Origin of the sequence: Streptomyces sp. NBC_01003 (assembly GCF_045162695.1) — a bacterium.
In the GTDB taxonomy this organism is placed as follows: Bacteria; Actinomycetota; Actinomycetes; order Streptomycetales; family Streptomycetaceae; genus Streptomyces.
The window spans coordinates 3547843-3604730 of record NZ_CP108707.1; the positions used below are offsets into that span (position 1 = coordinate 3547843).

The 56888-nt window shown below is 70.6% G+C and carries 54 protein-coding genes, 1 pseudogene and 1 riboswitch (1 of these 56 running past the window's edge); of the genes and pseudogenes, 19 read left to right on the plus strand and 36 right to left on the minus strand.

Translation table 11 applies throughout. The features are described 5' to 3' along the window. On the minus strand, window positions 1-47 hold the beginning of the coding sequence (locus OG698_RS16130; RefSeq protein ID WP_116509310.1) for a gamma-aminobutyraldehyde dehydrogenase. 1393 nt of this gene lie to the left of the window's left edge; 47 of the gene's 1440 nt are visible here — the first part of the coding sequence; the start codon lies at window positions 45-47; its stop codon lies off the left edge, out of view. Window positions 48-228: 181 nt separating this feature from the next. Between OG698_RS16130 and OG698_RS16135 the strand changes: the two genes are divergently transcribed. From OG698_RS16135 to OG698_RS16160, 6 genes are all read left to right on the plus strand, one after another. Further along, window positions 229-726: an Lrp/AsnC family transcriptional regulator gene (locus OG698_RS16135; RefSeq protein ID WP_100595184.1), complete on the plus strand. Its 498-nt coding sequence runs from the start codon at window positions 229-231 to the stop codon at window positions 724-726. After that, a complete protein-coding gene (locus OG698_RS16140; protein ID WP_406103660.1) occupies window positions 711-2090 on the plus strand; it encodes an aspartate aminotransferase family protein in 1380 nt (459 codons plus the stop codon). Before OG698_RS16135 ends, OG698_RS16140 begins: the two co-directional genes overlap by 16 nt. Before the next feature lie 194 nt (window positions 2091-2284). Next, complete coding sequence (locus tag OG698_RS16145; protein WP_406103661.1) at window positions 2285-3031, plus strand: ABC transporter ATP-binding protein; 747 nt, start codon at window positions 2285-2287, stop codon at window positions 3029-3031. Continuing rightward, entirely contained in the window at window positions 3013-4179 is a 1167-nt protein-coding gene (locus OG698_RS16150; protein ID WP_406103662.1) for a hypothetical protein, read from the plus strand. Before OG698_RS16145 ends, OG698_RS16150 begins: the two co-directional genes overlap by 19 nt. Window positions 4180-4330: 151 nt before the next feature. After that, window positions 4331-4738 carry a VOC family protein gene (locus OG698_RS16155; protein WP_116509320.1) on the plus strand — a complete coding sequence of 136 codons (408 nt, stop codon included), beginning with the start codon at window positions 4331-4333 and terminating at the stop codon, window positions 4736-4738. Between the two features lie 32 nt (window positions 4739-4770). Continuing rightward, window positions 4771-5910 (plus strand): LOG family protein, encoded by a 1140-nt coding sequence (locus tag OG698_RS16160; RefSeq protein WP_406103663.1) that lies wholly within the window; start codon window positions 4771-4773, stop codon window positions 5908-5910. 60 nt (window positions 5911-5970) lie between these two features. Here the strand turns inward: OG698_RS16160 and OG698_RS16165 are convergent, their stop codons facing one another. The 5 genes from OG698_RS16165 to rlmN all read right to left on the minus strand — a co-directional run bounded on the left by OG698_RS16165 (window position 5971) and on the right by rlmN (window position 11995). After that, a complete protein-coding gene (locus OG698_RS16165) occupies window positions 5971-6780 on the minus strand; it encodes a maleylpyruvate isomerase family mycothiol-dependent enzyme (protein WP_406103664.1) in 810 nt (269 codons plus the stop codon). Window positions 6781-6790: 10 nt separating this feature from the next. After that, window positions 6791-7846: an ABC transporter ATP-binding protein gene (locus OG698_RS16170; RefSeq protein WP_406103665.1), complete on the minus strand. Its 1056-nt coding sequence runs from the start codon at window positions 7844-7846 to the stop codon at window positions 6791-6793. Further along, window positions 7846-9492: an ABC transporter permease gene (locus OG698_RS16175; RefSeq protein WP_406111092.1), complete on the minus strand. Its 1647-nt coding sequence runs from the start codon at window positions 9490-9492 to the stop codon at window positions 7846-7848. The genes OG698_RS16170 and OG698_RS16175 overlap by 1 nt, the downstream gene beginning before the upstream one ends. A 101-nt stretch (window positions 9493-9593) precedes the next feature. Continuing rightward, a complete protein-coding gene (locus tag OG698_RS16180; protein WP_399972132.1) occupies window positions 9594-10679 on the minus strand; it encodes a thiamine ABC transporter substrate binding subunit in 1086 nt (361 codons plus the stop codon). 79 nt (window positions 10680-10758) lie between these two features. Continuing rightward, a riboswitch (TPP riboswitch) is annotated at window positions 10759-10864 on the minus strand. 24 nt (window positions 10865-10888) lie between these two features. After that, window positions 10889-11995, minus strand: coding sequence for a 23S rRNA (adenine(2503)-C(2))-methyltransferase RlmN (gene rlmN / locus OG698_RS16185; protein WP_326773897.1), 1107 nt, complete (start codon window positions 11993-11995; stop codon window positions 10889-10891). A gap of 708 nt (window positions 11996-12703) precedes the next feature. Here rlmN and OG698_RS16190 point away from each other — a divergent pair. Beyond that, window positions 12704-13450 carry a hypothetical protein gene (locus OG698_RS16190; protein ID WP_406103666.1) on the plus strand — a complete coding sequence of 249 codons (747 nt, stop codon included), beginning with the start codon at window positions 12704-12706 and terminating at the stop codon, window positions 13448-13450. Beyond that, window positions 13447-13830, plus strand: coding sequence for a GntR family transcriptional regulator (locus OG698_RS16195; protein ID WP_406103667.1), 384 nt, complete (start codon window positions 13447-13449; stop codon window positions 13828-13830). Before OG698_RS16190 ends, OG698_RS16195 begins: the two co-directional genes overlap by 4 nt. Window positions 13831-14886: 1056 nt before the next feature. Here the strand turns inward: OG698_RS16195 and OG698_RS16200 are convergent. From OG698_RS16200 to rpsB, 5 genes are all read right to left on the minus strand, one after another. Beyond that, window positions 14887-16143: a phosphatidate cytidylyltransferase gene (locus OG698_RS16200; RefSeq protein ID WP_406103668.1), complete on the minus strand. Its 1257-nt coding sequence runs from the start codon at window positions 16141-16143 to the stop codon at window positions 14887-14889. Window positions 16144-16151: 8 nt separating this feature from the next. Then, window positions 16152-16709 carry a ribosome recycling factor gene (gene frr, locus OG698_RS16205; protein ID WP_093780078.1) on the minus strand — a complete coding sequence of 186 codons (558 nt, stop codon included), beginning with the start codon at window positions 16707-16709 and terminating at the stop codon, window positions 16152-16154. A gap of 124 nt (window positions 16710-16833) precedes the next feature. Further along, entirely contained in the window at window positions 16834-17604 is a 771-nt protein-coding gene (pyrH, locus tag OG698_RS16210) for a UMP kinase (protein WP_100595086.1), read from the minus strand. Between the two features lie 210 nt (window positions 17605-17814). Continuing rightward, window positions 17815-18651 (minus strand): translation elongation factor Ts, encoded by an 837-nt coding sequence (gene tsf / locus OG698_RS16215; protein ID WP_100595085.1) that lies wholly within the window; start codon window positions 18649-18651, stop codon window positions 17815-17817. Window positions 18652-18743: 92 nt separating this feature from the next. Beyond that, complete coding sequence (rpsB, locus tag OG698_RS16220; RefSeq protein ID WP_398375044.1) at window positions 18744-19670, minus strand: 30S ribosomal protein S2; 927 nt, start codon at window positions 19668-19670, stop codon at window positions 18744-18746. 284 nt (window positions 19671-19954) lie between these two features. Between rpsB and OG698_RS16225 the strand changes: the two are divergent. After that, window positions 19955-20455, plus strand: a pseudogene (locus OG698_RS16225) (peptidoglycan DD-metalloendopeptidase family protein); the annotation flags it as partial. 478 nt (window positions 20456-20933) lie between these two features. Here the strand turns inward: OG698_RS16225 and OG698_RS16230 are convergent. The 18 genes from OG698_RS16230 to proS all read right to left on the minus strand — a co-directional run bounded on the left by OG698_RS16230 (window position 20934) and on the right by proS (window position 35680). After that, on the minus strand, window positions 20934-21491 hold the full coding sequence (locus OG698_RS16230; RefSeq protein WP_366119838.1) for a helix-turn-helix domain-containing protein: 558 nt from the start codon (window positions 21489-21491) through the stop codon (window positions 20934-20936). 104 nt (window positions 21492-21595) lie between these two features. Continuing rightward, window positions 21596-22432 carry an RNA polymerase sigma factor WhiG gene (gene whiG, locus OG698_RS16235; protein ID WP_100595082.1) on the minus strand — a complete coding sequence of 279 codons (837 nt, stop codon included), beginning with the start codon at window positions 22430-22432 and terminating at the stop codon, window positions 21596-21598. A gap of 347 nt (window positions 22433-22779) precedes the next feature. Beyond that, window positions 22780-23940: a DNA-processing protein DprA gene (gene dprA, locus OG698_RS16240; protein ID WP_406103669.1), complete on the minus strand. Its 1161-nt coding sequence runs from the start codon at window positions 23938-23940 to the stop codon at window positions 22780-22782. Next, on the minus strand, window positions 23937-25556 hold the full coding sequence (locus OG698_RS16245; RefSeq protein ID WP_406103670.1) for a YifB family Mg chelatase-like AAA ATPase: 1620 nt from the start codon (window positions 25554-25556) through the stop codon (window positions 23937-23939). Before OG698_RS16245 ends, dprA begins: the two co-directional genes overlap by 4 nt. Further along, window positions 25556-25939, minus strand: a complete 384-nt coding sequence (locus OG698_RS16250; RefSeq protein ID WP_100595079.1) for a YraN family protein — start codon at window positions 25937-25939, stop codon at window positions 25556-25558. Before OG698_RS16250 ends, OG698_RS16245 begins: the two co-directional genes overlap by 1 nt. 172 nt (window positions 25940-26111) lie before the next feature. Next, a complete protein-coding gene (locus OG698_RS16255; RefSeq protein WP_003965949.1) occupies window positions 26112-26420 on the minus strand; it encodes a DUF2469 domain-containing protein in 309 nt (102 codons plus the stop codon). A gap of 55 nt (window positions 26421-26475) precedes the next feature. After that, window positions 26476-26997 (minus strand): NUDIX hydrolase, encoded by a 522-nt coding sequence (locus OG698_RS16260; RefSeq protein ID WP_100595078.1) that lies wholly within the window; start codon window positions 26995-26997, stop codon window positions 26476-26478. Then, window positions 26987-27742, minus strand: coding sequence for a signal peptidase I (gene lepB / locus OG698_RS16265; protein ID WP_406103671.1), 756 nt, complete (start codon window positions 27740-27742; stop codon window positions 26987-26989). Before lepB (OG698_RS16265) ends, OG698_RS16260 begins: the two co-directional genes overlap by 11 nt. A gap of 59 nt (window positions 27743-27801) precedes the next feature. After that, window positions 27802-28695 (minus strand): signal peptidase I, encoded by an 894-nt coding sequence (lepB, locus tag OG698_RS16270; protein ID WP_406103672.1) that lies wholly within the window; start codon window positions 28693-28695, stop codon window positions 27802-27804. Beyond that, window positions 28628-29764, minus strand: coding sequence for a signal peptidase I (gene lepB / locus OG698_RS16275; protein WP_406103673.1), 1137 nt, complete (start codon window positions 29762-29764; stop codon window positions 28628-28630). The genes lepB (OG698_RS16270) and lepB (OG698_RS16275) overlap by 68 nt, the downstream gene beginning before the upstream one ends. Then, window positions 29757-30455, minus strand: coding sequence for a signal peptidase I (gene lepB, locus OG698_RS16280; RefSeq protein WP_406103674.1), 699 nt, complete (start codon window positions 30453-30455; stop codon window positions 29757-29759). Before lepB (OG698_RS16280) ends, lepB (OG698_RS16275) begins: the two co-directional genes overlap by 8 nt. 45 nt (window positions 30456-30500) lie before the next feature. Beyond that, the gene (gene rplS / locus OG698_RS16285) at window positions 30501-30851 is read right to left on the minus strand and encodes a 50S ribosomal protein L19 (RefSeq protein WP_054235359.1); all 351 of its coding nucleotides are present in this window, start codon (window positions 30849-30851) and stop codon (window positions 30501-30503) included. Window positions 30852-30984: 133 nt separating this feature from the next. Further along, a complete protein-coding gene (trmD, locus tag OG698_RS16290) occupies window positions 30985-31806 on the minus strand; it encodes a tRNA (guanosine(37)-N1)-methyltransferase TrmD (protein WP_406103675.1) in 822 nt (273 codons plus the stop codon). Beyond that, window positions 31806-32396: a ribosome maturation factor RimM gene (rimM, locus tag OG698_RS16295; RefSeq protein ID WP_406103677.1), complete on the minus strand. Its 591-nt coding sequence runs from the start codon at window positions 32394-32396 to the stop codon at window positions 31806-31808. Before rimM ends, trmD begins: the two co-directional genes overlap by 1 nt. Window positions 32397-32497: 101 nt before the next feature. Then, window positions 32498-32737, minus strand: a complete 240-nt coding sequence (locus OG698_RS16300) for an RNA-binding protein (protein ID WP_014176063.1) — start codon at window positions 32735-32737, stop codon at window positions 32498-32500. A 2-nt stretch (window positions 32738-32739) separates the two neighbouring features. Further along, window positions 32740-33177: a 30S ribosomal protein S16 gene (rpsP, locus tag OG698_RS16305; RefSeq protein WP_116509370.1), complete on the minus strand. Its 438-nt coding sequence runs from the start codon at window positions 33175-33177 to the stop codon at window positions 32740-32742. 221 nt (window positions 33178-33398) lie between these two features. Next, window positions 33399-33995: a hypothetical protein gene (locus OG698_RS16310; RefSeq protein WP_266559563.1), complete on the minus strand. Its 597-nt coding sequence runs from the start codon at window positions 33993-33995 to the stop codon at window positions 33399-33401. Between the two features lie 269 nt (window positions 33996-34264). Beyond that, on the minus strand, window positions 34265-35680 hold the full coding sequence (proS, locus tag OG698_RS16315) for a proline--tRNA ligase (protein WP_406103680.1): 1416 nt from the start codon (window positions 35678-35680) through the stop codon (window positions 34265-34267). Window positions 35681-35913: 233 nt separating this feature from the next. On the opposite strand from proS, the gene OG698_RS16320 reads away from it, so the two are divergent. After that, the gene (locus tag OG698_RS16320) at window positions 35914-36777 is read left to right on the plus strand and encodes an SAM-dependent methyltransferase (RefSeq protein WP_406103681.1); all 864 of its coding nucleotides are present in this window, start codon (window positions 35914-35916) and stop codon (window positions 36775-36777) included. Window positions 36778-36783: 6 nt separating this feature from the next. On the opposite strand, the gene ftsH is transcribed toward OG698_RS16320, so the two are convergent. After that, window positions 36784-38802, minus strand: a complete 2019-nt coding sequence (gene ftsH / locus OG698_RS16325; RefSeq protein ID WP_406103683.1) for an ATP-dependent zinc metalloprotease FtsH — start codon at window positions 38800-38802, stop codon at window positions 36784-36786. 94 nt (window positions 38803-38896) lie between these two features. On the opposite strand from ftsH, the gene yhfZ reads away from it, so the two are divergent. From yhfZ to OG698_RS16365, 8 genes are all read left to right on the plus strand, one after another. After that, window positions 38897-39835 carry a GntR family transcriptional regulator YhfZ gene (yhfZ, locus tag OG698_RS16330; protein WP_406103685.1) on the plus strand — a complete coding sequence of 313 codons (939 nt, stop codon included), beginning with the start codon at window positions 38897-38899 and terminating at the stop codon, window positions 39833-39835. A 104-nt stretch (window positions 39836-39939) separates the two neighbouring features. After that, complete coding sequence (locus tag OG698_RS16335; protein WP_406103686.1) at window positions 39940-40341, plus strand: PRD domain-containing protein; 402 nt, start codon at window positions 39940-39942, stop codon at window positions 40339-40341. Next, a complete protein-coding gene (locus tag OG698_RS16340; protein ID WP_406103688.1) occupies window positions 40338-40694 on the plus strand; it encodes a DUF2620 domain-containing protein in 357 nt (118 codons plus the stop codon). The genes OG698_RS16335 and OG698_RS16340 overlap by 4 nt, the downstream gene beginning before the upstream one ends. Before the next feature lie 49 nt (window positions 40695-40743). Further along, window positions 40744-42084: a YhfT family protein gene (locus tag OG698_RS16345; protein ID WP_406111094.1), complete on the plus strand. Its 1341-nt coding sequence runs from the start codon at window positions 40744-40746 to the stop codon at window positions 42082-42084. Between the two features lie 38 nt (window positions 42085-42122). Next, window positions 42123-43073, plus strand: coding sequence for a phosphotriesterase (locus tag OG698_RS16350; protein WP_406103690.1), 951 nt, complete (start codon window positions 42123-42125; stop codon window positions 43071-43073). 2 nt (window positions 43074-43075) lie between these two features. After that, the gene (locus tag OG698_RS16355) at window positions 43076-44278 is read left to right on the plus strand and encodes an aminotransferase class V-fold PLP-dependent enzyme (RefSeq protein WP_406103692.1); all 1203 of its coding nucleotides are present in this window, start codon (window positions 43076-43078) and stop codon (window positions 44276-44278) included. A 2-nt stretch (window positions 44279-44280) separates the two neighbouring features. Then, entirely contained in the window at window positions 44281-45444 is a 1164-nt protein-coding gene (locus OG698_RS16360) for an alanine racemase (RefSeq protein WP_406103694.1), read from the plus strand. Then, a complete protein-coding gene (locus OG698_RS16365) occupies window positions 45441-46679 on the plus strand; it encodes a phosphopentomutase (protein ID WP_406103696.1) in 1239 nt (412 codons plus the stop codon). The genes OG698_RS16360 and OG698_RS16365 overlap by 4 nt, the downstream gene beginning before the upstream one ends. 66 nt (window positions 46680-46745) lie before the next feature. Here the strand turns inward: OG698_RS16365 and ffh are convergent, their stop codons facing one another. The 5 genes from ffh to OG698_RS16390 all read right to left on the minus strand — a co-directional run bounded on the left by ffh (window position 46746) and on the right by OG698_RS16390 (window position 54445). Next, window positions 46746-48299, minus strand: a complete 1554-nt coding sequence (ffh, locus tag OG698_RS16370; RefSeq protein WP_406103698.1) for a signal recognition particle protein — start codon at window positions 48297-48299, stop codon at window positions 46746-46748. Between the two features lie 168 nt (window positions 48300-48467). Next, window positions 48468-50957 (minus strand): [protein-PII] uridylyltransferase, encoded by a 2490-nt coding sequence (locus OG698_RS16375; protein ID WP_406103701.1) that lies wholly within the window; start codon window positions 50955-50957, stop codon window positions 48468-48470. A 21-nt stretch (window positions 50958-50978) separates the two neighbouring features. After that, window positions 50979-51317, minus strand: coding sequence for a P-II family nitrogen regulator (locus tag OG698_RS16380; protein WP_100595057.1), 339 nt, complete (start codon window positions 51315-51317; stop codon window positions 50979-50981). Further along, complete coding sequence (locus tag OG698_RS16385; protein ID WP_406103703.1) at window positions 51314-52669, minus strand: ammonium transporter; 1356 nt, start codon at window positions 52667-52669, stop codon at window positions 51314-51316. The genes OG698_RS16380 and OG698_RS16385 overlap by 4 nt, the downstream gene beginning before the upstream one ends. 303 nt (window positions 52670-52972) lie before the next feature. After that, entirely contained in the window at window positions 52973-54445 is a 1473-nt protein-coding gene (locus OG698_RS16390) for a hypothetical protein (RefSeq protein WP_406103705.1), read from the minus strand. A 468-nt stretch (window positions 54446-54913) separates the two neighbouring features. Between OG698_RS16390 and OG698_RS16395 the strand changes: the two genes are divergently transcribed. Continuing rightward, on the plus strand, window positions 54914-55591 hold the full coding sequence (locus OG698_RS16395; RefSeq protein WP_406103707.1) for a bifunctional DNA primase/polymerase: 678 nt from the start codon (window positions 54914-54916) through the stop codon (window positions 55589-55591). 75 nt (window positions 55592-55666) lie between these two features. On the opposite strand, the gene ftsY is transcribed toward OG698_RS16395, so the two are convergent. After that, the gene (ftsY, locus tag OG698_RS16400) at window positions 55667-56878 is read right to left on the minus strand and encodes a signal recognition particle-docking protein FtsY (RefSeq protein ID WP_399972050.1); all 1212 of its coding nucleotides are present in this window, start codon (window positions 56876-56878) and stop codon (window positions 55667-55669) included. Window positions 56879-56888: the final 10 nt, after the last annotated feature.

Genomic DNA, 56888 nt, shown 5'->3' on the forward strand with positions numbered 1-56888 from the left:
AACTCACCGTCGATGTAATTGCGCAGACGACGCAGCTCGCTGGTCACTGAGGCGGCCCTCCTGGTCGGATGTCCATTGGATGAGATACCACCCTAATCCGTAGTCCCACGCTTTCAACACCCCCCAAGGCGCCAGATCTGCGAAATCCGTGAACTTCGAGCCCTCAAACAACGAATTTCATCGATCCGGGCTTGCGGAACTGTCGACTCCTCGTGCATGGTGGGGCACGTGGCCAGTCGCAGCGCAGACCCAAAAGGATCGAGGAACGGCACCGGCACCCCGCCGCTCGACGCCGTTTCCCTCGCCATCATCGAACAGCTCCAGGAAGACGGTCGTAGGCCGTACGCAGCTATCGGCAAGGCCGTCGGCCTCTCCGAAGCGGCCGTGCGTCAGCGCGTCCAGAAGCTGCTCGACCAGGGCGTGATGCAGATCGTCGCCGTCACGGACCCACTCACCGTGGGCTTCCGACGCCAGGCGATGGTCGGCATCAACGCGGAGGGTGACCTCGATCCCGTCGCCGAAGCGCTGACGGCCATGCCGGAAGTCGAGTACGTGGTCATGACCGCGGGCTCGTTCGACCTCCTCGCGGAGGTCGTGTGTGAGGACGACGACCAGCTCCTGGACGTCATCAACAAACGCATCCGGACCCTTCCCGGCGTGCGCTCCACCGAGAGCTTCGTCTACCTCAAGCTCAAGAAGCAGACCTATATGTGGGGAACCCGATAGCCGTGAGCAAGGACCTCAGCCGAACCGCGTACGACCACCTGTGGATGCACTTCACCCGCATGTCGTCGTACGAGAACGCGCCCGTTCCCACCATCGTGCGTGGCGAGGGCACCTACATCTACGACGACAAGGGCAAGAAGTACCTCGACGGGCTCTCGGGTCTGTTCGTGGTGCAGGCCGGCCACGGACGCAGGGAGCTCGCCGAGGTCGCCGCCAAGCAGGCGACCGAGCTGGCCTTCTTCCCCGTGTGGTCGTACGCCCACCCGAAGGCTGTGGAGCTGGCCGAGCGCCTCGCCCACTACGCCCCGGGTGACCTCAACAAGGTCTTCTTCTCCACCGGTGGTGGCGAGGCCGTCGAGACCGCCTGGAAGCTTGCGAAGCAGTACCACAAGCTCAACGGCAACCACACCAAGTACAAGGTCATCTCCCGCGCGGTCGCCTACCACGGCACCCCGCAGGGCGCCCTGTCGATCACCGGCCTGCCGGCCCTGAAGGCCCCCTTCGAGCCGCTGGTCCCCGGCGCGCACAAGGTGCCGAACACCAACATCTACCGCGCCCCGATCCACGGCGACGACCCCGAGGCCTTCGGCCGCTGGGCCGCCGACCAGATCGAGCAGGAGATCCTCTTCGAGGGCCCCGAGACCGTCGCCGCGGTCTTCCTCGAGCCCGTGCAGAACGCCGGTGGCTGCTTCCCGCCGCCGCCCGGCTACTTCCAGCGCGTGCGCGAGATCTGCGACCAGTACGACGTGCTGCTCGTGTCGGACGAGGTCATCTGCGCCTTCGGCCGCCTCGGCACGATGTTCGCCTGTGACAAGTTCGGCTACATCCCGGACATCATCACCTGTGCCAAGGGCATGACCTCGGGCTACTCCCCGATCGGTGCGACCATCGTCTCCGACCGGATCGCGGCGCCGTTCTACAAGGGTGACAACACCTTCCTGCACGGCTACACCTTCGGTGGCCACCCGGTCTCCTCGGCCGTGGCGCTCGCCAACCTCGACCTGTTCGAGCGCGAGGGTCTCAACCAGCACGTGCTCGACAACGAGGCCAGCTTCCTCAAGACGCTGCAGAAGCTGCACGACCTGCCGATCGTCGGCGACGTCCGCGGCAACGGCTTCTTCTACGGCATCGAGCTCGTCAAGGACAAGGACACCAAGGAGTCCTTCACGGACGAGGAGTCGGAGCGCGTGCTCTACGGCTTCGTGTCCAAGAAGCTCTACGAGTACGGCCTGTACTGCCGCGCCGACGACCGTGGTGACCCGGTCATCCAGCTGTCGCCGCCGCTGATCTCGGACCAGTCCACCTTCGACGAGATCGAGGGCATCATCCGCCAGGTCCTCTCGGAGGCCTGGAGCAAGATCTGAGCCTGACGGCTCCCGCGGCCCGGCTGCGCCCATCCGAGTGAGATGGGGGCGGCCGGGCCGCGTCATTTCCCGACCCACGCCGGCGAATACCTAGCGTGCCCAGTGACCGATCGGCCCTGCCTTCGTTCCCCCGTAAGGGGGACGGCTCGTCTTACGGCATTTCTGATCTGCAGTCTCTGAACGAGGTGTTCGCCATGGTGGCCCCGCCGGACAACGACGTGCTCTGGGCACGTGCCCTGCACTTCTCCCACAACGGCTCGCCCGCGCTCACCGGCGTTTCGCTCGGTGTCCGCGAGAGCGAGATCCTCGCCGTCACAGGACCGCGCGGCAGCGGCAAGACGACGCTCCTGCAGTGCCTCTCCGGCCAGCTCCTGCCCCAGCAGGGCGAGGTCTGGTTCAACAGCACCCCCGTGCACACCATGGGCCCGCTCGTCCGGGAACGGCTGCGCCGCGACCGCTTCGCCTGGATCGACCCCGAGCCGCACCTCGTGCCCGAGCTGAACGCCTGGGAGAACACGGCGCTCGCCCTGATGATGCGCGGCGGCAGCCGCCGCGCCGCCAAGGCCTCCGCCCTGGAGTGGCTGGAGCGACTCGACATCGGCATGTGCGCCCGCAAGCGCCCGCACGCCCTGCTCCAGTCCGAGCGCCAGCGCGTCGCCATCGCCCGCGCCCTGGTCACCGCGCCCTCCGTGATCTTCGCCGACGAGCCCACGGCGCCCCTGCACCGCGCCGACCGCGCCCACGTCCTGCGCACCCTGATGGCCGCGTCCCGCTCACACGGCATCACCGTCGTCCTCGCCACGCACGACACCGAGGTGGCCGCCCTGGCCGACCGCTCGATGTCGCTCCTCGACGGGCGCCGCGTGAACACGGTCCATCTGCCCGGAGTACCCGGCGGCACCGACGCGGAAGGCCGGGCCGCGTGCTCGCTCTCCGTCTAGCCCGCGGGGGCCAGCCCGTCGTCCAGCTCCGCAGGCTCCTGGTCTCGGCCGCCTCCGCCGGCACCGGTTTCCTCCTGCTGTGCACGCTCGGCTACGCGATGGGCCACCCCGACGTCTCCACCGGATCCGTACTGCGCCTCGCCTGGTGCCTGGTGCCGATCGCCGCGACCGTCCACCTAGCCGTCGCCGTCGCCCGCACCGACCCGGGCACCCGGCCGCGTCCCGGCCTGTCCGCGGTCGGCCTGGGGCCTGCGCGCCTCACCCTCATCTCGGCGATCTCCACCGCGGTCGCCTGCACGCTCGGCTCGATGCTGGCGCTGCTGTTCTTCCTGCACCTGCGCGGCGACCTCTCCGGGCTGCCCCTCGACGGCGCCGCCCGCGGCCTCCTCGCCGCCGACCGGCCCCTGCCCCTGGCCGCCACCCTGACCCTGCTCGCCCTGGTCCCGCTCGCCGCGTCCGTCGCCTCCGCCGTCGTGCTGCGCCCGCGCGCAGTCAAGGCCGGCGAGCCGCAGCCGGATCCGCGCGATCCCGCCGCCCCGGTGCCCGCGCCGACCGGTCTGCCCTGGGGCGTGGCCCTGCTGGCCGCGGGCCTCGCCGTGGAGACGTATGCCTCCCGAGCGCAGGGCACCGCGGGGTTCCCCATGCCGGGCGGTCTGGGCGGCAGTCCGGCAGGCGTGCTGGCCGGCTGGACACTGACGGCCCTCGGCCTCGCGCTCGCGGGTCCCGGGCTCACGTACCAGTGCGGCCGGGCCCTTCAGGCGGTGCGGCCCGGAGCGGCGCGGCTCCTGGCGGGCCGGGTGCTGCAGGAGGAGGCCCGCCGTATCGGCCGCCCCCTGGGCGTGGTCTGCGCCGTGGCCTCCGGCGCGTACGCGGGGCTCACCCTCTGGTCGGGACGTCAGCCCGACCTCGGTCCGCTGTCCGCGCTCGGTGCCGTCCTCGTCATGGGCTGTACGGTCGCCACGCTCCTTACGGCCGCGATCGAGGCCAAGCACGCCCGCTCCGACACCACGGCCGCCCTGCTCCGGCTCGGCGCCCCCGCGAGTCTCCTGCGGGGTGCGGCCGGGCTGCGCGCGGCGGCACTGCTCGCCGTGTTCGGGTCGCTGACGTGGGTGGTCGCGGAACTGGCGGCGCTCCCGCTCGCCGGCTGAGCGGGGCCCGCACCACCTCTGGCGGGCCCCCGAAGGAGATCGAAGGAAAGTGCGCGGCGGGCGATGAGTTTCGGGCGGGCGGCCCGTCTAACTCTGCGTACGGCACAGCGACGCCGCACCGACATCAGTGAGCGAAAGAGACGGACCCGCCATGTACCAGCAGATGATCTTCCCGAACCTCGCCGTGAACGACCTCGACGCGTCGAAGAAGTTCTTCACCGAGCTCGGGTACTCGATCAACCCGCAGTTCTCCGACGAGACCTGCGCCTCCGTGGTGGTCAGCGAGCACATCGTGGTCATGCTGCTCACCAAGGAGAAGTACGCCGCCTTCACGAAGAAGACGATCGTCGACTCGACCAAGAGCACCGAGGTGCTGCTGTGTCTGAGCGCCGAGAGCCGCGAGAAGGTCGACGAGCTCGTCGACAAGGCGATCGCCGCGGGCGGCACCGAGACCGGCGAGAAGCAGGACCACGGCTTCATGTACGGCCGCGCCTTCGACGACCCGGACGGCCACACCTGGGAGATCATGTGGATGGACCCGGCGGCCGTCCAGGGCTGATGGTCGGAGGTACCGCGGCCTAGCATGGGCGGGTGCAGACCTCTGAACCCGCCCCGCGCAAGCCCGCGATACCCCACACGGACGCCGGCCGTGAGATCGAGACACTCGACGAGTTCGACGAGGTCGTCGCCGCGCACGGCTCACTCGCCGGGCGCCGTGTGCAGGCCGTCGACCTGACGGAGCGTACGAACGAGCTGCTCACCCTGGACGCCGAGGGCGCCGTCTTCCTCGGCTGTCCGATGGGGCCCGACGCCGCGGCCCGGATCCGCGCCACCGGCGCCCTGGTCTTCCCGCCGGTCCCCGGCCTCCCCTTCGACCCGTACCGGGGCCATCTGTACTCCCCCGCCGAGCTGTTCGCGGGTCTCGCGGAGGGCGGCTACGAGTCGACGCCGGACGCCCGCGCGTACGACTGGTTCCAGCAGACCAAGGCCGACCACGACATCTTCGCGTCGATGCTGCGGGCCGTGCACGACGACTCCGTCTCCGACGCCCTCGACGAACTCCTCGTCGGGGCAAGGGTGGTGGGGGTCATGGGCGGTCACGCGATGGCGCGCGGCACGGACGGGTACGCGGGCGCGGCGCGGCTCGGCAGGACGCTCGCCAGGTCCGGGGTCACCGTCGCCACGGGCGGCGGTCCGGGCGCGATGGAGGCGGCGAACCTGGGCGCGTACGCGGCACGGTTCGACGACGGAATGCTGACCGAGGCGCTCCACCTCCTGTCCGCCGCACCCTCGTTCACCCCGTCGGTCACGGCGTGGGCGTCGGCCGCCTTCGCGGTGCGCTCGCGCTGGCCCGACGGCGGCGACTCGGTCGGCATCCCGACCTGGTTCTACGGCCACGAGCCGCCGAACGCCTTCGCCGGGCACGTCGCGAAGTACTTCGCGAACGCCACCCGCGAGGACGGCCTCCTGGCCCGCTCGAACGCGGGCGTGGTCTTCCTGCCGGGCGCGGCCGGCACCGTCCAGGAGATATTCGACAACGCGACGCCGAACTACTACGAGTCCCGGGGCGAGCCCACCCCCATGGTCCTCGTCGACCGCGCCCACTGGACGGAGCGCCTGCCGGCCTGGCCGCTGCTCACGGCCCTGGCCCGGGGACGCTCGATGGACGCGCGGATCGTGCTGGTGGACACGGTGGAGGAAGCGGCGGACGCGCTCGCGAAGCTGGGCTGAGCGCGGCTTTGCTTTCGCTCGGCTGAACTCTTCGGTGAGCTTGCCGGAGCCGGGCCTCGGCTACCCGAACGTCGCCCATTCCAGCCAGGAGTCCAGCAGCTTCCGCTCCCCCAGCACCTCCACGCGTCCGCCGTCGAGGGGCGCGCGCCGGTAGAACGCGAGCAGTACGTCGGTCAGCGGTCCCCGCAGAGCGACGGTCGCCTTCTCGTGGCCGCGGCGCCACGTGAAGCCGTCCTCGCCCAGCTCGACCAGCCATTCGGCGTTCAGCTCGGGCGGTGTGCCGGTGGCGTGGAGGTGCAGGCTGCGCCCGCCGCCGCGCAGCTCCGCCGCGCTGTCGGACGGGTCCAACTGCTGGGCGTGGGCGACGATCTGCAGCCACTCGTCGATCGCGTCGGCGGCGAGCTCGGGCGCCACCTCGTACGCGGTCTGCGCCGTGAGCGCCGCGTCCGCCCGGTGGATCACCGTCTCGTGCGTCATGCGGCGGGCCCAGAAAGCGGTCGTGCGATCCCAGGACCAGGTCCACAGGCGCGTGTCGGGGCCCGCGGCGCGCAGCGCCCGCGCGGTCGGCTCGGCGCCTTCCATGAGCCAGGCCACGAGCGCGGCCGGGTCGTCGCTCCCGGGCCCGTCGAAGCCCGGCACCTTCTCCTCGGGGACCTCCTCGGTGGCCCCGGTCCGTACGATCGCCTCGACCCAGCGGTGCGCGCCGCCGAGGTGCACGACGAGGTCGCGCAGGGTCCAGTCGGGGCAGGTCGGCACGGTCGCCGTGAGGTCGGCACCGGCGAGATGCCCCGCCAACAGAGCGGTCTGCTCCACGACTTCGTCGCAGTAGCGGTCATGGGTGAGCTGTCCGGGTGCCGCGGTCTCCGTCATACGGCGGACCCTATGCGGCGGACGCGCCGTCCAGCACCACGATTTCGCCCGCGTCGAACGCCACCCCGACCTCGCCCCCCGGCTCCGGCGCGTCCCGCAGCGCGCAGGCCGCTTCGAGGCGCGGCGCTTCCCTGGCCTGGAGGTGTACGGCGACATGCGTGCCGCGGAAGGTGCGCGCGGTGACCGTGCACGTCAACTGGGCCTCGGCGGCGGGCACAAGGCGTACACCCGCGGGCCTGACGAGAATCCGGCCCGGGCCCTGCGGGGAGCCCGCGGGGACGGGGACCTTGCCCCACGGCGTGTCCGCGGCCTCGCCGGCGACCATGGCCTCCACCACGTTGTCGAAGCCGAGGAAGCGCGCCACGAACTCGTCGGCAGGGTGCTGCCACACCTCAAGTGGCGTACCGGACTGGGCGATCCGTCCGTCGCGCATCACCACGACGCGGTCGGCGAGCGCGAAGGCCTCGCCCTGGTCGTGCGTCACGGCGAGCACGGTCGTACCCAACTCGCCGAACAGTTCCCTGAGTTCGACGACCAGGCGCTCCCGCAGCGAGCGGTCGAGCTGACCGAGCGGCTCGTCGAGCATGAGCAGACGAGGGCGGGGAGCGAGCGCCCTGGCGAGAGCCACGCGCTGCTGCTCGCCGCCGGACAGCGAGGCGACGGCGCGCCGCCCGGCTCCGGGAAGGCCGACAAGCTCCAGCAACTCCCGTACGCGGTGCTGCTGTTCGGAGCGGGAGGCGCCGTGCATCCGCAGCCCGAAGGCGACGTTGCCGCCCACGTCGCGCTGCGGGAACAGCTGGTGGTCCTGGAACATGAGGCCGACGCCCCGCCGGTGCGCGGGCACACCCGCCTGGTCGCGGCCGTCGAGGAACACGCGGCCCCCGTCGAGTCCCTGAAGCCCGGCCACGACCCGCAGCAGCGTCGACTTGCCGCTGCCGCTGGGGCCGAGCACGCACACGATCTCGTGCTCGGCGACCTCCAGACCGACCCGGTCGAGCGCCGCATGCGCCGTTTTGGACGGGCCACCGAACCGCACGGTCGCGTCGTCCAGAGTCAGCAGGGCCATCAGAACTCCCCCGTCGTACGGTCCGTGCGGATGCGTTCGAGCAGCAGCAGCGACACCGCGCACACCACCATGAGAATCGTCGAAAGGGCCATCGCCTGGCCGTAGTTGAGGTCACCGGCGCGCCCGAGGAGCCGCGCCACGGCGACGGGCAGGGTCGGGTTGTCCGGGCGGGCGATGAACACGGTCGCCCCGAACTCGCCGAGCGACACGGCGAACGCGAACCCGGCCGCGATCAGCAGCGCCCTGCGCACCATCGGCAGATCGACCTCCCGCCAGGCCCGCAGCGGCGAGGCGCCGAGGACGGCGGCGGCCTCGCGCAGCCGCCCGTCGACCGCGCGCAGGACCGGCAGCATCGTGCGCACGACGAAGGGCACCCCGACGAGGGCCTGGGCCAATGGCACGAGGATCCACGCGCCGCGCAGGTCGAGGGGCGGCTTGTCCAGGGTGATCAGGAATCCGAAGCCGACGGTGACGGCGGAGACGCCGAGCGGCAGCATGAGGAGCGCGTCGAAGCCCCGTACGAGACGGCCGGCCATGGGGGTCCCCCCGCTCGAGCGGAGCCGAGAGTGGGGGAGGGTCAGGGCCGCGGCGGCGAGTCCGCCGATCACGACGGCGATGGCGGTCGCGGCCAGCGCGTACGTGAGGGAGTTCCCGATCGCCTCGATCGGAGGCACCAGGAACACGCCGCTGTCGGACGAGGTCAGCGCCTTGTAGTAGGCGAACCCGAAGCCGTCGGGACCGTCGAACGAGCGCTGGATGAGCACGCCGAGCGGCAGCAGGATCAGCACCGCCACCGTGGCGACCACCCCGGCGAGCAGCGCCCACTGGCTCGCGCCGCGCGGGCGCCGGGCGGTGTGCGCCGCGTCGACGAGGCGCAGCGCGCTCTCCCGGCGGCGCACGCTCCAGGCGTGCACGGCGAGGATGATCCCGACGGCGGCGAACTGCACGATCGTGAGGACGGCCGCCGTGGAGAGGTCGAAGATCTGCGCGGTCTGCCGGTAGATCTCCACTTCGAGGGTGGAGAAGGTCGGCCCGCCGAGGATCTGGACCACGCCGAACGACGTGAACGTGAAGAGGAAGACCATCAGTGCGGCGGCCGCGACGGCCGGTCCGAGCGCGGGCAGCGTCACCTTCCGCCAGGCCGTCCAGCGGGAGGCGCCCAGCATCCGGGCGGCCTCCTCCTGACGCGGGTCGAGCTGCGACCACAGTCCGCCGACGGTGCGGACGACCACGGCGTAGTTGAAGAAGACATGGGCGAGCAGGATCGCCCACACGGTGGTGTCGAGGCGTACGCCCCACAGGCTGTCGAGCAGCCCGCCGCGGCCGACCAGCGCCAGGAACGCCGTGCCGACGACAACGGTCGGCAGCACGAACGGCACGGTGACGGCGGCCCTCAGGACCTGCTTGCCCCTGAACTCGAAGCGCGCGAAGACGTACGCGCCGGGGAGCGCGATCAGCAGCGTGAGCGCCGTCGACGCGAGCGCCTGCCAGGTCGTGAACCACAGGACGTGCCGGATGTCGGGCTGCCCCAGCACATCGGCGATCCGCCCCAACTGCCAGTGGCCGCCCGCCTTCAGGCCGCGGGAGACGATCGCCGCGACCGGATAGGCGAAGAAGATCGCGAAGAACGCGACGGGAACGGCCATCAGGCCGAGCCGCGCCGCGCTCCCGCGCCCCTTGAGGGACTTTGCCGAGGGCTTCACCGGGGGCCTTGCCGGTTGCTTCACCGGAGGCCCTGCGGGGGGCGTCACTTCAGTACGAGTGAGGTCCACGACTTGACCCAGGCGTCACGGTTGTCGGCGATCTTCTTCGGCGCCATGGTCTTCGGGGCGTCGACCTCGACGTCGTACTTCGCGTAGTCGGCGGGCAGGGCCGCGTCCTTCGTCACCGGGTCCACGAACATGTTCAGCGGCATGTCCTGCTGGAACTGCTTCGCTATCAGGAAGTCGAGGAGCGCCTTGCCGCCCTTCTCGTTCTTCGCGTTGCTCAGCAGGCCGGCGAACTCGGTCTGGCGGAAGCAGGTGCCGGTCGCGACCCCGGTCGGGGCGGTCTTCGGCTGCGGGTCCGAGTAGATCGCCTCGGCCGGCGGCGACGACGCGTACGACACGACGAGCGGCCGGTCACCGCCCGCCTTCCTGCCACCGGCGGAGCCCGAGAACTCCTCGTTGTACGCCTGCTCCCAGCCGTCGACGACCTTCACGCCGTTGGCCTTGAGCTTTTTCCAGTAGCCCTGCCACCCGTTGTCGCCGTACTGCGCCGCGCTGCCCAGCAGGAAGCCGAGGCCGGGCGACGACGTCGACACGTTCTCCGTGACCAGCAGGTTCTTGTACGCGGGCTTGGCGAGGTCGTCGAACGAGGCGGGCGGCGTCAGCTTGTGATCGGCGAAGTACTTCTTGTCGTAGTTGACGCAGATGTCGCCGGTGTCGATCGGGGTGACGCGGTGCTTGTCCCCGTCGAGCTGGTACTCGGGGCGGACCTGGTCCAGGCCCTCGGCCTCGTACGGCTGGAAGAGACCGTTGTCGAGGGCTCGCGACAGGAGCGTGTTGTCGACGCCGAAGAGGACGTCGCCCTGCGGATTGTCCTTGGACAGGATGGCCTTGTTGACGGCCTCGCCCGCGTCACCGTCCTTCAGGACCGTGACCTTGTAGCCGGAGCTCTTCTCGAAGTCCTTGAGCACGTTCTTGGAGACGGCCCACGAGTCATGGCTGACCAGGGTGACGGTCTTGGAGTCCGCAGAGTCCTTGCCGGACCCTGATCCTCCGCACGCGGAGAGCGTGACGAGTCCGAGACCGGCCGCCACGGCGACGGCCGTGGCCTTGATGGTGGTGCTCACTTAAGTTCCCTCCTGGGTGTCCAGGAAGAGACGCGGCCCCGCCCGGGATCGCGGACGATTCCCGGGCAGGGCGCAACAGCTTGAGTGGCGACCGAACTTCCTACCCAGAATGACCTGGGCAAGGTTCAGAGGGTCTGCGGCCGATGCCGCACTCTCAGCGCTGTGGCGCTCCCCTGTCGGAATATGAAGATGTACGTACGCCAGTCAGGTTACCGCTCGGTGGCGGCGAGCTGGCCGCACGCCCCGTCGATCTCCTGGCCACGGGTGTCGCGGACGGTGACCGGGACCCCGTGGGCCGCGATGGCCTCGACGAAGGCCTTCTCGTCCTCGGGGCGCGAGGCCGTCCACTTCGAGCCCGGCGTCGGGTTCAGCGGGATCAGGTTGACGTGGACCCGCTTGCCCTTGAGCAGGCGGCCGAGCCGGTCACCACGCCAGGCCTGGTCGTTGATGTCGCGGATGAGCGCGTACTCGATGGAGATGCGGCGGCCCGACTTCTCGGAGTACTCCCACGCCGCGTCGAGGACCTCGCGGACCTTCCAGCGCGTGTTGACCGGGACGAGAGTGTCGCGCAGTTCGTCGTCGGGGGCGTGCAGCGAGACGGCGAGACGGCACTTGAGGCCCTCGTCGGCGAGCCGGTGCATCGCGGGGACCAGACCGACGGTCGAGACGGTGATCCCGCGCTGCGAGAGGCCGACGCCGTCGGGCTCGGGGTCGGTGAGCGCGCGGATGGCGCCGACGACCCGCTTGTAGTTGGCCAGGGGCTCGCCCATGCCCATGAAGACGATGTTGCTCAGGCGGGCCGGGCCACCCGGGATCTCGCCGTCGCGCAGCGCGCGCATGCCGTCGACGATCTGGTGCACGATCTCGCCCGTCGACAGGTTCCGGTCGAGGCCGGCCTGTCCCGTGGCGCAGAACGGGCAGTTCATTCCGCAGCCCGCCTGCGAGCTGATGCACATGGTGACCCGGTCCGGGTAGCGCATCAGGACGGACTCGACGAGCGTGCCGTCGAAGAGCCGCCACAAGGTCTTACGGGTGGTGTCCTGGTCCGTCGACAGATGCCGGACGACCGTCATCAGCTCCGGAAGCAGCGCCTCCTGCAGCTTGCCGCGCGAGCCGGCGGGGATGTCGGTCCACTCCGCGGGGTCGTGCGCGAACCGCGAGAAGTAGTGCTGCGACAGCTGCTTGGCGCGGAACGGCTTCTCACCGATCGCGGCAACGGCCTCCTTCCGCTCGGCGGGCGAGAGGTCGGCGAGGTGCCGCGGCGGCTTCTTGGCTCCGCGCGGGGCGACGAAAGTGAGTTCTCCGGGCTTAGGCATAACTCTTCCAGTGTCGCAGATCCATTTGCGTGACCTGGGCGCACAGAGATGAGCGGTAGTCGTCACTGGCCGCCACTGGCCGTCATCGGCCGTCGTGGGCCCTCCTCCGACGGCCCGCAGACGGCCCGACCCGCCCCCTCCTGCGGAAACATCCACGCAGGTTGGCACGCTGATCGGCAACTCATGTCACGGTCACCCGTCTGTCGTGGGCGACGCTTGAGCCCACTGGCAGCCCGGGGCGATCCGAGTGATCGTCGGGAGTCCGTTCCGGCTCATCGCTCGGCCAATGTCCGGTGCATCGCATCTTGAGCGCAGGCCATCGAACTTTGACGGACTCGAGTTTGCATCATCGAAGTCTGATCACGCCTGGTCAGCGACTCGGCAAGGCCGGACGTCCCGGAGCGGGGTATCCCGGAGCGGGGTGCCCCGGAGCGGGGCGTCCCGTCTCCCATGGCCTAGCCCCGTCTCGTGTGACCTGGTCCGCATTGCTTGCGGTCTCAGGTGATCTGGTTCGCTGGTTCCTGGTTCGCCAACGCGTTTGAGGCGGGCTGTCGCTCATGGGGGCGACGTCTTCCGCGTCCGGGACGGATCGCAGTACTGCCCGACCTTCTTGTACTGAACATTTGACACAAGATCCCGGGTGGGCCACCTTGTACCTACAGTTTGTATCTATGACTTGATACAAGTGCGCACATCGGGGGTCCCCTCATGCTCGACACCGTTCCGCCTGCATCCCGCGCCCGCGCGGACCGCTACGCACGCTCCGGCGGCCTGACCGCCGGCGCCCTCCTCTCCCTCTGCCTGATCGACAACTCCGGCGGGCTCGGGACCGGAGCCCTGATCGCCATACCCGCGTTCGGCCTCTGCGCCGCGGCCGGTGTACTGCTCGGCGAATACATCACTGCCCGTCCTCAAGGCGCCGTCCGCACTGCCGGACTCACCCCGCGCCGGATCCGCGACTACGTTCCGCCCCAGCTGACGGTGTTGCTGCTCATCGAGGCAGCCCTGCTCATCGCGCTCCTCGTCACCGCGACCGCGATCGGCTCCCCCGACGACGTGGGCCGGGCAGGACGCGTGCTCAGGATGGCCTGCTCCGGCGTGACCGAATCCCACGGTCCCTGGCCCGGGTCCTTCTACGCCGGTCCGGCCCTCGCCTCCCTGGCCCTCGGCACCGGCGCCTGCGGTCATGCCCTGCGGCACATCACCCGCCGCCCCGGCGATGATCAGGAGCGCCGAGATCGGGCGTTGGCCATCACCGCGGCGTGGGGCCTGCTGGTCGCCGCTCCCCTGGCCGGCACCGCGTGGAGTGCCGCCGGGTCGCTGCGCGGACTGAGCTGCGACGGCGTGCTCGGCGGCGTGGCCGCCTGGACCCTCCTTCCCATCTGCCTGGTCTCCCTGAGCACCGCGATCTGGTGCCTGATCACCGTCGTCGCGCCGAAGGCGGCCCGGCGGTGACCGGCCCGGCCGTGCGGGTGGACACCGCCAGTCCCGTCCCGCCCTACGAGCAGATCCGCGCCCAGCTCGCGGCCCTGATCTCCTCAGGGCGACTGCCGGAGGACGAACGGCTGCCGACCATCCGGCAGCTGGCGTCCGACCTGGGGCTGGCTGCCGGCACGGTCGCCCGGGCCTACCGAGAACTGGAGGGCGCCGGCCTGATCCGCGCCCGGCGTGGCGCGGGGACCCGGGTGGCGTCCCTGCCCCCTTCGGCCAAGCACCCTTCTCCTGAGGAACTCGCGCCCCTGGCCCGGCGATTCCGGGACGAAGCCCGGACGCTGGGCGCGGATGACGCGGCAATCACGCAAGCACTGCGTTCCGTACTGGCGGACGCAGACTGAGCCGACTTGATCCCGAACTCCCGGGGCATGCCCCAGCCCGCCTCCGCCAGGACTGCCGCCCAGGAATGGCGGCAGTTCGAAACGACGCAACCTGACCAGATCAGCTGAGACAGCTTCCTGCATCCAGTCACCCAGGACCGGATCAGCCGAGATCCTGGGTACGCTCATGCCTCAACCCATCCGGTCACCCCAGGACACAGGCCCGAGCCGGGGGACCAGATTGTTCGAGATGGGACAAGAGGCGAGTCCGCTTGCAGAGGAATTCGAACGCGCGATCTAATTGACGGTATGGACCACACCATCCCCGACGACGTCGTGAATACACAGCGGGAGTGGACCGCGGCGTACGAGCAACTGGCCAGGCAGCCCGGCCGCACCGCCCTGCGGCGTCGCTTGTACCGCCTTTCTGTGCGCTTGGCGGCCTACCCCCTCAGCCCCGCGGCGCGCGTAGAGCTTCGCCGCCGGGCCCGAGATGGGGAGGCCGAACGCGATTGACCAGCCGCGGTTCGATGGACACAGCGCTCCCCACCACCCGGATCCCGGCCTGCTGGACTGACGTCAACGGCTACCGGTCGAACGGTTACCCCCGCGAGGTCAACCTGGAGTGCCGCGAGAACGCTGACGACTGAGTGACGGAATTGCAGGCACCGGCGACCCGGGCCTGACCAATGGCCCCGATCCCAACCAGCGATCACGTTCGGGCGGCGGGAGACCGGTGCGGCCCCCGCCGCCCGATTTCATTTTCGGGAGATTCTTGTAGCAGGTCAGGGCTGCAGCGAGGCCGACGAAGGCAAGGAAGTGCGAGACCTTGCGTTCGCATCGGACGGTCAGCGGGCGATATCCGAACAGCCAGGAGATCGACCGCTCGATCTTCCACCGATGGCGGCCGAGCCGTTCGCCGGACTCGACTCCGGGGCGGGCGATCCGCGCCACGTGAGACACCGTCTCAGGCATGACCCTTCTGGTGTCGCAGGCATACGACAACGGGCCCGCCGCCCTGTGGACAACGAGCCCGTCACCTGAATCCGCTCAGGTCAGCCGGGATGATCGGGCCGGTCAGCCGGCTCCGACGAAGATCACCAGGAGCAGCCAGACCACCGGCGCCGTCGGGAGCAGGGAGTCGAGGCGGTCCATGATCCCGCCGTGCCCGGGGAGGAGCGTGCCCATGTCCTTGATCCCCAGGTCGCGCTTGATCATCGACTCGCCGAGGTCGCCGAGCGTGGCGCTGGCCGCGACCGCGAGCCCGAGCAGCAGGCCCTGCCACCAGGCACCGTCGTCGATCAGGAACTGCATGCACAGCGCGCCGGCGGCCATCGCGAACGTCACCGCGCCGACCAGCCCCTCACGGGTCTTGCCGGGGCTGATGCGCGGGGCGAGCTTGTGCTTGCCGAAGCGCCAGCCGATCGCGTACGCGCCGGTGTCGCTGACGACCGTCAGCAGCAGGAACGTCAGGACGCGCTGCGGCCCGTCGTCCGCGGTGAGCATGAGCGCCACGAAGGTCGCGAGGAACGGCACGTAGAACGCTGCGAAGACACCGGCCGTGACGTCCCTGAGGTAGCCCTCGGGGGGCTCCGTCATGCGCCAGACCAGGACCGCGAGCGCGGTGAGCGCCATCGCCACCCAGGCGCCCTCGGTGCCTCGGACATATCCGGCGACGACCATCGCCGCGCCGCCGATCGCGAGCGGCACGAGCGGCGCCTTGATGCCCTTGCGCTCCTCGAGCCGCGAGGTGAGCTCCCAGAGGCCGACGACGACGGCCACCGCTATCACGCCGATGAACACGGCCTTGACGATGAAGAGCGACGCGACGATCACCGCGCCGAGCCCCACCCCGACTCCTATGGCGGCCCCGAGGTCACGGCCCGCGCTCTTCTTCGGCGGTGCGGGGGCGGGCTGTGCGGCGCTTGGCATGGGCTCCTGCCGGCTCTCGTGCTGCGCCTCGTGCGGCGTCACATACGGCGTCTGGTGCTGCGTCGGGCGGTGCGTCTGATTCTGTGTCTGATGCTGCGGTTCGTGCTGTGTCTGATGCTGCGGTTCGTGCTGCCCCCCGCGAGGGTCCTCGTGCCGGCTCCCGCCCTGCGACTCGTCGCGGAACAGGGGACCGCTCGGCCGAGCAGCCCCCCGATCGTCGTCCTGGTCACGACCACCGGCGGGTACCTCGGGTATTTCGGGCACGATGGGCATGGGCCGAGTCTCCTCAACCGCATGCTGTTCGTACGCGGGACCCGCCGGGGAAGCCCCCTGGGAGGGCCCCTGGTCGGGCAGCCCCCAGTACCCGGCTCCGGTCGGCGCTCCCCAGGAAGAGTCGTTCACGGAATTCCTCAGACCTCGAGCAGCTCGGCTTCCTTGTGCTTGAGCAGCTCGTCCACCTGGGCGACGTACTTCGCGGTGGTGTCGTCGAGCTCCTTCTCGGCGCGGCGGCCCTCGTCCTCGCCGACCTCGCCGTCCTTGACGAGCTTGTCGATCGTCTCCTTGGCCTTGCGGCGGATGGAGCGGATCGAGATCTTGGAGTCCTCGGCCTTGGTCTTGGCGACCTTGATGTACTCCTTGCGGCGGTCCTGGGTCAGCTCCGGGAACGTCACACGAATGATGTTGCCGTCGTTGCTCGGGTTGACGCCGAGGTCCGAGTCGCGGATCGCCTGCTCGATGTTGCGCAGCGCGCTCTTGTCGAACGGGGTCACCACGGCCATCCGCGGCTCGGGCACGGAGAACGAGGCCAGCTGGTTGATCGGGGTCAGCGCGCCGTAGTAATCCGCCACGATCTTGTTGAACATCGCCGGGTGCGCACGGCCGGTGCGGATCGCGGCGAAGTCCTCCTTGGCGACCACGACGGCCTTCTCCATCTTCTCCTCGGCCTCGAGGAGGGTCTCTTCGATCACCACTTGCTCCTGCGTGTCTTGAGTGAGGCCCGGCATGCGCCCAGGGCGGCCGGCTGCGTCGTGTGTCTTTCCTGCACGGTGTCCGACCGGCAGGACATTGTCCATCCCCTGGCGGGGGGTCGTGTCAGGCCCGCGTTCCGTGGTCGCCCACGAGCGTGCCGATCTTCTCACCCTTGACCGCTCGCGCGATATTGCCCTCGGCGAGCAGTTCGAAGACGAGGATGGGCAGCTTGTTGTCGCGGCACAGGGTGATCGCGGTCATGTCGGCGACCTTGAGGTCGCGGGTGATGACCTCGCCATAGCTGAGCGCGTCGAACTTCACGGCCTCGGGGTTGGTCTTCGGGTCGGAGTCGTAGACCCCGTCCACCCCGTTCTTGCCCATGAGCAGCGCCTCGGCGTCGATCTCCAGGGCGCGCTGGGCGGCGGTCGTGTCGGTGGAGAAGTACGGCATGCCCATACCGGCGCCGAAGATGACGACGCGGCCCTTCTCCAGGTGGCGCACGGCGCGCAGCGGGATGTACGGCTCGGCGACCTGCCCCATGGTGATGGCGGTCTGCACGCGGCTGTCGATGCCCTCCTTCTCCAGGAAGTCCTGGAGTGCGAGGCAGTTCATGACGGTGCCGAGCATGCCCATGTAGTCGGAGCGGGCCCGGTCCATGCCGCGCTGCTGGAGCTCGGCGCCGCGGAAGAAGTTGCCGCCGCCGATGACGACGGCGATCTGCGCGCCGTCGCGCACGACGGCCGCGATCTCACGGGCGATCTTGTGCACCACGTCGGGGTCGACGCCCAGACCCCCGCCACCGGCGAACGCCTCGCCGGACAGCTTCAGCAAAAAGCGCCCCGCGCCTTTGCCGTCGTCGCTCTTGTCGCCCTTGTCGGCCTTGGTGGTGGTCATGGTGATCTCGCCTCTTTACTTGGCACACATACAAAGAAGGCCACTGCCGGTGGGGTGTTGTTCGCATCCCATACTCGGCAATGGCCTCCTCGTCACATCTGCGGTCGCCCGGCGCGGACGCGCGCGTGGCGGCGTACGCGGGAGACTGCTGTCGACCCTACTGGGATCTCGTCGACCCTAGCGGTGTCTTCCGGCTGTCGCGGTACGGACTCAGATGCCGACCTTGATGCGCGAGAAGCGCTTCAGGGTGACACCGGCCTCGTCCAGGACCTTCTGCACGGACTTCTTGTTGTCCAGCGCGTACGGCTGGCCGAGGAGGGTGGCCTCCTTGAAGAAGCCGTTGACACGACCCTCGACGATCTTCGGGAGAGCGGCCTCGGGCTTGCCCTCGGCGCGCGTGGTCTCCTCGGCGACGCGACGCTCGGACTCGACGACCTCGGCCGGGACGTCCTCACGGGAGAGGTACTTCGGCGCGAAGGCGGCGATGTGCTGCGCGATGCCCTTGGCGAGGTCGGCGTCGGCCTTGTCCAGCTCGACCAGAACACCGATCTGCGGGGGCAGGTCGGGCATGGTGCGGTGCATGTACGCGGTGACGTAGGCGCCGGAGAACTGCGCGAAGCGGTCGAGGACGATCTTCTCGCCGAGGTTGGCGTTGGCCTCGTCGACGTACGCCTGGACGGTCTTGCCGGGCTCGATCTCGGACGCGAGGAGCGCCGCGATGTCGGCCGGGTTCGTCTTGGCGGCGTGGGCGGCGAGGGAGTTCGCGACGGCCTGGAACTTCTCACCCTTGGCGACGAAGTCCGTCTCGCACTTCAGCTCGAGGATGACACCGGAGGTGTTGTCGTCGGCGATGAGGGAGACGACAGCGCCGTTCTCGGCGGAGCGGCCCTCGCGCTTGGCGACGCCCTTCTGGCCCTTGATGCGCAGGGCCTCGACGGCCTTGTCGACGCTGCCGTCGGCCTCGTCGAGCGCCTTCTTGCAGTCCATCATGCCGGCGCCCGTGAGCTCGCGGAGCTTCTTGACGTCAGCGGCGGTGTAGTTCGCCATGATCTGAAATTCTCTCTCGAAGTCTGAAAGATCTACGGGTGAACGGCGGGGGCCGACTCGGCCCCCGCCGTCAACTACCGAACCGGTGAGGTTCAGGCCTGCTCGGCGTCCGCGGCCGGAGCCTCGGCGACAACCTCGGTGACGACCTCGGTGACGACCTCGGCCTCGGCGTCGGCGACCTTCTCCGTCTCGGCGGAGGTCTGGACCTCAGCCTCGGCGGCCGGCTTCTCGTCGGCCTTCTTCTCGCCCTCGAGCAGGTCGCGCTCCCACTCGGCGAGCGGCTCGCCCGCGGCCTTCTCGCCCGGCTTCTGGTCGCCAGTGGCGGCACCGGAGCGGGCGATGAGGCCCTCGGCGACGGCGTCGGCGATCACGCGGGTGAGCAGGGTGACGGAGCGGATCGCGTCGTCGTTGCCCGGGATCTTGTAGTCGACCTCGTCGGGGTCGCAGTTGGTGTCGAGGATGGCGACGACCGGGATGTTGAGCTTCCGGGCCTCACCGACCGCGATGTGCTCCTTCTTGGTGTCCACGATCCAGACGGCGCTGGGCACCTTGGACATCTCGCGGATACCGCCGAGGGTCTTCTCCAGCTTGGCCTTCTCGCGGGAGAGGACGAGCAGCTCCTTCTTGGTGAGGCCGGACGCGGCCACATCCTCGAAGTCGATCTGCTCAAGCTCCTTGAGGCGCTGCAGACGCTTGTAGACGGTCGAGAAGTTGGTGAGCATGCCGCCCAGCCAGCGCTGGTTGACGTAGGGCATGCCGACGCGGGTCGCCTGCTCGGCGATCGCCTCCTGCGCCTGCTTCTTCGTACCGACGAACATGACCGTGCCGCCGTGGGCGACGGTCTCCTTGACGAACTCGTAGGCGCGGTCGATGTACGACAGCGACTGGAGCAGGTCGATGATGTAGATGCCGTTGCGCTCGGTGAAGATGAAGCGCTTCATCTTCGGGTTCCAGCGACGGGTCTGGTGACCGAAGTGGACGCCGCTTTCCAGCAGCTCCCGCATCGTGACGACGGCCATGGCCGTACTCCTTGGGTTCTCGGTTGCCGCGACCGCAGGATTGCTGTCGCGCCTGACGCCCCGCGCGCTGTGCCACGAGGGACCGAGGAGCGCGGACACCGTCACGAATGACCTGGTGTTGGGGCGTGCGAAGTCGATCGGGTGACCCCGATCGCCATCAGAAGTGTACGGGACCCGCGAGGTGCCGGGTGACGCCGCTGTCCACAACCGGTCGGTAGTCCACAGTTCCGGTCCATGATCCCCGCGGATCGCGTCGGGACGGGACCGTTCAGTGCATGCGACTGATGCTGATGCTGACGATGACCGCGGCGCTGGCGGGCCTCGTGCCGCCCCCGCCGGTACCGGCCGTGGGCGCCGCCTGGCCGGTGGGGACGCGGCCCCCGATCGTACGGGGCTGGGCCCCGCCGGCGACGGAGTACGGGGCGGGCCACCGCGGCGTGGACCTGGCCGCGCCGGTCGGCGCCTCGGTCAGAGCGGTGGCACGGGGCCGGGTGTCGTTCGCGGGCCGCGTGGCGGGCAGAGGGGTGGTGGCGGTGGAACTGTCAGGAACGGGCGATCCACCCCTACGGACTACGTATGAACCGGTGACGCCATCGGTGAAGAAGGGCGCCCGGGTAGCGCCGGGCGAGGTACTGGGCGCGCTGGAACCCGCGACAAACCATTGCGGCCCGATGTCCTGCCTGCACTGGGGCTTGCTACGGGGTGACACCTACCTCGACCCACTGTCCCTACTGCCACCCCGGCTCTTGCGCCAGGGTCCGTCGCGACTGCTGCCGGTGCTGGGGGCGGGTGGCGCGAGGGCGGGGATGGGTGGCGCGCCCTGGGCCGACCCGCCGTTACTGGTCCCGCTGCTGCCGGTCCGGTCGGCCATTCGTGCAGGTGCCGCGATGGCTGGCGCGCCTAGGACCTTCTCGCCGCTACTGCCGGACGGGGCAACGGCCGACACCGGTACGGCGATGGGTGCCGCGCCGGGGCCGGTCCCGCTTGCGCTGGTCCCGCCGCCCCTCAGGGCCTTTCGTTTGGATCAGGCCGGATCAGGGAGCGGGGTCATGGGAGTCCCCTCTGCTCGAGCGCAGCCGAGAGCTCGGGGGAGCGTGCATCGCAAGGCGGAGGAGGGAGTCGACGCGATGGGGTCCCCCTGCTCTAGCGCAGCCGAGAGCTTGGGGGGAGTCGGGGACCGACGACAACGCCGCGAGGTGCGGTGCCCAGACCCCTCGAGCCCGGCGTGATCCAAACGCAAGGCCCTAGGGCTCGCTCCCTGGATCAGCCGCTGACGCCCCGGAGGGCCATGCTCACGGCCGCTTCGGTGATGGCCGAGGGGTCTTCCGCCGCGCCCAGTTCGATGCGCCGGACCGCCGCGTCCACCACCCCCTGAAGGAGCATCGCCGCGAGGCGCGGTTCCGTGTGTCCCATGTCGGCGAGCGCCTCGACGATCATCGCGACCAGCCCGCCGTGGGCGGCACGGATCTTCTCGCGCGCCCCTGAGTCGAGTTCGCTCGCCGAGATGGCCACGACGGCGCGGTGCCGGCGGTCGCCCACCAGCGAGAGCTGCTCCCGCACATACGCCTCGACCTTGCCCTCGGGCGTCCCGGCGCGCTCCATCGCCGTGGAGACCTCCGCCGCCCAGACGGGGAAGTCGACCTCGCAGAGCTCTTCGACGACCGCGGCCCGCGACCGGAAGTACTCGTACACGGAGGACCGGGCGAGCCCGGTGCGCTCGGCGAGCGCGGGGAAGGTCAGCGCCTCCGTCCCGCCCTCGGACAACAGGGAGCGCGCCGCGTCCAGAAGGGCGCCGCGCTGCATCGACCGGTGCTCGGCCACTGAGGCCGCTCGAATCCTTGGCACGTCACCACTTTACGGACGGGAGGCGCGCCGCGGGAGTCGTCCTGCCCCACGCACCGCCCGGCAGGGACGATTCCGCATTGTCAGCGCCGGAAGCCGGCCAGCTTCGCGCGGAGCTGGAGGACGGACTTGGTGTGGATCTGACTGACGCGGCTCTCGGTCACGCCGAGCACATTGCCGATCTCCGCGAGGGTGAGGCCCTCGTAGTAGTAGAGCGTCACGACGGTCTTCTCGCGCTCCGGCAGCGTGTTGATCGCTCGCGCCAGATACCGCCGCAGCTCCCGGTCCTCGGCGACTTCGACCGGGTTGTCGGCGGCGTGGTCCTCGAGCGTGTCCATCAGGCTGAGCCGGTCGCCGCTCTCGCCACCGGCGTGCAGCAGCTCTTCCAGGGCCACCACGTTCGCGAGGGACAACTGGCTGAAGACCGCGTGCAGTTCCTCGACCCTGATGCCGAGCTCTGCGGCCACCTCGCTCTCCGACGGAGTCCGCCGCAGCTGCGCCTCGAGTGTGGCGTAGGCCCGCTCGACGTTGCGCGCCTTCTGTCGCACGGAGCGCGGAATCCAGTCGAGCGCCCGGAGTTCGTCGATCATGGCGCCGCGGATCCGGGTGATCGCGTATGTCTCGAACTTGATCTCGCGCTCGATGTCGAATTTCTCGATCGCGTCGATCAGTCCGAAGACCCCCGAGGACACGAAGTCGGCCTGTTCGACATTGGGCGGCAGCCCGACGCTGACGCGGCCCGCGACGTACTTGACCAGCGGCGAGTAATGCAGGATGAGCTGCTCGCGCAATCGCCCGTCGCCCGTCGTCTTGTACGACCTCCACAGCTCCTCGAGCGACGAGGGAGCAGGAGGCCGCACGCTGCCACGGGCAGCGGGTGGAACCGCAGCCCGGTCAGACCCGGAGGTGTGCTGGGGCATTCGTCGCCTTGTGCCGTTCTGCCGTGAACTGGGGATTTGTGCGCCTGGCGCCGGACTGATGGTAAAGATCCCGAGTTACCTGTCTGATGCTTGGTTGCCCATCTGATCGTGGTTGCTCTTCGTTGCCAGGCTGATTCCGGATTGAACCGAACGAGCCGGAATCCTGGTGAGCGTAGCGTGACTGGAGTGTCGCAGTGTGCGAAGGCTATTGGATCGCACGTGCGCAGATACGTTCCGTTGGGCGACTTGCGGGGTCACATCCGTCGCTGTACGTGACCGGGCCGAAACGCCAACGCCCCGTAATGCCAAGGGGTTCGGCCGTCATCCGGACGGCGCAACACCCTCCGTCACCGATCATCTCCTTCCGGCAAGACAGGCTGGATCGCCTGGCGTGTCAACTGCCAGCCATCGCTGTGTCGTTCGACGAACCCCAGTGAGCGCAGTTCGTACAACCTCCCGATCGCGTCATCGACTCCGGTGCCCGCAGCCCGGGCGATGTCCCCCGCCCCGACAGTTCCGCCGGCGGGCAGCGCCGCCAGGACCGCCGCGGCACCCGGCGCGAGCAGGTCGTGCGGCAGTACGGGTCCGCGCCGCGCCGGGGCGAGGTCCCCCATGTCCCCGACCAGCTCCATGACTTCCGCCGCGTCGGTGACGAGAACCGCTTCCCCGCGCAGCAGTTCGTGCACCCCTTCGGAGCTGGTACTCGTGACCGGCCCAGGAACCCCCATCGTGTGACGGCCGAGGCGCTGCGCCCACCGCGCCGTACCGAGAGCACCGCTGCGATAGGCGGCCTCCACGACGACGGTCCCCCGGGTGAGCGCGGCGATCACGCGGTTACGGAGGATGAATCTGCTCCGCGTCGGATGATCACCGGGCGGCAACTCCGCGATGACGAGCCCCTGTTCCGCGATCCGCTCGATCAACTGGACGTGGCCGCGCGGATAGGGCCGGTCGACCCCGCAGGCTAGGACCGCCACGGTGGCACCGCTCGCGCCGAGGGTCCCGCGATGGGCGGCCGCGTCCACCCCGTACGCCCCGCCCGACACGACGACGCTGCCGCGCTCCGCGAGCCCCGCACCGAGGCTCGCCGCCACCCGTGCCCCGTAGTCCGTGCAGGCCCGCGCCCCCACGACGCCGACGGACCGCAGCGCCCATATCCGCAGGGACGGCCGCCCCCGCACCCATAGGGCGACGGGCCGCGCGTCGCCGAGATCGTCCAGCTGGGCCGGCCACTCCGCGTCCCCGGGACACACGATCCGCGCGCCCGCGCCCGCCGCCAGTTCCAGGTCACGCTCGGGCAGCACGTCGGCCGCTCTGGCCCGCAGCCCCGCCCAGCGGCCCTCGCTCACCCCGGGCAGCGGCTCCCCGCCCTCGACGATGCGCCGCGCGACCTCCACCGCCCCGAACTCCCTCAGCCACCGCCCCGCCGTCTCGTCGCCGGGCTCGACGATCCTGGTGAGGGCGGCCCTCGCGAGCCGGATCCCGTCGGAGATCTCCGCTCCGCTCATGCCGACCTCCCGAGGGCCATGGCCACACCGCGCGAGATCCCGGTGCGCAGCTGAAGGGCGAGCGCCACGTCCTGTGCGCGCGGCCGGTCCCGGCCGCAGAGGTCCGCGACAGTCCACGCCACCCGCAGCACACGATCGACGCCCCGGGCGGTCAGGAAGCCGCGTTCCAGATCGGTCTCGACATCGTCCATGGCCCCCGGCGCGGCGGGCCACCGAGTGCGCAGCGCGTGCCCAGGCACCTCGCTGTTCGTCCGCCAGGGCGTGTCCGCGAGCCGTGCCGCGCCCCTCTCGCGGGCTGCCCGCACCCGCTCGCGGACGACGGCGGTGGTCTCGCCCTGCGCGCCGCTCCCGGTCAGCTCCGCACGCGTGACGGGCTCCACGTCCACCTTGAGGTCGACCCGGTCGAGCAGCGGCCCGGAAAGGCGCGCCTGATAGCGGCGGACCGCAGCCGGCGGGCACTCGCAGCCGCCACCCACGAGCGAGTGGTTGCCGCACGGGCACGGATTGGCGGCCAGGGCCATCAGGAAGCGGGCGGGCAGGCGCACCACCCCGGCACTACGGGCGATGACCACGTGGCCCGACTCCAGCGGCTGGCGCAGCGCGTCGAGTGCCTGGCCGCTGAATTCCGGCGCCTCGTCAAGAAAAAGCACCCCTCTGTGGGACAACGACACGGCGCCCGGCCGCGGCATCCCCTGTCCGCCGCCGACGAGAGACTGCATCGTCGCCGAGTGGTGCGGCGCGCAGTAGGGGGCGGTGTCGACCATCGGTTTGCCCGGCGGCAGCATGCCCGCCACCGAGTGGATGGCCGTCACTTCGAGGGCTTCCTCGCGGGTGAGCGGTGGCATGACCAGCGGCAGCCGCTCGGCGAGCATGGTCTTTCCGGCACCGGGCGGTCCCTGGAGGAGGACGTGGTGGGCCCCGGCGGCGGCGACCTCGATCGCCGTGCGTGCGGCGCGTTGGCCGACGACATCGGCCAGATCGAGGATGTGGGCGTCGTGCGGCATCCCGGCGAGACCCACGCCAAGGCCCTGGCCCGGGATGCTCAGGCCCGCGAGCATCGGGTCGGGGCGTCCGGTCTCGTCGGGCGGCTCGTCCGGGACCGGCTCGTCCGTCAGGACCGCGACGAGCTGCCGCAGGCTCCGTACGCCGAGGACGGAGACGCCCGGGACGAGCGCGGCCTCGCCGGCCGAGCACTCCGGCACCACGACCTGTTCGTAGCCCGCGTCGGCCGCCGCGAGGACGGCCGGGAGCACCCCGCGAACGGGCCGTACGCGGCCGTCGAGTCCCAGCTCGCCGATCATCACGACCTCGGAGAGGACTCTCGGGTCGATCCGCTCGGCCGCTCCCAGCACGGCGCTGGCGATGGCCAAGTCAAATCCGCTGCCGCTCTTCGGCACGGACGCCGGGCTGAGCCCCACCGTGAGTTTCTTCTGCGGCCACTCTCCGCCGGAGTTGACGACCGCCGCCCTGACCCGGTCGCGGCTCTCGGACAGGCTCTTGTCGGGCAGTCCGACCAGCGTGAAAGCGGCGACCCCGGGCTCCAGGTCGGCCTGGACCTCGACGACCACCCCCTCGACCCCGACGAGGGCCACGGAGCATGTGCGCGCGAATCCCATCAGGCCACACCCCGTGCGTGCTCGACGACGGGGGCGCCGCGCTCCGGCAGAAGGACCCCGACCAGATCAATGCGTACGCCGCCGGGTGGCGCTCCCCCGTGTTCCTGAACCCAGCGCTCCGCCAGGTCGCGCAGCCGCTGGGCCTTGACGGGGGTGACCCCGGCCATCGGATGCTCGAAGGACCCGGCGGGGCCGCCCGCCCTGCGGGTCTTCACCTCGCAGACGACGAGCGCGTCGCCCTCCCGGGCGACGATGTCGATCTCACCGGTCCTGCCCGCGCGCCAGTTGCGCTCGATGACCGTCATTCCGGACTCGGCCAGCCGCCGTGCGGCCAGCTCCTCGCCGTACTTTCCGAGTGCGCTGCGTGCCTTGGACGCGTTCATGTCGGCACCACCTCCGACGCCCACGCTGAGGCATGGACGCCGAAGAAGTGGATCTTGGTGCACTACTCACGCGTTGTGGATAACCCGGCCACCCGATCCGGCGAGCTCACCCACCCGAGAGCCTCGGATCGCCCGCCCGCGAGCCCCGGCTCACCCGCTCAGAAGCCCCGGCTCATCCACCCGGCAGCTCCAGATCGCTCTTGTTCAGCTCCTCGATATTCACGTCCTTGAACGTGAGCACCCGGACCTGCTTCACGAACCGTGCGGGCCTGTACATGTCCCACACCCAGGCATCCGCCATGGATACCTCGAAGAAAACCTCACCCTGGACCGAGTGCACCTGCATCTCGTAGTCGTTGGTGAGATAGAAGCGCCGTTCGGTCTCGATCACGTATTTGAACAGACCGACGACGTCGCGGTACTCCCGGTAGAGCTTCAGCTCCATCTCGGTCTCGTACTTCTCGAGGTCCTCGGCGCTCATGGCATGTTCCCCTTCAGCCGTGCGTCCCCCTATTGTGCGTCAGCCCCGTACGCCTCTAGACGATTTCCGTGTCGAGGACTTCGGGACGACTCGGGGGACCCTCGTCGAGCAGCCGTTCCAGCAGCCCGGCGAGCCTGGTCGGATACACCGTCTCATGTGCCTCGGTCAGTTCCCGGCACGTCCACCAACGTGCTCCGGCGACGCTGCGCCGTTCCAGCTCGGTCAGGCCCGCCCCGGCGATCTCCGCCCCGGCCACCGCGGCCGTCGTACGGGCCAGGAAGTACCACTCGTCCTGGTCCCAGCGCCGCCCGTCGAACGGGAAGGAGCAGGTGCGGCGCCACAGGACCGGGCCGAGCTCGACGTCCGTGATGCCGGTCTCCTCCGCGAGCTCGCGCAGCGCGGCCTGCTCACGGGTCTCGTCGCCCTCCAGGCCGCCGCCCGGGGTGAACCACCAGTCGTCGGCGGTGTCCCCCGGCTCGTGCCCGTGCAGCAGCAGAATGCGGTCGTCGGGATCGAGCAGTACGACCCGTGCGACCTTCCGCAGCTCCCGGCCGGCGCCCGGAGGCTCAGCCCGCAAGGGCCCGCTCCCCCACCGACGCGCGCGACCGGCGGCGGCCCTTGCTCGCGCGCTTGGCGATCGGCCCGTACGCGGCACCGCCGAGCACCAGCACGGCGCCCGCGACCACGGCGGCCAGGACCAGCTTCAGGGGACCCGGCTGGGAGAGCCCGCCCGGCAGCGCCTCGAAGCCGGTGGGTCGCGCGAGCATGCCGTCCATCGGCCAGGCCACGGCGTCGACCCGGGCGGCGACGGCGCTGCGCGGCACCGTTCCGTGGCTGGAGTCGCCGATGTGGACGCTGGAGTCGAGAGAGCCGCTGCGCTCGTCGCCGAGCAGGAAGAGGCGGCCCTCAGGGACCGTGGTGGTGGGGATGCCCGTGGCCGAGGGGCCCTGTCCCTTGGGGAGATACGGTTCGGCAATCTCCTTGCCGTTGACGGTCAGCTTGCCGGCCTCGCAGCAGGCGATCTTGTCGCCGCCGATGCCGACGACGCGCTTGACCATGGGCATGTCGCCCCACGCCGACTCCGTGAAGACGACGACGTCGCCGCGCTTGACCTCACTGCCGTCGATCCGCTGCGCGAGGACCCGGTCGCCCGCGCCGATCGTCGGCGTCATCGACTCGGTGGGCACGGTGTACGGCTGGTACACGATGGCGCCCCACACGAATCCGCCCAGGAACAGCACACAGCCGAGGGCCACGGCCAACCCCGACAGCGTGCTGCCGAGCCGGCCATGGCCCTCGTCCGTACGACGTGTCCTGCTCATCCCAGTTGCTCCCCGCCTCGGAGACTCGCCGTGGAAGATCGGCGATCTGGGACGGCACCCTACCCGGCGGTCTGCGCCTCAGAAACCCTGGTGTTCCCCTGGGTAAGCCGGCGCCTGCGCCACAGCACGAGCGGTGCGGCGCCCGCGAGCCCGAGCGCGCCCGGGGCCGCTCCCATCGCCGCGCTGAGGCCCGGCTGGTCGAACGTGTCCGGCACCGGCAGGGTCGTCCAGCGGGTGGGCGGCCAGGCGATCACGATCGCGCGGCCCACGACGTTGTCCACGGGCACGAAGCCCTGGTTGCTGTCCTGCTGGTGGTACCGGGAGTCCATGGAGTCCTGACGGTGGTCACCCATGACCCAAACTTTGCCAATGGGTACGGTGACCTTGAACTTGCCGCCCACATTGTCGTCACTGCACGGGGTGTTCCCCGGGTAGACGTAGGGCTCGTTCAGCGCCTTGCCGTTGACCGTGAGCGGGCCCGTCCCGTTGCACTCGATCGTGTCGCCGCCGACGCCGATGACGCGCTTGATGAGGTCCTTCTCGTTGGTGGACGGCATCAGGCCGATCCAGCCGAGGAAGCGCTGCACCGGATTCGGCTCGGCCGTCGGCTCGTCCCTCAGCCAGCCGTCCGGGTCGTGGAAGACGATGACCTCGCCACGCCCGGGCTCGGAGCCGAACCACGGCGTCAGCTTGTCCACGAGCACGCGGTCGCCGATCTGCAGGGTGTTCTCCATCGACGCCGACGGAATCGAGAACGCCTGCACCAGGAACGTCTTGATCACCAGCGCCAGGACCAGCGCGATGACGATCAGGAGCGGAAGCTCCTTCCAGAAGGAGCGGGGCTTCTTCGCCCGGCCTCCCGCCCTGCCGTCGTCACCGTGGCCGTCACCAGGGCCGTCGCCCCGTCCACCACCGTGCCCGTCGCCGTTCGCGGCGCCATTGTCGAGGTTCACGGCGCCCGTCGCGGCCGATGCCGCTCCGTCGTCGGATCGCCCGGGCTGCTCGTCGGGCCCTTGCCCTGACCGTGCGCCGACCGCCAAGTCCCCCACATCCACTCCTCACTCCGTGCTGCTGCCTGTCGTCCCATACGCGATGCAGGCCCACCACTCCCATAACGAGCGGGAGTTCCGCAGGGCTCGGGAGAGGGATCAATCCGTTCAGATCCTCGGAGGCCACCCTATGCGACGGTTGCCGGGCCGCGGCCGATCTGTTCTGCGCGGCGGCCACCGTCGCGTAGGTGTCCGGCTCCGGGAGCGTGGTCCAGTGACCGACCGGCCAGGCGATGACGCGGGCGCGTCCGACGACCGACTTCTCCGAGACGGTGCCGCTGAACGCCTCGGTGCGGTGGAAGCGCGAGTCGGCCGAGTTGGAGCGGTGGTCACCCATGACGAACAGGCGCCCCTTGGGCACCTTGACCTCGAATTCGAACTTCGACGGCACGTCTCCGGGGTGGATGTACGGCTCGTTCAGGGGCGTCCCGTTGACCGTCACTCGGCCCTGCTTGTCGCAGCACTTGACGGTGTCACCGCCGACCGCGATGACCCTCTTGATGAGGTCGCGCTCGTCGTCGGAGGGCAGAAGGCCGATCCAGGTGAGGCCTTCTTTCACCTGCTTGACGCCGACGGGGGCGTCCTTCTTCGCGCCCTGTTCCTGTTCCAGCCACTTACCGGGGTCCTTGAACACGACGACGTCGCCGCGGTGCGGCTTCGCGCCGAACCACGGGGTGAGCTTGTCGACCAGGACCCGGTCGCCGATCCTGATCGTCTGCTCCATGGAGCCGGACGGGATCACGAAGGCCTGGACGAGGAACGTCTTCAGGACGAGCGCAATCAGCAGCGCCACGCCTATGAGGAGCGGGATCTCCTTGAGCGCGGAGCGCCGTCGGCGTCGCTTGACCTTGCGCGCCAGCCTGCGCCGCTCGGCACGGCCCGGCAGCGGCGGGGTGCCGGCGCGGCGCGTCCCGGTGGGCAGGCGGGTGTCACCGCCGCCCCTGCGCGAGTGGGAGCGTCCGCGGTTACCCATGGGCACCGCCGGGTCCGGGCACGCGCGCGTAGACGTCGTTACGGGACAGGGCGCCCCAGTGGCCCGTCGGCCAGGCGATCCACTGGGCCCTGCCGATCACTTCGCCCACGGGGACCATGCCGCCGCCGGGCGCGCCCAGGTAGTCGCGTGAGTCCCGGGAGTCGCCCCGGTGATCACCGAGCAGGAAGAGGGTGCCGTCGGGCACGACGAGGTCGAAGGGGACCTTCGAGGGGGTGTTCCCGGGGTACAGGAACGAACTCTCGTCCACCGGTTCGCCGTTCACCCCGATCCTCCTCTTGCTGTCGCAGCAGACCACATGGTCTCCCCCCACGCCCACGACCCGCTTGATGTAGTCGGCGTCACCGAAGTACCCGGTCCCGTCGAAGACCACGACGTCGCCCCGCTGCGGCTCAGCACCGAAACGGTACGCCAACTTGTTTACGAGAACGCGGTCCCCGACCCTCAATGCGGGCTCCATGGAACCGCTGGGGATCTGGAAGGGCTGCATCACGAAGATGCTCAGCAGGAGCAGAGACACGAGGCAGAGCAGCGCCGACAGGGTCAGGCCGCCGCCGGGAAGCCAGGACGCGGCCCACGACACAAACGCGAAACGCGACCGCTCCTCCTCGCCCTCATGTACGGAGGGTTGGGAGGCGCGATCGCGTTCCGTTGTCTGTGCTTCGGTGTCCATCGAGGCCAGATGCTATCCGGCCCGGCTGTGACCCCGTGCGCGAGCTCAGTTGTCGCGCTTCTCCTTGATCTTCGCGGCCTTGCCGCGCAGGTCGCGCAGGTAGTAGAGCTTCGCGCGACGCACGTCACCGCGGGTGACGAGCTCGATCTTCTCGACGATCGGGGTGTGCACCGGGAACGTGCGCTCGACGCCGACGGAGAAGGAGACCTTGCGGACCGTGAAGGTCTCGCGGACACCGGCGCCCTGGCGGCGGATGACTACGCCCTTGAACTGCTGCACACGGGAGCGGTTGCCCTCGATGACGCGGACGTGGACGTTGACGGTGTCACCCGGGCGGAAGGCCGGGATGTCGCTGCGCAGCGACGCGCTGTCGACGGAGTCGAGCAGGTGAGACATGATCGTCTGCTTTCTTCACCGATGCCACAGGTCATCGGCGGGAATGTTCGAAATGAGGATTCGGTAGCTGATCGCGTCGGGCGGGCGTCGTTCCCCCTGTGGCAGGGGCGCACGCTGGACGTACAGCAGCGGCCTATTGTTCCACGGCTTCGGGGTCTCGCCCAAATCGGCCGTCCGGGCCCGGCCGCCACCCCAGGATGGAGAGCATCTCGCGGTCCTTCTTGTCGAAGACCGAGGGGTCGCAACGCTCCACGAGATCGGGCCTGTTGCGGGTGGTGCGCCGCAGCGCCTCGTCCCTGCGCCAGCGCGCGATCCTGCCGTGGTGGCCGCTGAGCAGCACGTCAGGGATGCCCTGTCCGCGCCACTCGGGGGGCTTGGTGTAGACGGGCCCTTCGAGGAGGTTGGCCATGGCGCCGGGGGCGAAGGAGTCGTCCCGGTGGGACTCGGCGTTGCCGAGGACTCCGGGCAGCAGCCGCGCGACGGCCTCCGTGACGACGAGTACGGCGGCCTCTCCGCCGGCGAGCACGTAGTCGCCGATGGAGACCTCGTAGACCGGCATCCGGGTCGCGTACTCGTCGATGACGCGGCGGTCGATGCCCTCGTAGCGCGCGGGCGTGAAGACCAGCCACGGGCGCTCGGAGAGCTCGACGGCGAGCTCCTGGGTGAAGGGGCGTCCGCTGGGCGTGGGGACGACGAGGGCGGGGCCGTGGGACCCGGTCTCGTAGCCTTCGGCGAGCACGTCGTCGAGGGCGTCGCCCCAGGGGCCGGTCTTCATGACCATGCCGGGACCGCCGCCGTAGGGGGTGTCGTCGACCGTGTTGTGCCGGTCGTACGTCCACTCCCTGAGGTCGTGCACCCGTACGTCGAGCTGCCCGCGCGCGCGGGCCTTGCCGACGAGGGAGACGTTCAGCGGGTCGAGGTACTCGGGGAAGATCGTGACGACGTCGAGCCGCATCAGGCGCCGCCCGCCTCGGAGCCCTTGCCGGAGTCCGCGTCAGAGCCCTCGTCGGCGTCGCGGCTGGAGGCGATCTCGGCACGGTCGTCGATGAGACCGGGCGGCGGGTCGATGATCGCCCGCTGCTCCTCGAGGTCGATTTCGGTGACGATCTCCTCGACGAAGGGGATCATCACCTCGCTGCCGTCGGGGCGCTCCACGATGAACAGGTCCTGCGAGGGCAGGTGCGAGATCTCGGTGATCCGGCCGACCTCGACGCCGTCCGTGGTGACCACGTCCAGGTCCATCAGCTGGTGGTCGTAGAACTCGTCCTCGTCCTCCGGCAGCTCCTCCGGGTCGACCTCGGCGATCAGGAGCGTGTTGCGCAGGGCTTCGGCGGCCGTACGGCCGCGCACGCCCTCGAAGCGCAGCAGGAGGCGGCCGCTGTGCACGCGGCCGGTCTCGATCGTCAGCGGCCCCTTGGAGGCGGGGTCGGTGGCGAGCACGGCACCGGGGCCGAGCCGCAGCTCGGGCTCGTCGGTGCGTACCTCGACGGTGACCTCGCCCTTGATGCCGTGGGCGCGGCCGATGCGCGCGACTACCAGCTGCACGTGAACAACTCTCCTGTCATACGGCCACGGGCCGGGGACGGCCCTGAGGCCCTCCCCGGCCCGAGCCGGTGCTTCATGTGTCGCCGAACCGTTGGTCCGGCTCAGCGAACCTGGTCCACGTCGACGAGGTCGACGCGAACACCGCGGCCGCCGATGGCGCCCACGACGGTACGCAGGGCACGCGCGGTGCGGCCGTTACGGCCGATCACCTTGCCGAGGTCATCGGGGTGAACCCGGACCTCGAGTACGCGCCCACGGCGCAGGTTGCGCGAGGCGACCTGCACATCGTCGGGGTTGTCGACGATGCCCTTCACGAGGTGCTCAAGAGCCTCCTCGAGCATGCTCAGGCCTCGGTGGACTCGGTGGACTCGGCCGGGGCCTCGTCCGCCTTCTTGTCAGCCTTCTTGGCCTTCGGGGTGATGGCCTCACCCTTGGCGTCGTCGCCCTCGAGACCCTTGGTGAAGGCCTCGAACGCGGCGCGCTTGTCCTTGGGCTCCGCGACGAGCAGCGGCGCGGGGGCCGGGAGGCCCTTGTGCTTCTGCCAGTCACCGGTGAGCTTCAGGATGGCCATGACCGGCTCGGTCGGCTGGGCGCCGACGGACAGCCAGTACTGGGCACGCTCTGAGTTGACCTCGATGCGCGAGGGGTTCTGTACCGGGTGGTACAGGCCGATCTCCTCGATGGCCCGGCCGTCACGGCGGGTACGGGAGTCGGCGACGACGATGCGGTAGTGAGGCGAACGGATCTTGCCCAGACGCTTCAGCTTGATCTTGACTGCCACTGGAGTGGTGTCTCCTGGTCTTGACGTGGTTGGGCACAACGGGATGCCACGTGGGGTTGCGGTACTCGGAGTGCCCGATGGACGCGTCAGCCGGAGGCGAGAGGGTTCCTGTGCGGCTGTCGAGTACAGCTAGCCATTGTGCCATACGCCGACGGGGCGGCCGAATCCGGTCCGGGCGCCCCGCCGCAGGTCGCGCACCCTCACCGAAGAGCAGCTGGAGATCACCCGACGCCCGCGCCGACGGCCTCCGGGATACGGAACGGCTTGCCGCAGCCGCCGCAGACGATCGGGGCCTGGGCGAGGACCGAAGGCACCACGCGCACATTGCGCCCGCAGTCGCAGACCGCCTTGACGCGGACGCCGCCCCCGGAGGAGCCGTGCCGCGCGGCCGGGCCGCGGAAGCTGCGCTTGGTGTCCGCGGCCGTGGCCACGGTGTGCGCCTTGAGGGCGCTCTTGAGCCGCTCGATCGTCGGCCGGTAACGCTGCTTCGCCTCGGGGTTGAGCGTCACCAGCGAGAAGCCGCTGCTGGGGTGCGGCTCCTCGGGGTGGTCGAGGCCCAGCTCTTCGGCGATGGCGAGGAATCTGCGGTTGTGGTAGCGGCCGGCGCGGGAGGTGTCGCGTACTCCTCGGGCGGCGGCGATGCCATGGACTGCCTCATGGAGGAGTCGCTCGAAGGAGAGCTCGTGTCCGCAGGCGGACGACGACTCCCCGATCAGGGATTCGGGCGCGGCTAGATCTGGCAGCTCGGGGTGGTGCCGCTGAATGTCGGCCCACGCCTGTGCCAGCTCTGCGGCGAGAACAGGTGGTGTCGTGCTCACGTCGTGACAACGAGCCGGGATGCCTCTGTGTTCCTATTCCGGGGCATCCCAAATAATTTGCACGTACCAGTCAGTTGCCGCTCATGCGTCCGGACGAGGGCGGGTGCGCTGATCTGCGGAGAAGCCTCACAGCTCACACCAAGGTGGTGCGTAGGCGTACGTACGCCCCGGCGCGTAGACGATGTCCGCACGCCGGGGCGACTGTGTCCGTCTGATGCGCAAGGGGCCTTTCGGCCTTCTCGCGCCGCTCACTTCGTAGGTGCGGTGGCTCAGTACGCGCGTGCCACGACGGCGACGTTACCCGTCGCGTCATCCGCGTCCGGCACCGCCCCGTCCTCGGTGACCAGGCACCGTACGGAGACGGAGTGCTCGGCCAGTTCGGCCTCGCCCGCCTCGCCGAGGGTGGCCCACGGGATGCGGGCCCAGCCGCCCGACGTGGCGGCCTCGACGGCCTCGTCGACCGTCGTCACATCGGTCGTACGGGACTCACGGCGCTCGCGGGCCTGCTTGAGGAGCAGGGCCTGGTCCTCCTCGAGGACGGTGGGCAGGAGTGCGGCGAGCGCCTCGACGGCGACCGGCTCCTTGCCGCCGGGGATGCGCCTGGCCAGCATCGCCGTGCCGTTCTCGAGGTCGCGCGGGCCGATCTCGACGCGTACGGGCACTCCCTTGAGTTCCCAGTCGACGGCTCGGCGGCCGAACGGGGTGTCCGTGCGGTCGTCGACATGGACGCGGATGCCCGCCGCCTTGAGGGCGTCGCCGATCTCGTGGACCTTGGCCAGAACGGCGTCGTCCCCCTTGATGGCGAGCACCACGACCTGGATGGGGGCGAGCCGGGGCGGGATCCGCAGACCGTTGTCGTCGCCGTGCATCATCACGAGGGCGCCGATCATGCGGGTGGTCGAGCCCCAGGAGGTCTGCCAGACCAGCTCCTGCTTGCCCTCCTTGGACAGGTACTGGGTGTGGAAGGCCCTGGCGAAGTTCTGGCCGAGTTCGTGGCTGGTGCCCATCTGGAGGGCCTTGCCGTCGCCCATCATGCCTTCGAGCGTGAGGGTGTTGATGGCGCCGGCGAAGCGCTCCTGGGCGGTCTTGCGGCCGAGGACGACGTCCATCGCGAGGACGTCCCGCATGAAGTCCGCGTACACGTGCCGGTGGATGCGGGCCGCGAAGTCGCGGGCCTCCTCGTACGTGGCGTGCGCGGTGTGGCCCTCCTGCCAGAGGAACTCCGTGGTCCGCAGGAAGAGACGGGGCCGCAGTTCCCAGCGGACGACGTTCGCCCACTGGTTGATGAGGAGGGGCAGGTCGCGGTAGCTCTGCACCCACTTCGCGAAGTACTCGTTGATGATCATCTCTGAGGTGGGGCGGACGACGGCGGGCTCTTCCAGCTCCTTGCCGCCGCCGTGCGTGACCACGGCGAGTTCGGGCGCGAACCCCTCGACGTGCTCGGCCTCCTTGTGGAGGTACGACTGCGGGATCAGGAGCGGGAAGTACGCGTTCTGCGTGCCCGTCTCCTTGATGCGGGCGTCCATGTCCTGCTGCATCCGCTCCCACAGGCCGTAGCCGTACGGTCGGATGACCATCGTGCCGCGCACTGGACCGTTGTCGGCCAGTTCGGCCTTGGCGACGATGTCCTGGTACCAGCGCGGGAAGTCCTCGGCCTGAGGCGTGAGAACGGGTGTCTTGGCCATGGCGCGCATGCTACGGCGCGATGACGCCCGCAGGGCAATGCATTTCCTCCCGTACGGCCGCGCGCCGCAGGGACGCGCGCGGCGACCGAAGGCCCTTGGGAACACCCCCTAGACGTGACGACGGATGCGGAGTTCTCTGGCATACGGGGGAACTGCGAGCGCACATGTACGGGGCGGGATGAACCGCAGGAACACGCCACAGCAGTAACTCTCGGCGGATTGGGGCGCTTTCGATGACACCTACGCTCGTGCAGCGGCACCTCCCCCACGCGGGGCGCGTGCCCCGCGTGGACCTGTGCGCACGCGCGCGTGACTGGGCGGAGATACAGGAACGGATGCTGGTCCCGCTCTACGAAGCGGTCTACGAACGACTGGAGGTCGGCGATGGGGCCGGCACCCGGCTTCTCGGCCTCGGCTGCGGCTCGGGGCTCGCCCTGTTGATGGCGGCGTCGCGGGGCGCGGCGGTCACGGGCGTCGAGGCGGCCGCGCCGGAACGGCTCGCACTGGCCAGAGAGCGTCTCCAGGGCGAGATCCGGGGCACGCGCGCGCGTGGCGACACGCGACTGACCGAAGGGGGCCCCGAGGACGCGGCACAGCCGGACGATCCGCCGTACAACCTGATCACCGCGTTCCAGCCGATCGGTTGCACGGCAGGTGACTCCGAGGGGCTCGGCGCGCTCCTGGAGTCGGCGTCGCCGTTCGCCGAGCGGGGTACTCCCGTGGTGCTGGCCGGCTGGGGTCCGCCGGAGCGGTGCGCGACGTCGTCGGTCCTGAGGGTCGCGACGAAGCTCGCCGATCCGCTGCGCAGTGCGGGCAGTTGGCGGCCCGCGCTCCGCGACGACCTGGAGGAGGTCACACACCGGGCGGGGCTCAGGCCGGACGGCTCTGGCCGGGTCGCCTGCCCGTTCGGCTACGCGGACGTGAACAGCGCGGTGCGCGGGCTGCTGTCGACGGGGCTGTTCGACGCGGCGATCGGCGCGACGGACCGGTCCCAGGTCGAGAAGGAGATGACGGAGGCGCTGCATCCGCATCAGCGGCGGGACGGGACGGTGTGGATGCCGAACGTGTTCCGCTACGTGATCGCGCGCACTCCGTGACGGGCCTTACCGGTCCGTCGCCGTGTCCTGGCCGTCCGTGTCCTGAGTCCCCTGAATCCCCTGAGTCCCCTGCGCCTCCTCGTCCTTGGTGAGGCGGATGACGCCGGCGACGCGGTAGGCCTCCGCCTCGTCGAGGGTCTCGTTCGCGAGGAGCGCCGCGGCCAGGTCGTCCAACTGGCCGCGGTGGTCGCGGAGTTTGGTGCAGGCCTCCTCGTAGCACTCGTCGACGATGCGGCGCATCTCGTGGTCGATGGTGTCGAGGGTGTGCGGCGCGGCGGAGAGCCCGTACGCCTGCTGGGCGTCGCTCGGCAGAGCGGAGAGGCGGCCGATGCGGTCGCTCATGCCCCAGCGGGCGACCATGCCGCGCGCGATGTTCGTGACCTGTTCGAGGTCGTTCTCGGCGCCGGTGGTGACGACCCCGTATACGACGTGTTCGGCCGCCATGCCACCGAGCGCGCCGATGATGCGGCCCCGCAGGTACTCCTCCGTGTAGGCGTATCTGTCGGCGTCGGGCGTGGAGAGGGTGACGCCGAGCGCGCGGCCGCGCGGCACGATGGTGATCTTGCGGACGGGGTCGGCGCCGGGCTGGAGCATGCCGAGCAGGGCGTGCCCGCTCTCGTGGTAGGCGGTACGGCGGCGCTCCTCGTCCGGCATGACGAGGGGCCGTTCGGCGCCGAGTTGGACCTTTTCCAGCGCCTGGGAGAGGTCGGTCTGCGTGACGGCTCTCTGCTGGCGTTTGACGGCGAGGAGGGCAGCCTCGTTGGTGAGGTTGGCGAGGTCTGCGCCGGTCATGCCCGGGGTCGTGCGGGCGACCTGCAGCAGGTCCACGTCCGGGGCGAGCGGGATCTCCCGGGTGTGGATCTTGAGGATCGCCTCGCGGCCGCCGCGGTCGGGAGGGCTGACCGTCACCAGGCGGTCGAAGCGGCCGGGGCGGGTGAGGGCCGGGTCGAGGACGTCCGCGCGGTTGGTGGCGGCGATGACGATGACGCCCTCGGATCCCGAGAAGCCGTCCATCTCGGTGAGGATCTGGTTGAGGGTCTGCTCGCGTTCGTCGTGACCACCCATGGCGGAACCGCCGCCGCGGGCCCGTCCGATGGTGTCGATCTCGTCGATGAAGATGATCGAGGGCGCCACCTTGCGGGCCTCGGCGAAGAGTTCGCGTACGCGCGAGGCGCCGACTCCGACGATCATCTCGATGAACTCGGAGGCGGACGCGGAGAAGAACGGGACACCGGCCTCGCCCGCGACGGCCCGGGCCAGGAGCGTCTTGCCGGTTCCCGGCGGGCCCGACAGGAGGACGCCGCGGGGCATCTTCGCGCCCATCTCGCGGTAGGCGTCGGGGTTCTTGAGAAAGTCGACGACGTCACTGAGCTCCCCCTGAACCTCGTCGATGCCGGCGACATCCGCGAACGTGGTGCGCTGCATGCCGGGCTCGAGCTCGACCGGCTTGGGCGGCTGCTTGCGCCCGAGCATGCCTCCCCCCATGCCGCCGCCCATGCCCTGCCGCATCCGCCGCGCGATGAAGATCCACAGCACGACGAGCAGGAACATCGGGGCGAGCGAGATGAGGAGGTTGGCGAGGAAGCTGCGCTCCTGGACGACCGGTGAGGCCGTCACGGTGACGTTGTGCTTCTCCAGATTCGCCCAGAGGTCGTCGTCCGCGAAGGACGGCCGCTGAGTCTTGAACTTGGTGTAGTTCTTGCTCGAGCTGTCACTGCCGCCGGGCGTGGGCCGCTCCTTCTTGAGCTGGCCCTGGATCGCGTCGCCCTTGGAGTAGATCTTGGTGACGTTGTTGTCGGCGACCTGCTTGCTGAACTCGGTGTACGAGATCGTCGGCTCGTCGCCCTTGCTGAAGAACGACAGCACGAGGTTGGCGATGACGTAGACGATCAGAGCGGTGAGGATGAGACCGCCCCAGCCGCCCGGCATCTTCCTCCTGGGCGGCTTCGCGGGCTGTGGAGGCGGGGCCCCCTCGGAGCGCCACGGCTGGTCGGTGCGGTCGCGCGGGGGTACGGGGTTGGCCACGCCTGCTCTCCCTCCTGCCGTCACGCCTCCCGCCCATGACCGCACACATCCGGGACTCTTGCCAGTATCCAGAATCCTGGTTACTGTCCCGGCTGTGAACGGTTTCGACGAGCGCTTCCTTACGCGCAACGGCCTCGCGGCCCGCCAGCTCGCGGTCCTGCTGCTCAACCACGAGCCCGACACGCGACTGCCCCGGATCCGCGACTTCGCCGAGGAACTGGGATGCGGAAACGGCACGGTTCAGGCCGCCCTGCGGCTCCTGGAGGAGTCCGGCGCCATCGAGACCGCCGCGCGCGGCCACCTCGGCACCTTCCTGGTGCGCTCCGAGCGCTCCATACTGTGGCGCCTCTCCGGCCTCGGCACCCTGCTCGCCGCGATGCCCCTCCCCTACTCCCGCCGCTACGAGGGCCTGGCCACCGGCCTGCGTACGGCCTTCGAGGAGGCGGGCACCCCCTTCGCGATCACGTTCATGCGTGGCGCGGGCGCCCGGACCACCGCCCTGCTCGAAGGCAAGGTCGACCTCGTGGTTCTCTCGCGGTTCGCCGCCGACCGGCTGATCGAGGAGCATCCGGTGGAGCTGGTCGCCGACCTGGGCCCGGCCACGTACGTCGGAGCGCACGGGCTGCTGCTGCGCGAGGGCGCCTCGCTCGACGCGCCCGGCCTGCGGGTCGCCGTGGACCATACCTCCGAGGACCAGCGGATGCTCGCCGAGCGCGCGTTCGCCGGGCGCACCGACATCGAGTGGGTCGAGTCCTCGTACATGCAGCTGCGGGATCTGTTCGCGCAGAACCTGGCCGACGCCACCGTCTGGAATCTCGACGAGGTGCAGGGCCGGATAGGGATGGGCGGGGAGGTGCTGCCGCTGGGCGACGAGGTCACCCGCGATCTGTCCCTGCGCAACTCCAGCGCGGCGATCATCGGCAGGACCGAGGGCACGAAGGCACTCTCCGCCGTGCGGGACGCGGTCGACCTGTCGACCGTGACGTCACTGCAGGCCGAGGTGTTGCGGGGCGAGCGCGTGCCGTCGTACTGAACCGGCGGGGGTGGCGCCCGAAGGATTCGGCTGCCCCCTCCTGACCTGAATATCCAGAATCCTGATTATTGTCGAATTATCAGTGGAGCCAGGAAGGAGATCCCATGGACGACCAACTCGCCCTCCGCATCCGGCTGTTCCGCGAAGGCGGCCAGGTCAGGCCCGAGGTCGCCGACTTCGTGACCGCCGAGCTCACCGCCCTCGCGGAACACGGGAACGAGGTCACCGAGCAGACCGCCGGCATGCTCACCAGCCATCTGATGATGGCGCTGACCCGGCTCGTCGACGGGGAGCCGATCGAGCAGTTCCTCACCGACGAACAGGTGGCCGCGGAGCTGGCCAGCCACCCCCGGGCCGTGGCCGGCGCCCGCGAGGTCGCCGCCCGCGCCCGCGAACAGCTCGGCGCCACCCTGCCCGACTCCGAAGTCAACTTCCTTGCCATGCATCTTGCGGTGCTGGCGGGACATCCATCACCCGACTCCCGACCCCCAAGGACCACTCCATGACAAAGATCCTCACCGGCGGCGTAGGCAAGGTCGAGGTCGCCGGGACCGTCAAGGCGCTCGCTCTCGACGGCGTGGACATCGTCGTCTCCAGCGACATGGACGCCGCGATGAAGCTCCGCGCGGGCCAGGCCGACTTCTACCTCGGCACCTGTCACACCGGCGCCGGTGCCTCGCTCGGCGTCCTCGTCGGGCTCATGGGACAGCCCGCCTGCCACACCTTCGGGCGTTCCGTACCGACCGAGGACGAGGTCAGCTCCCTGCTCGACCAGGGCAAGAAGGTCTTCGGCTGCTCCATGGACCAGATCGACGTCATCGCTCCACTGATCGCCCGCGCCATCGCCGCGCGCGCCTGATCACACCAGGCACCTCCGCCCCGGGCACGAAGGAGATCCCGTGAGCCCCGTGAACACAACACTCGCCGCCGGTGCAACCCTCGACTTCTCTCTGGCGCAGCAGTTGACCGTGATCGCGCTCTGCGCGCTGACCGCGTTCATCTCGCACATGGCACTGGCCGTCTTCAACGACGGTGTACGCCCGTTCATGCTGGACTTCATCCAGGGCCGGTCGACCCGCAGCGCCACCACCGCGGTCTCCTTCGGGCTCTCCGCCGGGTTCATCTTCGGGCTCGGCGCGCCGATGGCCCTGTCCACCGGGGTGCTCAACCCGTGGCTGCTGTTCCTGCCCACGGACATCCTCGGGCTGCTCGCCCCGAAGAAGTGGATCGCGCCGATCCTGGGCGGCGCCTGGGGCGCCGTCGTCGTGTTCGGTCTGAACGGCGCGAACAACGTGGCCCACGACCTGCCGGTCGACTTCCTGACGGCGATGCAGCAGATGTCGACGCCGATCCTGTTCCTGTTCACGCTGTTCCCGGTGCTGGCGATCACCAAGCAGTTCGGGCGTAAGTGGGGCGGCGTCGCGGGCGTCCTCGAACTGGCCCTGGTCGTGATGACCATGAAGATCTGGCCGAACATGTTCGCGGGCGCGCTCGCCATGGCGGTCGGTGTCCTGATGCTCATCGGCCTCGCCGTCGCCAAGGACGTCCGGGCGCGCAAGGCCGAGCGGTCCGAGGGCGGCGGCGTCGAGGAAGTGGCCCTCGCGGACGACCCGATGGCGTCGCTGTTCAGCTCCAGCGCGGCGAGACTGCGCACGTTCCTGCCGCTGTTCATGGTGCTCGGCGCGGGTGTCTGTGTGCTCGCACAGATGCACATATTCGGCGGTGGTGAGGCCACCAGCTTCCTGATCGCGAAGGGGCACTACAGCGAGGCCGCCCAGGTGGACTTCTACCGGGTATTCGGCTTCATCCCGCTGATCGCGACGACCGCGCTCGCCTCGGGGGCGTACGGCATCGCGGGCTTCACGCTCGTCTACCCCATCGGCTATCTGCTGCCGAACCCGTTCCTCGCGGCCATCGTCGGCGCGGCCGTGTTCGCCGTCGAGGTGCTCGCCCTGTCCTACATCGGCAAGTTCCTCGGCAGGCTGCCGAGCGTGCGCGACTCCTCGGAGCATCTGCGCAGCGCCATCACCGACACGCTCCAGCTGGCGATCCTCTTCGGTTCGCTGATGGCCGCCAACGCCATGGGCGCCGGTCTCGGCATCCTCGTCGTCGGCGGGCTCTACCTGCTGAACGAGGCGATGGGCCGGCCGGTCGTACGGATGGCGGCCGCTCCCGCCGCGGTGATCGTCGGCGGCATCCTGCTCAACCTCCTGTACTGGCTCGACCTGTTCACCCCGATCAAGAGCTGAGGCCGGGTACGTACGCCGGGAAGGAAACCCCCCACACCATGCACACCCCGCCCCTCATCCACACCGTCACCGGCCCGCTCCCCGCAACCGCCGTACGTGGCCCGGCCCTGGCCCACGAGCATCTGGTGCTCGACCTCGACCGGCACGGCAACGGCGGTGCGGTCCTCGACGCCGAGGCGCACGGACCGGCCGTCACGGCCGAACTGGCCGCCCTGCGCGAGGAGTTCGACCTCTCCCTGGTGATCGAGCTGACCTGCCGCGGCATGGGGCGCGACCCGCGCGCCCTGGCCCGGATCTCCCGGGACGCGCAGGTCGCCGTCGTCGCGGCCACCGGCTGGTACTACGAGCCGTTCCACACGCCCGAGCTGGCCGGCGCGGAGGTCGGGCAGCTGGCCGACACGCTGGTCCGCGAGATCGACGGCGGTCTCGGCGCAAGCGGCATCCGGCCGGGCGTGCTCGGCGAGGTCGGCAGCCACGGTGACGTGCCCAGCGAGCCGGAGTCGCGTGCGCTGCGGGCGGCGGCGCGGGCCGCCGTCGCCACCGGCCTGTCGGTCGCCACGCACGCGCAGCTCGGCCGCGGCGGGCTCGCCCAGCTGGAGCTGCTCACCGGCGAGGGCCTCGCCCCGCACCGGATCTCGGTCGGGCACCAGGACCTCCTCGACGATCCGGCCGTGCACAAGGAGCTGGCCGCGAGCGGCGCGTACGTCGCGTTCGACACGGTCGGCAAGGAGAGCTACCAGAGCGACGACGTCCGGCTGCGGCTGCTGCTCGCCCTCCTGGAGGCCGGCTACGCCGACCGTGTCCTGCTCAGCTGCGACATCTCGCGCCACGGCTATCTGGAGCGCGAGGGCGGTCAGGGTTACGGGCATCTGTTCCGGTCGTTCCTGCCCCGGGCCCGTGCCGCGGGCGTGGACGACGGCCTGGTGGACCTGATGACGCGCCGCAATCCGCTGCGCTTCCTGACCGGCGCGAGCGTGGAGGAGATCTGACGATGACGCCCACCCACTCGGCGGCACCCGCGCTCCCCGAGACCTTTCCGCTCGCCACGATCCCGGTCGACGAGGCGATGGCCCGGCAGTTCCGCCTGATCGAGTGCACCGCCGCGCACTTCGCCGGCGAGGAGCTGTTCAGCGCCGACGCGGGCGTCGTGCCGGGGCTCGGCCGGCCCCGCACGACCGCCAAGGCCGAGGCGGTGCTCGCCGACTTCTTCGGGGCCGAGGACGCCGCGTTCGTCCAGGGCGCGGGCACCGGAGCGATCCGTGCCGCGCTGAACGCCGCGGTGAGCGCGGGTGACCCCCTGCTGATCCACCGGGCGCCGGTGTACCGGACCACCGAGGTCACGCTGCGCGGCATCGGCGTCCGTACCGAAGAGGTCGACTTCAACGACCTGGGCACGCTGCGCGAGGCCCTCGCGTCGGGGCGCTTCCGGTGGGCGTACGTCCAGCACACCCGGCAGCGGCTCGGCGACTCGTACGACCCGGGCGAGGTGCTCGCCGCCTGCCGGGCCGCCGGAGTGCGCACGGTCGTCGACGACAACTACGCCGTGCTGCGTGTGCCCGCGTCGGGCGTCGAACTCGGCGCGGACGCCTCCTGTTTCTCGCTGTTCAAGCTGCACGGGCCCGAGGGCGTGGGCATCGTCGTCGGGGCGCGTGACCTTGTCGAGCGGGTCCGCGCGGACAACTACTCGGGCGGCGGCCAGGTCCAGGGTCATCAGGCGCTGGACGTGCTGCGCGCCCTGACGCACGTGCCGGTGATGTGGGCGGTGCAGTCGCGGGTGGGCGCCCAGGTCGCCGAGCGGCTCGCCGCCGGTGAGGTGCCCGGGGTCGCCGAGGTGCGGCTCGCGAACGCGCAGGACCGGTGCCTGCTGGTGCGCCTGGACCGGCCCGTGGCGCGCCAACTCCCCGCTGTCGCCGCCCGGTTCGGCGCCGCGCCCTATCCCGTCGGCTCCAACTCCCGTTACGAGATCGCGCCGCTCTTCTACCGCATGTCCAGCTCGTCCCTCGACGACTCCCCGGGGCTCGCGGAGTGGACGGTGCGGATCAATCCGATGCGGGCGGGCGCCGACCTCGTGATCGACATCCTGCGCCGCTCCCTGGACGCGGTGCACCACCACGGACTCGAGGCGGCACAGAGCCACGGACTCGACGCAGTACAGCACCACGACGCAGTGCAGAACCACGCAAAGGACGACTGACCGTGTTCCTCGACAGCCTGCTCACCCGCAACCCCGAGCTCGTCGACGCCGCGGCCGACCTCCACCGGCGGGGCGCGATCCCGCCCGACACGTACGTCATGGATCTCGACGCGATCGAGTCGAACGCCGCGCTGCTCGCCGCCGAGGCGGACCGGCTCGGGCTCACCCTGTGGTTCGTCGTGAAGCAGCTCGGCCGCAACCCCGAGCTGATCAGGGCGATCGCCCGGCACATCCCGAAGTACGCGGCCATCGACGTGCAGGAGGCCCGCACCCTGCACGCGGCGGGCGCGCAGGCGGGAAACCTCGGCCACCTCGTGCAGATCCCGCGCCGCTCGCTCCCCGAGATGCTGGCCCGGCGCCCGGAGACCGTGACCGTCTACGACATCGACAACGCCCGCACGGTCTCGGAAGCGGCCCGCGCGCAGGGCTTCGTCCAGGACGTCCTCGTACGCCTCGAAGGGGCGGAGGGCGCGGTCTATCCGGGGCAGGAGGGCGGCGTTCCGCTCGGCGCGCTCGACGACTTCGCGGCGGCCGCCGAGGAGTTGCCCGGGGTACGGATCGCGGGCGTCACCGCGTTCCCGTGCGTGCTGTGCGACCCGGCGACGGGCACGCCACGCCTCACCGACAACTTCGAACTGGCCGTCAAGGCAAGGGAGTTGCTCACCTCACGCGGGCACGAAGGCCTGAAGCTGAGCGCCCCGAGCGCCACCTCCATGGCCAGCCTCCCGCTCCTCGCCGAACACGGCGCGACCCACGGCGAGCCGGGCCACTCGCTCACCGGCACCACGCCCCTGCACGCCCGCGACGCCGGCCAGCCCGAGCAGCCCGCGTACGTCTACGTCACCGAGGTCGCCCACACCCTCGCCGACGGCCGGCCCGCCGTGTTCGGCGGCGGTTTCTACCCCCGCGCGCACATCGGGTCCGCGCTGCTGCCCCGCACGGGCCGGCGCCTTGCGGTGCAGGACGCGCCCGCGGAGAACATCGACTACTACCGGCTGCTCGACCCGCCCGACCCCGGCCACGCGCCCGTGGCGGGCGACACGGCGCTGCTCGCGTTCCGTACGCAGATCTTCGTGACTCGGTCGACGGTCGCGGTGGTGGCGGGCCTGTCGTCCGGTTCGCCGCGCCTGACCGGCCTGTACGACGCGCAAGGGAGGGCCCTGTGAGAGCCAAGACCGTCATCGTCGTCGTCGACGGATTCGGCGTCGGCGCCATGCCGGACGCAGGGGCCCTGCGCCCCGGTGACCTGGCGGCGGACACCTGCGGGCATGTGCTCGACCGATGCCGCGAGGCGTTCGGGCGCCCGCTGCGGCTGCCCGCGCTCGGTGCGCTCGGTCTCGGCCTGGTCCATCCGCACCCGGACCTCGCGCGGCGTACCCATCTGCCGGTCGCGGCGGGCCGGGCCGGGCTCGGCTACCCCGGCGCGGACACGTACGCGGGTCACCAGACGATGATGGGCGCCGACTTCAGCCGGGTGACGGTGGCGCGGCTCGGCGACCACCTCGACGAGGTGACGGCGGCCCTGGAGGCCGCGGGCCACCGGGTCGAACTCCTCGGCGACAGGCCCCTGTTGGTGGTCGACGGGGTTGTTCTCGTGCACGACAACCTGGAGGCCGACCCGGGTATCAACTGGAATGCCTCGGGCCGCCTCGACGATCTGGGCTTCGACGGGATCCTCGCCGTCGCGCGCACGGTGCGCGCGGTGGCGCCCGTCGCGCGGGTGATCGCGGTGGGCGGCCATGCGAGCGGACCGCTCCCCGATTTCGTACGCGATGGGGACGGCGGCACGGTCGGTCTCGACACCCCGGCGAGCGGCTTCTACCGCAACGGTGGCCTTGAGGTGCGGCATCTCGGCGCGGGCCTCGACCACACGCGGCAGCTGCCGGACCTGGCGGCGCGGGCCGGGATTCCCGTCACGCTCGTCGGGAAGGCCGCGGACATCCTGGCCTGCGACGACGCGGTGCGGCGCCCGGCGGTGCCGACCGCGGACGTGCTCGCGCACACGCTGGAAGCCGTCCGCGCGGAGGGCCACGCACTGGTCGTGGCCAATGTGCAGGAGAGCGATCTGGCCGGGCACCAGCAGGACGTGGAGCGTTACGGGCACGTCCTGGAGCAGGTCGACGCGGGGCTCGCGGCGCTCGTCTCCCTGCTCGACGCGGACGGCGACCGGCTGATCGTGACCGGCGACCACGGGAACGACCCGACGATCGGCCACGCCTTCCACACCCGGGAGTTCGTGCCGGTGCTCGTCCACCGCCCGGGTGCGGCAGGTGTCGAGCTGCTGCCGGACGCGGGCAGCCTGGCGGACGTGGGCGCGACGGCCGCGGCGGCGCTCGGCCTCGATCCGGCGGGGCTCGCGAACGGCACGGAGATCAGCCGGGCGGCGGCGCGGGCAGCCTGACCCGCACATGCGTAAGGGGCGCCCGCAATGGCGGGCGCCCCTTACGCATGTCTACGAGGTGGCCGGTCAGCCCATGAACTTCTTGAACTCGTCGGGCAGTTCGAAGTTCTTGTCCTCGCCGGCTGCGGGCAGGCCGAACGCGTTGCCGCTCTGTCCGGCGGCCTCGCGGCGCGCTGCCTCTTCCTCTTCCTGCTGCTTGCGCTTCATCGGGTTGCCGGAGCGCTGCTTGCCCTTGGCCTGCTTCTGCTTCTTCTTCTGCCGGCCGGGGCCGCCGCCCATGCCCGGCATCCCGGGCATCCCCGGCATGCCGCCGCCCTGCGCCATGCGGGACATCATCTTGCGGGCCTCGAAGAACCGCTCGACGAGGTTCTTCACCGCGCTGACCTCGACGCCCGAACCACGGGCGATACGGGCACGGCGCGAGCCGTTGATGATCGTGGCGTCCGCGCGCTCGGCCGGGGTCATCGACTTGATGATGGCGGCCGTGCGGTCGACGTCGCGCTCGTCGAGGTTGTTGATCTGGTCCTTCATCTGCGCCATGCCGGGCAGCATCCCGAGCAGCTTGGAGATGGAGCCCATCTTCCTGACCTGCTCCATCTGGGCCAGGAAGTCGTCGAGCGTGAAGTCCTGGCCCTTCTTGGAGGCCAGCTTGGAGGCCATCTTCTCGGCCTCCTGCTGCGAGAAGGTCTGCTCGGCCTTCTCGATCAGCGTGAGCATGTCGCCCATGCCGAGGATGCGGGACGCCATGCGGTCCGGGTGGAACGCGTCGAAGTCGTCCAGCTTCTCGCCGTTCGAGGCGAACATGACCTGGCGGCCGGTGACGTGCGCGATCGACAGGGCGGCACCACCACGGGCGTCACCGTCGAGCTTGGAGAGCACCACGCCGTCGAAGCCGACGCCGTCACGGAAGGCCTCGGCGGTGTTGACCGCGTCCTGACCGATCATGGCGTCGACGACGAAGAGGACCTCGTCGGGCGAGACGGCGTCGCGGATGTCCGCGGCCTGCTGCATCAGCTCCTGGTCGATACCCAGGCGGCCGGCGGTGTCGACGATGACGACGTCGTACTGCTTCTGCCGGGCGAACTCGATGGAGTCCTTGGCGACCTGAACCGGGTCGCCCACGCCGTTGCCCGGCTCGGGGGCGTAGATGCCGACGCCGGCGCGCTCGGCGACGACGGACAGCTGGTTCACGGCGTTCGGGCGCTGGAGGTCACAGGCGACGAGCAGCGGCGCGTGGCCCTGCCCCTTCAGCCAGTGGCCGAGCTTTCCGGCGAGGGTCGTCTTACCGGCACCCTGGAGGCCCGCGAGCATGATCACGGTGGGCGGGTTCTTGGCGAACCGCAGGCGCCGGGTCTCGCCGCCGAGGATGCCGATGAGCTCCTCGTTGACGATCTTGATGACCTGCTGGGCGGGGTTCAGCGCCTGGGAGACCTCCGCGCCGGCCGCACGCTCCTTGACCTGCTTGATGAAGGCGCGGACGACGGGCAGGGCCACGTCCGCTTCGAGCAGGGCGATACGGATCTCGCGCGCCGTGGCGTCGATGTCCGCCTCGCTGAGGCGCCCCTTGCCGCGGAGGTTCTTGAATGTCGCTGCGAGGCGGTCGGAAAGAGTGTCGAACACGGCGGTCGCGAATCCTCGGGTTGAAGGGCGGGCGGACAGGTCGTCCTCCAGGGTATCCGGAGGTGTCCAGTGGGGTCTCCACCCCATTCGTACGAAGCGCTCCCGAGGCCCTACGAAGCGCCCTGGGGAGACCGGCGCCACAAAGAGCCGGTCTCCCCGTAGGCCCCGCTACCCCCGCAGCGCCCCTTCCAGCGCGCCCGCCACAGCGGCCGCGTCCGCCGCGGGGAGCGGCGTTCCCCCGGCGCCCGTGACATAGAACGCGTCGACCGCGTTCGCCCCGAGGGTCGACACATGCGCGGACCGCACCCGCACGTCCGCCGTCTCGAGCGCCCGGCCGATGCGGTGCAGCAGGCCCGGTGCGTCCTGTGCCCGCACCTCGATCACCGTCGCGTGCCGCGAGGCGGCGGGGGCGACCGTCACCCGGGGCGGCGGCGCGACGGTGCCGCGCCGCCGCGGATAGGCGGCGTCCCGCTCGGCGAGCCGGGCGGCGATGTCCAGGGAGCCGTCGAGGGCCCGTACGAGATCCGCGCGCAGCCGTGCGGCCTGGGGCAGGGACCCGTACTCGGCGGCGACCCTCCAGTCGAGGAGCAGGACCGAGCCCGGCATCTGGGCGGGCAGGTCGAGGGCGCGCAGCTCCGCCGTGCGGACCGTGAGCCGGTGCAGGGCGAGCACCCCGGCGACGGCGGGCAGCACGCCGGGCTGGTCGGGGACGGCGATCAGCAGTTCGACGCCGAGGGGCTCCGGATCGGCGGGCGCGGCCTCGGTGCCCTCCGCGTCCCGGTCGGCGGGGGCCTCGGTCTGCGCGCGCAGGGACAGCACCGGGCCGCCCGTGCGGAAGGCCTCGACGGCCAGCCGCTCCTGTTCGGCGGTCGGCTCGGCCGCGGCGGGGCCGTCCCCGTCGCCGGGGTCCTCCCCCGCGAGGACGGCGGCGACCCGTTTGACCAGGTCGGTGACGAGCGACCCGCGCCACGAGGACCAGGCCGCGGGCCCGGTGGCGAGCGCGTCCGCCTCCGTCAGGGCATGCAGCAGTTCGAGCGTCCCCACGGACCCGACCGCGTCCGCGACGGCCCGCACCGTCGCCGGGTCGTCCAGATCGCGCCGCGTCGCCGACTCGATGAGCAGCAGATGGTGGCGTACGAGCGTGGCGACGACGGCGACGTCCGCACGGTCGAAGCCGATGCGCGCGGCCACGTCCTTCGCGATGATCTCGCCGGCCACGGAGTGGTCGCCGGGCCAGCCCTTGCCGATGTCGTGCAGGAGCGCGGCGACGAGCAGCAGGTCGGGGCGGCCGACGCGGCGCGTGAGTTCGGCGGCGCGCACGGCGGTCTCGACGAGGTGCCGGTCGACCGTCCAGGTGTGCACGGCATTGCGCTGGGGCCTGCACCGCACCCGCTCCCAGTCGGGCAGCAGCCGCGTGATCAGGCCCTCGGCCTCCAGCGCCTCCCAGACCTCGACGGTCGGCCGGCCCGCGCCGAGCAGCGTCACGAGCTGCTCGCGGGCCTCGGCGGGCCACGGCGTGGGCAGCGGGCGCGCGGCGGCGGCCATCCTGCGCACGGCGTGCAGGGACAGCGGCAGGCCGGCCTGGGCGGCGGCCGCGGCGGCGCGCAGCGGCAGCACGGGGTCGCGCTCGGGCCTGGCCGCGCGGGCGAGGACCGCCTCGCCCTCCTGCTCGACGACGCCCTCGGCGAGCGGCGACCGCTCGGTGGCGGGCTTGCCCCCGCCGCCCAGCATGGCGCGCAGCCGCGGCCGCACGGCCCGCGACTTGAGCACGCGCCCCACCTCGCGCCAGGTGACGTCACTGGCGTACGACACGGTGCGCGCGGCCTCGTAGACCTGGCGGAGCAGGGTGTCGGCGTCGAGGAGGCCGAGTCCGGCGGCGACCTGGTCCTGTTCCTGGAGGGCGAGGCGGTCGGTGGCGCGGCCGGTGGCCAGGTGCAGGGCGTCCCGTACGTCGAGGAGTCTGCGCCGCGCGTCGGCGAGGCCCTCCCTGGGGGCGTCGGCGAGCCATGACGCGGCGACGGCGCGCAGCGCGGTGGCGTCCCTGAGTCCGCCCCTGGCCTCCTTGAGGTCGGGTTCGAGCAGGTACTGCAACTCGCCCTGGCGTTCGGCCCGTTCGTCACACAGGTCGCGCAGTTCGGGCAGGCGTTTGGGCGCCTGGTTGCGCCAGTCGGCGAGCACGGCGGTGCGCATGCCTGCCGTCAGGCCGAGGTCGCCGGCGATGTGCCGGGCGTCGAGGAGGCCGAGCTGCACCTTGAGGTCCTCGCCCGCCGTCTTACGCGCTTCCGCCGGCGTACGGACGGAGTGGTCGAGGGCGAGCCCCAGGTCCCATACGGGGTACCAGACGCAGTCCGCGAGGGAGGCGATGGCGCCGGGGCCGGCGCTGCCGTCGTGCAGGAGCAGCAGGTCGAGGTCGCTGCGCGGGGAGAGCTCCCCGCGCCCGTAGCCGCCGACGGCGACGAGTGACACCCCTGTCAGCTCGCGCGCCCCGGCGGTGAACAGTTCGGCGAGCCAGTCGTCGGTCAGCCCGGCGAGGGCCGAACGGCGCGGCGGCCCGGACTGCGCCTCGTCCTGGAGGAGGCGCAGCCGGGCCGCCGCATAGCCGCTGGGTGCTGAATCGTCGTCGTCCGCTTTTCCGGTCTGCACATCCACACTCGTCACCCAGCGACTCCTCTGTTCCGTTTACAGCGCGTCCGGCCCGCGCTCACCGGTGCGAACCCTGACGGCGGTCTCCACCGGGACGGCCCAGACCTTGCCGTCCCCGATCTTGCCGGTCCTGGCGGCCTTGACCACGACATCTATGAGCTGTTCGGCGTCGTCGTCCTCCACGAGGACCTCTATGCGGATCTTCGGTACGAGGTCGACGGTGTACTCGGCACCGCGGTAGACCTCGGTGTGGCCGCGCTGGCGGCCGTATCCGCTGGCCTCGGTGACGGTCAGGCCCTGGATGCCGAAGGCCTGGAGGGCTTCCTTGATCTCGTCGAGCCGGTGCGGCTTGACGACCGCCGTGATGAGCTTCATGCGTCCACCTTCTTGGTCTGTGCTGCCGCCCCGTCGACGAGTCCGGGGCCCGGCGCGGCCGAGCGCAGGACCGTGCCGCCGCCCGCGCCGCTGAAGTCGTACGCGGTCTCGGCGTGCTCGACCTGGTCGATGCCGGAGACCTCGTCGTCCTCGCTGACCCGCATGCCGATCGCCTTGTCGATCAGGAAGGCGAGGATCGCGGAGACGACGAGCGAGTACGCGAGGACCGCGCCGACGCCCGCGAGCTGCTTCCACAGCTGGGTCAGGCCGCCGCCGTAGAAGAGGCCCTGCGCGTCGGACTGGCCGCCGCCGGTGGCGAAGAAGCCGATGAGGAGCGAACCGATGACTCCGCCGACGAGGTGGACGCCGACGACGTCGAGCGAGTCGTCGTAGCCGAACCTGTACTTGAGGCCGACGGCCATGGCGCACAGGACACCCGCGATGGCGCCGATGGCGATCGCACCGAGCGGCGAGCAGGAGCCGCCCGACGGGGTGATCGCGACGAGGCCCGCGACCGCGCCGGAGGCGGCGCCGAGGGTGGTGCACGCGCCGTGCCGGATCTTCTCGTAGATCAGCCAGGCGAGCATGGCGGCGGCGGTGGCGACCTGCGTGTTGACGAACATCAGCGCGCCGACACCGTCGTCGTTGCCGAGCCACGAGCCCGCGTTGAACCCGAACCAGCCGAACCACAGCAGACCGGCGCCGAGCATCACCAGCGGCAGCGAGTGGGGCCGCATCGGGTCCTTCTTGAAGCCGACGCGCTTGCCGATCACGAGGATCACACCGAGAGCGGCCGCACCCGCGTTGATGTGGACCGCGGTGCCGCCGGCGAAGTCGATGACGCCGAGGTCGAACGCCCAGCCGCCGGTGCCCCAGACCCAGTGCGCGACGGGGAAGTACACGAGCGTGGCCCACAGGGTGATGAACAGCGCCCAGGCGCTGAACTTCACGCGGTCGGCGAGCGCGCCGCTGATCAGGGCGGGTGTGATGATCGCGAACATCAGCTGGAACACGGCGAAGACGTAGATCGGGATGGTGTAGCCGTCCCACAGCTGCGTCAGGCCTATGCCGCTGAGCCCGACGTAGTCCGAGGACCAGCCGATCAGGCTGCCGTGGTCGGTGCCGAAGGCGGCGGAGAAGCCGTAGAGGACCCACAGGATCGTGACGATCCCGAGGCTGATGAAGCTCATCATCAGCATGTTCAGGGTGGACTTGACGCGGACCATGCCTCCGTAGAAGAAGGCGAGTCCCGGCGTCATGATCATCACCAGGGCGGAACAGATCAGCATGAACCCTGTATTGGCGGCAGACAGCGTGGGCGTGTCTGCGGCAAGCGTGATGCCTGGGGGCATCGGCGTCTCCTCGTCGTTGGTACGGCCCCGTGCGGGCGAAGCCTGTGCGGTCAAGAGGGGTGGGCCGGTTATGCGCCATGAGAATGGTGCAGCGCCGTTTCCGTGGACGCCCCTCGATGTTTCGCCGCAGTGACGAAGAGGTCGTGCGTGTTACGCGTCAATGAACTGCCTGATACGGGGTGAGGCGATCGTTATCGTGACGCAACCAACAAAGACCGGCCGCGGCGGCCATCCGGTTGACCTGGCAATGGGGGAGCCGAGTCGGGCAGTCCGGGAGGGCCGGCCGCGGCCGGGGACAAGGGTTCAGACCGCTTCGGCGGTCTCCGGCAGATGGATCGCGAGCTGGTCGGTGAGGTGCGCGACCTCGGCGACGTCCCCGAACTCACGGACCGCGGTGTCCACGGTCTTGCGGATACGGGTGTTGACCCGCTCGGAGCGCACCTTCTTGGCGATGATCATGGCCTGCTCGGCGAGCACCGTGGACTGCTCGGGCTCGCGCTGGAGCAGATGCACCGTGGCCATCCCGATCAGGTTCAGCGCGTACGACCGCTGGTGCTCGGAGTCCTTCTCGAAGAGCTCGACGGCGCGCCGCATGACGGGCTCTGACATGGAGGCGTACGTGGGGCTGCGGCCCGCCACATAGGCGAGGTCGCGGTACGAGTGGGAGTTCTCCCCGTGCAGCTCGGCCTCGGAGAAGAAGCGGATCCAGTCGGGGTCCGGGTCGTCCCAGTCGTCGGCGTCGTGGAAGGTCTCCTCGGCCATCCGGACGGCCCGCTTGCACTTGCCGGGCTGCCCGATGTTCGCGTACGCGCGGGCCTCCATCGCATACAGCATGGCCTGCGTGCGCGGACTGGCGCAGTCGCGGCTGCCGTACTGCGCCAGATGGACGAGTTCCAGCGCGTCGTCGGGCCGGCCGAGGTGGATCATCTGCCGGCTCATGCTGGACAGGACGTACGAGCCGAGCGGCTTGTCGCCGGCTTCCTTGGCCGCGTGCAGGGCGAGGACGAAGTACTTCTGGGCGGTGGGCTGGAGGCCCACGTCGTAGCTCATCCAGCCCGCCAGCTCGGCCAGCTCGGCCGCGACTTTGAAGAGCCGCTTCGTCGTGGCCGCAGGCTGGGGCTCCTGGAGCAGGTCGGTCACCTCGTGCAGCTGGCCGACGACGGCCTTGCGGCGCAGCCCGCCGCCGCACTGCGCGTCCCACTGCCGGAACATGACCGTCGTCGACTCCAGGAGGTCGAGCTCCGGCTTCGAGAGCCGGTTCCCGCGGCGCATGGCCGCCGGGTCCGGCTCCACCGCCGGCGTCCCGGGCGTGGGCACGAGCCAGCGCTGCATGGGCTCGATGAGCGCGGGGCCCGCGGAGAGCGCGAGGGCGCTGCCGAGGAATCCGCGGCGCGCCAGCATCAGGTCGCTGCGGGAGAACTCACCGATCAGCGCCACCGTCTGCGGACCCGTCCATGGCAGGTCGACGCCGGACACGGAGGGCGACTGGTGCGCGGCGCGCAGGCCGAGGTCCTCGACCGCGACGACGCAGCCGAAGCGCTCGGAGAACAGCTCGGACAGGATCCGCGGGATCGGCTCGCGCGGGTTCTCTCCGTCGAGCCAGCGGCGCACGCGCGAGGTGTCCGTGGAGATGTGATTGGCGCCCAACTGCCGCGCCCGGCGGTTCACTTGGCGCGCCAGCTCGCCCTTCGACCAGCCGCTGCGCAGGAACCACGAGCTCAGCAGCTCATTGGGGCGCTTCTCAGCGTTCGTCACGCTTCCGTCGCTGCCGCCCACTGGAACGCCCCCATCCCTGAAGCCACCTCTTCGCCACCCCGCTGCTGCGGGGTGCGATGTGCGTCAAGCCCTACCAGCATGCCGTCAACTGCGGCCGCCCGTCCGGTGGTTGTCACTCCTCGAACAGGAAACCGACTTGCCTCCGGCATACCCAAGAGTGCTTACGTCCCAGGGGCTTGTGTACTGAAAGTAATCCTACGATCACCCCTCCGGCCATGGCGAACCCGGAAACGCCACCATTCGCCACCCCTTCGAATGAACTAGGGGAGCTCCACGCACGATTCACTTGACATAGGACGGCCGAAAGTGGGCGGAGCGGTGTACGCCAGGGCGTGCGACACCGGGCGCACCACCCCCGAAGTTACCGAGCGCCGCCCCGAGTCGGCGGTTCACGGCCCCGCGGAAGCAGAGGGTCACGATCCGATTCCGTCTCGTAACCGCCGGTGCGCAGGACCCGTTGGAGGGGGCATGGGCTTCACGATCGGCGGCAGCCGCGGGATTCTCGACATCCGGTCCGGTGCGCGGCGCCGCGGCCGCACTTCAGGCCGCGCGTCGGACTGCACCTCGGTGGCCGAGTTCACCGGGCTCTGGGGCTGGGAGGCGGTGCCGGGGGCACGCGCCTCGGGCGGCGCCTGCTCATGCGGCAAGGCGGACTGCATCCGGCCCGGCGCCCACCCCATCGACCACGCGCCGACCGTCCCGGCGGGGGCCACGCTCGACGAAGTGACCGAGACCTGGGAGCAGTTCCCCGGTGCCGCGGTGATGCTGCCCGTCGGCAACGCGTTCGACATCATCGACGTACCCGAGGCGGCCGGCCGTCGCGCGCTCGTCCGCCTGGAGCGGATGGGCCTGCCGCTCGGCCCCGTGACGGCGACGCCCGAGGGACGCGCCCACTTCTTCGTCGCACCGGGATCCGCCGCCGAACTCGGCTCGCTGCTCTACCGGATGGGCTGGGACGACGCGACCCTCGACCTGCACGCTCTCGGCCCCGGCACCCACATCACCGCCCCGCCCTCGGACCGCGGCGGCCTCGGCCCGGTCCGGTGGCTGCGCGCTCCCGGACTCGACTCGGCGACCCAGCCCCCGCAGGCCCGCCTCGTCCTTGGCACCCTGGCGTACGTGGCCCATCGCTCCCCGGCGGTCTAGCGGCGGCCCGCGCACATGGAAGCGCCCGCTCCCTGAGGAGCGGGCGCTTCCATGTGCGAAGAGACGTCCGTACGGCTACTCGCCGATCAGCGCGTCCACGAACGCCTCCGGCTCGAAGGGAGCCAGGTCGTCGGGGCCCTCGCCCAGGCCGATCAGCTTCACCGGCACGCCCAGCTCGCGCTGCACGGCGATGACGATGCCGCCCTTGGCCGTGCCGTCGAGCTTGGTGAGCACGATGCCGGTGATGTCCACCACCTCGGCGAAGACGCGGGCCTGGACCAGTCCGTTCTGCCCGGTCGTCGCGTCGAGGACGAGCAGGATCTCGTCGAGCGGGGCGTGCTTCTCGACGACACGCTTGACCTTGCCGAGCTCGTCCATGAGGCCGGTCTTGGTGTGCAGGCGGCCCGCGGTGTCGATGAGGACGACGTCGGCGCCCTCCTCGATGCCCTCCTTGACGGCGTCGAAGGCGATGGACGCGGGGTCGCCGCCCTCGGGGCCGCGCACGGTGCGGGCACCGACGCGCTCGCCCCAGGTCTGGAGCTGTTCGGCGGCGGCGGCGCGGAAGGTGTCGGCGGCGCCGAGCACCACGTTCTTCCCGTCGGCCACCAGGACGCGGGCGAGCTTGCCGGTGGTGGTGGTCTTGCCGGTGCCGTTGACCCCGACGACCATCACGATGCCCGGCCCGTCCAGCGCCTCGGTCTTGACCGAGCGGTCGAACTCCGGGACGAGGAGCTGGAGCAGCTCCTCGCGCAGCAGCGTGCGCAGCTCGTCGGGCGTGCGGGTGCCGAGCACCTTGACGCGCTCGCGCAGCCGGTCGACGAGCTCCTGCGTGGGCTGCACACCGACGTCGGCGGTGAGCAGGGTGTCCTCGATCTCCTCCCAGGTGTCCTCGTCCAGGTGCTCGCGCGAGAGGAGCGTGAGCAGCCCCTTGCCGAGCGCGTTCTGCGAGCGGGAGAGCCGGGCGCGCAGGCGCACGAGGCGCCCCGCGGTCGGCTCGGGGACCTCGATCTCGGGCGCGGCCGGAGCCGGGGGCTCCTCCACCGCGATGGGCGCGGACGGCTCCGGCTCGACGAGCGGGAGGTCGACCTCCTCGATCGTGCGGCGGGGTTCGTCGCGCGGCGTCTCGGCCTCTTCGCCGACGTGCGGCTCGGCCGGAGGGGCGGTGATGTCGGGCACGGAGGGGGGCGGCGGGGGCAGCTGCTTCCTTCTGCGGCTGCCGACCACGAGCCCGCCGAGTGCGCCGATCACGACCACGGCGATGACTACAGCAAGGATGACGATTTCCATAACGGGTCCA

Excerpts from the sequence above, each read along its gene's own strand:
- OG698_RS16340 (WP_406103688.1), top strand. The coding sequence starts at position 40,338 with ATGACAAAGATCCTCACCGGCGGCGTAGGCAAGGTCGAGGTCGCCGGG.
- OG698_RS16145 (WP_406103661.1), top strand. The coding sequence starts at position 2,285 with ATGGTGGCCCCGCCGGACAACGACGTGCTCTGGGCACGTGCCCTGCAC.
- lepB (WP_406103673.1), bottom strand. The coding sequence starts at position 29,764 with ATGGGTAACCGCGGACGCTCCCACTCGCGCAGGGGCGGCGGTGACACC.
- OG698_RS16170 (WP_406103665.1), bottom strand. The coding sequence starts at position 7,846 with ATGGCCCTGCTGACTCTGGACGACGCGACCGTGCGGTTCGGTGGCCCG.
- OG698_RS16175 (WP_406111092.1), bottom strand. The coding sequence starts at position 9,492 with ATGGCCGTTCCCGTCGCGTTCTTCGCGATCTTCTTCGCCTATCCGGTC.
- lepB (WP_406103674.1), bottom strand. The coding sequence starts at position 30,455 with ATGGACACCGAAGCACAGACAACGGAACGCGATCGCGCCTCCCAACCC.
- ftsY (WP_399972050.1), bottom strand. The coding sequence starts at position 56,878 with ATGGAAATCGTCATCCTTGCTGTAGTCATCGCCGTGGTCGTGATCGGC.
- tsf (WP_100595085.1), bottom strand. The coding sequence starts at position 18,651 with ATGGCGAACTACACCGCCGCTGACGTCAAGAAGCTCCGCGAGCTCACG.
- OG698_RS16335 (WP_406103686.1), top strand. The coding sequence starts at position 39,940 with ATGGACGACCAACTCGCCCTCCGCATCCGGCTGTTCCGCGAAGGCGGC.
- OG698_RS16385 (WP_406103703.1), bottom strand. The coding sequence starts at position 52,669 with ATGCCCCCAGGCATCACGCTTGCCGCAGACACGCCCACGCTGTCTGCC.
- OG698_RS16320 (WP_406103681.1), top strand. The coding sequence starts at position 35,914 with ATGACACCTACGCTCGTGCAGCGGCACCTCCCCCACGCGGGGCGCGTG.
- rplS (WP_054235359.1), bottom strand. The coding sequence starts at position 30,851 with ATGTCTCACCTGCTCGACTCCGTCGACAGCGCGTCGCTGCGCAGCGAC.
- rpsB (WP_398375044.1), bottom strand. The coding sequence starts at position 19,670 with ATGGCCGTCGTCACGATGCGGGAGCTGCTGGAAAGCGGCGTCCACTTC.
- proS (WP_406103680.1), bottom strand. The coding sequence starts at position 35,680 with ATGGCCAAGACACCCGTTCTCACGCCTCAGGCCGAGGACTTCCCGCGC.
- OG698_RS16255 (WP_003965949.1), bottom strand. The coding sequence starts at position 26,420 with ATGAGCGCCGAGGACCTCGAGAAGTACGAGACCGAGATGGAGCTGAAG.
- OG698_RS16190 (WP_406103666.1), top strand. The coding sequence starts at position 12,704 with ATGCTCGACACCGTTCCGCCTGCATCCCGCGCCCGCGCGGACCGCTAC.
- trmD (WP_406103675.1), bottom strand. The coding sequence starts at position 31,806 with ATGCGGCTCGACGTCGTCACGATCTTCCCCGAGTACCTCGACCCGCTG.
- rlmN (WP_326773897.1), bottom strand. The coding sequence starts at position 11,995 with ATGCCTAAGCCCGGAGAACTCACTTTCGTCGCCCCGCGCGGAGCCAAG.
- OG698_RS16250 (WP_100595079.1), bottom strand. The coding sequence starts at position 25,939 with ATGAACGCGTCCAAGGCACGCAGCGCACTCGGAAAGTACGGCGAGGAG.
- OG698_RS16300 (WP_014176063.1), bottom strand. The coding sequence starts at position 32,737 with ATGCTCGAGGAGGCTCTTGAGCACCTCGTGAAGGGCATCGTCGACAAC.
- OG698_RS16350 (WP_406103690.1), top strand. The coding sequence starts at position 42,123 with ATGCACACCCCGCCCCTCATCCACACCGTCACCGGCCCGCTCCCCGCA.
- OG698_RS16395 (WP_406103707.1), top strand. The coding sequence starts at position 54,914 with ATGGGCTTCACGATCGGCGGCAGCCGCGGGATTCTCGACATCCGGTCC.
- OG698_RS16165 (WP_406103664.1), bottom strand. The coding sequence starts at position 6,780 with ATGACGGAGACCGCGGCACCCGGACAGCTCACCCATGACCGCTACTGC.
- OG698_RS16245 (WP_406103670.1), bottom strand. The coding sequence starts at position 25,556 with ATGGGATTCGCGCGCACATGCTCCGTGGCCCTCGTCGGGGTCGAGGGG.
- OG698_RS16380 (WP_100595057.1), bottom strand. The coding sequence starts at position 51,317 with ATGAAGCTCATCACGGCGGTCGTCAAGCCGCACCGGCTCGACGAGATC.
- OG698_RS16355 (WP_406103692.1), top strand. The coding sequence starts at position 43,076 with ATGACGCCCACCCACTCGGCGGCACCCGCGCTCCCCGAGACCTTTCCG.
- whiG (WP_100595082.1), bottom strand. The coding sequence starts at position 22,432 with ATGCCCCAGCACACCTCCGGGTCTGACCGGGCTGCGGTTCCACCCGCT.
- dprA (WP_406103669.1), bottom strand. The coding sequence starts at position 23,940 with ATGAGCGGAGCGGAGATCTCCGACGGGATCCGGCTCGCGAGGGCCGCC.
- lepB (WP_406103671.1), bottom strand. The coding sequence starts at position 27,742 with ATGAGCAGGACACGTCGTACGGACGAGGGCCATGGCCGGCTCGGCAGC.
- pyrH (WP_100595086.1), bottom strand. The coding sequence starts at position 17,604 with ATGACCACCACCAAGGCCGACAAGGGCGACAAGAGCGACGACGGCAAA.
- OG698_RS16155 (WP_116509320.1), top strand. The coding sequence starts at position 4,331 with ATGTACCAGCAGATGATCTTCCCGAACCTCGCCGTGAACGACCTCGAC.